The organism is Mesorhizobium sp. B2-4-6, assembly GCF_006442775.1.
In the GTDB taxonomy this organism is placed as follows: Bacteria; Pseudomonadota; Alphaproteobacteria; order Rhizobiales; family Rhizobiaceae; genus Mesorhizobium.
The window spans coordinates 1125185-1181025 of sequence record NZ_VFVI01000001.1; the positions used below are offsets into that span (position 1 = coordinate 1125185).

A 55841-nucleotide genomic window follows, 5' to 3' on the forward strand; every position below is an offset into this window, starting at 1 on the left:
CGTGGCTTTGCATATAGCTGCGCACCACTTCTTCCGCCGCCACCTGGCCGAGATCATAGGCAGTCGGCGTCGGCATGGTGCGCGGATCGGAGGTGAAGAGATTGCGACCGGTGGGCAGGACATCGGAGCGGCCGCGCGCCGGCGCACCGGCGGGACCTGCCTTGATGTGGCGGCCGTCGAGCGCGGCGAGCAGCGCAGACTTCTCGGCTTCGGCGCTTTGCCGGCGTAGTGGGTCGACCTCGTCCTCCGGCGCGCGGCCATAGACATGCAGCCCGTCCTTGACGGCGAAATCCTTGAGGTCGCAGAGCCAGGCGTCGATGCGGCGCAGCGCTTCGTCCGGAGCGTCAGTGCCGGCAACGCCGGCTTCGGAGGCCAGGCCGGTCTTTTGCGCCGTCTCGACGATCAGCCTAGCCAGACGGTCGCGGCGGCGGCGGTCGAGGCCGTCGGCCTGGGCATATTCATCGACCAAGCGCTCCAGCTTCTGTTGGACCTCGTCGAGGCCTGCGCCGGTCAGCGGCGGCGGCAGATGGCCAAGGGTGACGGCCGAGATGCGACGCTTGGCCTGAGCGGCCTCGCCGGGATTGGAAACGATGAAGGGATAGATGACCGGCAACGATCCAGTGACGATCTCGGGGAAGCAGGTTCCGGAGAGCGCGACCGTCTTGCCCGGCAGCCACTCCAGCGTGCCGTGGGCGCCGACATGGATGACGGCATGGATACTGAGCAATTTTTGCAGCCAGAGGCCGAAGGCGATCAACTCGTGGCGCGGCGGGAGCGTCGGGTCGTGATAGTCGGCGCGGCGGTCGGCCGAGCGGCCGCGGTCGGGGGCCAGCGCCACGGTGACATTGCCGAAGGTTGCGGCGCGGAAGGGGAAGGTTGCCGAGGCCGGCGACTGGCGCCAACCTATCCGTTCTGCCTTGCCCCATGCCGCCTCTACTGCATCACGCGCTACCCCCGGGAGTTCGTCCGAAAGGTCGAGGTAGTCCTGCAGGGCAAGGCCAAGCCCACCAACCTCCAACACATCCAGCAATCGCCGTGGCGATTGCGGAATTCCCTCAACCACGTAGCCCTGTTCCTTCAGGTCATGCAGCATGGCGAGCACGCTTGACGGCACATCAAGCCCGACGGCATAGCCGGTCCGCCCTGGCGCGCTCGGATAATCCGGGATCAGGATGGCCAGCTTGCGCTCGACCCGCTCCGTGCGTTGCAGGCGGATAAACGCCGCGATCCGCTTGGCAACCTGCGCGACACGGTCCGCTTCGGGCTGGTTGGCGAAGGCGCGGAAGGCGAGCGCCGGGTCGGTTTCGACCTCGCCCTTGAACGAGATCGCGCCGGCAAGGATACGTCCGTCGAGCTCGGGCAACACGACATGCATGGCGAGATCGGCGGGCGCCAGGCCGCGGTGGTTCTTCTCCCAGACCTCGCGTCTCGTCGTGGCGACGATGACCTGGAACACCGGCACACCGGCGCGGTCGAACAGGGTTTCGGCGCCGGGTTCCGCGCCGGAGGCGAAGGCGGTGGCGGTGACGATGGCGGCCGGGTTCAGCGATGCGATCGCGTTTTCGACGAAGGCGAGAGACGCCGGATCCTTGAGGCTGGAAACGAAGATCGGCACAGGGACCATGCCTTGCGAATGTAACGCCTCGGCCAACGCGTCGATCGGCGCGATGTCTGCGGCAAGCAGCATGGAACGGTAGAAGAGGATGGGGATGACGAGGTTGCCAGCGCCGAGTTCGCCGACATCGATGATCTCAGGCTTCTCCACGACCCCCAGCCCCGGCCGATAGTACCCCGCCTTCGGCACTTTGACCGGTTCGGCCACGGCCGCATCCGACCCGGCAAGTCGCGCCAGCCTTTGCACCAGCGCGCTCATATTGGCCGGGCCGCCCTCGCGGAAATAGCCGAGCAGGGCGTCGATCTCGGCGCGCGGCAGGGTCGAGGCTTCGATCAGCCGCTGGTCCTCGTCATGGCTTTCGCCGGGCAGCAGCGCCAGCTTGATGCCGCGGTCGCGCGCGACCGCGGCGAGCTGGTCGCAGCCGTAACGCCACCACTCATAGCCGCCGAGGATACGCACCAGGACGACCTTGGCGTGACGGGCGACGCTGTCGATCCACAGATCCACCGACATCGGATGGCGAAGGTCGCGCAGCGCCGCCAGCCGCATCGAGGGTAGCCGCTCCGCATCGGCCTTCCAGGCGGTGGCCAGACCGGCGAGATCGCTGTCGGTGAAGGACAGGGCCACGACATCCGCAGGCGTCTGCCTGAGGTCGATCGGCTCGGCGAGATCGTCGAGCGAAGCGGATGTGGTGGCGAGGATGTGCATCGCTTTTTGGTGTTGGCCTCAGCCGGCGAGGATACGCTCGATCGCCGGGCGGTTCAGTCCCTTGAGGCCGATGACGACGAGCCGCGAGCGGCGGTCGTCCTCGGCCGTCCAGGCGCGGTCGTAATAGTGGTTGACGCGCGGGCCGACGGCCTGGAGCAAAAGCCGCATCGGCTTGCCGCCAACCTCGACGAAGCCTTTGACGCGCAGCACGTTTTCCTGCTCGGCGGCAAGGGCGACGCGCTCGGCCAACTCGTCGGGATTGGCGACCGACGGGATGTCGATGACGAAGGAATCGAAATCGTCGTGCTCATGGTCGAGCTCGTCGTCGTGATGGGTCTTGCGGTTCTCGATGTCGTCCTCGACGGCGAGCCCGAGGCCGAGCATTACCGACGGGTCGACCTTGCCCTGCGCGGTCGGAACGACCTTCACGGCGCGCGCGACATGCTTGCCGATGACGGCGTTCGCACGCTGCGACCCGGCCGCATCCATCAGGTCGCTCTTCGACAGGATGATCAGGTCGGCGCAGGCGATCTGGTCCTCGAATACCTCTTCGACCGGATCGTCATGGTCGAGCGTCACGTCCGCGGCGCGCTGCGCCTGCAGGGCATTCATGTCGGAAGCGACACGGCCGTCGGCCAGCGCCGGACCGTCGACCACGGCAATGACCCCATCGACCGTCACGCGGCTCTTCACGCTCGGCCACTGGAAAGCCTGGACGAGCGGCTTCGGCAAAGCGAGGCCGGAGGTCTCGATCAGGATGTGATCGACCTTGGGGTTGAGCGACAGGATCTGGTCGAGCGCCGGCACGAAATCGTCGGCGACGGTGCAGCAGATGCAGCCATTGGCGAGCTCGACGATGTTTTCCTCCGGGCAGGTGTCGACGCCGCAGCCTTTCAGGATCTCGCCGTCGATGCCGACATCGCCGAACTCGTTGACGATGATCGCCAGCCGCTTGCCCTTGGCGTTCTCCAGCAGGTTGCGGATCAGCGTCGTCTTGCCGGCGCCGAGGAAGCCGGTGACGACGGTACAGGGCACGCGGGAAACGGAAGCGTTCATGGTCGGTCCTTCAGCATGTCGAGGGGAGGGATGCGGGCAACGAGGCCGCGCTTGAGAGAATCGGGCCGGCCGCGCCAGGGAATCAGGCCGTCAGTCGAGGTGGCGAAGAGTTTCGCACCGGCAACGAGGTCGGTGCCGCTGGTGGCATTCAGATCGCCGAAGACATAGCTCCAGCAGCCGTCGCGCAGCAGCGCGGCGCTGAGCCGGCGCTTGCAATTGCCGAGGCATTCGACCGTGCGGATGTTGATGTTTTCGCCGGAGGCAGCCCGGCGCGTGTCCTCGGCGAGCAGCGCGCCGGCACGCGGATGGGCGTCCGAGCCGGTTTCGTCGCGGCAGGAGGAGCACACGATGACGGTCGCGCCGGCCAGCGCGTCGGGCTCGGACGAAATATCCGCACTATTTGCCGGGAAACTGCCGTTGCGATCCAAAACCAGGCTCCTTGCCCGGAAAACCCGCCGGGCATTCGGATACTTAAAGTCTCAGACGGCAGGTCTCCTGGCTCGCGAGTCGTCGCCTTGAATGCCGCCTTCCCGGGAACATCCCAGTGGTTTTCGGCCGGGGCTCGTCGCTTACAGTTGCGGGGACAGCCGCGGATTTGGGTGTTGGCCCGCACCGCATTCCCTCTTGGCTCCTCCCTTTGCCGGGAGAAGACCGTCTGCGGCGGATTTAGGCTTACGGCCGGGTGCCTGTCAACGCACGGCTACGACATCACGATGTCGGCCAGCGCCGGTCCTAGGTCGCCGGCCGGCGTCACTTCGATCGCTCCCAGGCCGAGCCAGCCCTGCATTTGCTGCAGTTCGTCGAAGAGTTGGGCCGCCGTTTCGGCGGGAGCGCCGGTCTCGGCGTAGGCGGCATGGACGCGCAGCACGCTTGCCGGCCGATCGGCCCTCAGATCGACGCGGGCGACGATGCGGTCGCCAAGCAGGAAGGGCAGCACGTAGTAGCCGTATTGGCGCTTTTCGGCCGGCGTGTATATCTCGATACGGTAGCGGAAATTGAACAGCTTTTCGGTGCGCGTGCGTTCGAAAACCAATGGATCGAACGGGGCGAGCAGGGCGCGTGCCTCTATCCGACGCGGAAAGCGGGCGTCCTTGTGGAGATAGGCGGTCTTGTCCCAACTCTCCACCGTCACAGGCAGCAGTTCGCCCGCTTCGACCAGTTCCTCGATGCGGTCTTTCGTATCGCCCGGCGCGAGACGAAAATAGTCGCGGAGGTCGCCATAGGTGGCGATGCCATGGGCGCGGGCCGAGATGCGCAGCAATTCGCGATGCGCGTCCTCGACCGAGGGTACGGGAAGGTCGAGCACAGCCTGCGGCAAAACGCGCTCGGGCAGGTCGTAATAGCGTTCGAAGCCGCGCCGGTAGGCGGTGGTGATGCGTCCGGCCCAGAACAGCCATTCGAATGCGTGCTTGGCCTCGCTCCAGCCCCACCAGCCGCCATTGCCCTTGTGGCCTTCGATGTCGGACGCGGCGATCGGGCCGCGTTCGGCGACCTGCGCATAAATCTCGTCGATCATCGCCTTGCGCTCCCGGCCCCATTTCGCCAGGCCGAGATACATCTCGTCGCCCTGCTCGGCGCGCAGCATGCGCCAGCGCATCAAAGGGTAGGTTTCGACAGGCAGGAACGACGCCTCATGCGCCCAATATTCAAAGACCGCGCGCTTGCGGCTGACCGCGGCGTTGTCGAGCAGCGCAAGCGGGTAGGGGCCGAGGCGAGAATAGAGCGGCATATAATGAGCACGCACCACGGCGCTGACGGAATCGATCTGCAACAGGCCGGTTCGTGAAAGCACGCGCGCAAGGTGGCGGCGATCCGGAACGCCGCCGGGCCTAGGGTCCTTGAATCCCTGCGCTCCGAGCGCAATGCGCCTCGCCATGGCCAGCGAAATCTTGTCCTTCATCGAGGCGTCCTTGCCCTGATCATTTGCCGCATTTTTAGCCGGTGATTCCGACGATGCTAGCAGGCAAATGGCGGGAGATATGTCAGGAGAGAAAAGTGGAGTAAAAAGCGAAGGAAATCAAACAGGAGCGGATCGGACCAGTTTCTTCCGATAAGGCGTCCAGGGCCGCGAATTGAACAAGGTTTGACTTGCGTCACCGAAACCGCTGCGCTAACCCTCGCCGCGTTGCAGCATGGGCCCCTTAAAACGGTTCAGCGGTTAAACTGTCACGCTTCCGCATTAGAGTTCGTTGCTGTAATCAAAGTGAACTGCCCGCCTAAGGAAAGCCGCCGCATGAGCGCACTCCTGAGTTCATATCTGCCGATCGTCCTGTTCATCGCCGTGGCGCTGGTCGTCGGCCTTGCGCTGCTCATAGCGCCGTTCCTGGTGGCCTACCGCAATCCCGACCCGGAAAAGCTTTCCGCCTACGAATGCGGCTTCAACTCATTTGACGACGCCCGTATGAAATTCGACATCCGCTTCTACCTGGTGTCGATCCTGTTCATCATCTTCGATCTCGAGGTCGCCTTCCTGTTCCCGTGGGCGGTCTCCTTCTCCAAGGTCGGCATGCTCGGCTTCTGGTCAATGATGGTGTTCTTGGCGGTGCTGACCATCGGTTTTGCCTATGAATGGAAAAAAGGAGCGCTGGAATGGGATTGAACGACAGTTCAGGCACCCTCGTCGCGCCGAAGCCCAAGGGCATCATCGACCCCAATACCGGCAGGCCGGTGGGGGAGGACGATCCCTTCTTCCTCGAAATCAACAATGAGCTGGCCGACAGGGGTTTCCTTGTCACCTCGACCGAAGCGCTGATCACCTGGGCGCGCAGCGGCTCGCTGATGTTCATGACCTTCGGTCTCGCCTGCTGCGCGGTCGAGATGATCCACACCTCGATGCCGCGCTATGACTCGGAGCGTTTCGGCGTCGCGCCGCGCGCGTCGCCGCGCCAGTCCGACATCATGATCGTCGCCGGCACGCTGACCAACAAGATGGCGCCGGCGCTGCGCAAGGTCTACGACCAGATGCCGGAGCCGCGCTACGTCATATCGATGGGCTCCTGCGCAAATGGCGGCGGCTATTACCACTATTCCTATTCGGTGGTGCGCGGCTGCGACCGCGTCGTGCCGGTCGACATCTATGTGCCCGGCTGTCCGCCGAGCGCGGAAGCGCTGCTCTACGGCATTCTCCTTCTGCAGAAGAAGATCCGCCGCACCGGCACGATCGAGCGGTGAGCCGATGACCCTGGCGTTGAACGAACTCTCCACCTATCTCGGCGAGAAGCTCTCCGGCCGCATCGGCGAAGCCGTGCTTGCTTATGGCGAGCTGACCGTGCCCGTCGAGCCGGGCAATCTCAACGAGGTGGCGACCTTCCTGCGCGACGATCCGCGCTGCCAGTTCATCTCGATCATCGACGTCTGCGGAGCGGACTACCCGTCGCGCGCCAGGCGCTTCGACGTCGTCTATCACCTGTTGTCGCCGAAGCAGAATGTGCGCATCCGGCTCAAGGTCCAGGCCGACGAAGAGACGCTGGTGCCGTCGCTGACCGGCGTCTATCCCGGTGCCGACTGGTTCGAGCGCGAGACCTACGACCTTTACGGCGTGCTGTTTTCGGGCCATCCGGACCTGCGCCGCATTCTCACCGACTATGGTTTCGAGGGCCATCCGCTGCGCAAGGATTTCCCGCTGACCGGCTTCGTCGAGGTTCGTTACGACGACGAGGCCAAGCGGGTCATCTACGAGCCGGTCGAGCTCAAGCAGGAATTCCGCAATTTTGATTTTCTTTCTCCTTGGGAAGGGACGGACTACGTCCTGCCCGGGGATGAAAAAGCCAAGACGAATTGAGGCGCCACAATGGCTGAAACCTCCGTCCGCAACTTCAACATCAACTTCGGTCCGCAGCACCCTGCGGCGCATGGCGTTTTGCGGCTGGTGCTGGAGCTGGATGGCGAGGTGGTCGACCGCGTCGATCCGCATATCGGGCTGCTTCACCGCGGCACCGAAAAGCTGATCGAGGCCAAGACCTATCTGCAGGCCGTGCCTTATCTGGACCGGCTCGACTATTGCGCGCCGATGAACCAGGAGCATGCCTTCGCTTTGGCCGCCGAGCGGCTGCTCGGCATCGAGGTGCCGAAGCGCGGTCAGTTGATCCGCGTGCTCTATTCCGAGATGGGCCGCATCATGTCGCACATCCTCAATGTGACCACGCAGGCGATGGACGTCGGCGCGCTGACGCCGCCGCTGTGGGGCTTCGTCGAGCGCGAAAAGCTGATGGTGTTCTACGAGCGCGCCTCCGGCTCGCGCATGCATGCGGCCTATTTCCGGCCGGGCGGCGTGCACCAGGACCTGCCGCAGAAGCTGGTCGAGGATATCGGCAAGTGGATCGATCCGTTCCTGAAGTCGATCGACGATCTCGATGCGCTTTTGACCGGCAACCGCATCTTCAAGCAGCGCAATGTCGATATCGGCATCGTGTCGCTGGCCGACGCCTGGGCCTGGGGCTTTTCGGGCGTGATGGTGCGCGGCTCGGGCGCTGCCTGGGACCTGCGCAAATCGCAGCCCTATGAATGCTATTCCGAGATGGATTTCGACATCCCGATCGGCAAGAACGGCGATTGCTACGACCGTTACCTGGTGCGCATGGAAGAGATGCGTCAGTCGGCCAGGATCATGCGCCAGTGCGTCGATCTCCTGCTCGGCAACGAAAGCGCCGGCCCGGTGTCTAACCTCGACGGCAAGGTGGTGCCGCCCAAGCGCCAGGCGATGAAGCGATCGATGGAAGCGCTCATCCACCACTTCAAGCTCTACACCGAGGGCTATCGCGTGCCGGCCGGCGAGGTGTATGCGGCCGTCGAGGCGCCGAAGGGCGAGTTCGGCGTCTACATGGTCTCCGACGGCACCAACAAGCCCTATCGCTGCAAGCTGCGCGCGCCCGGTTTCGCGCATCTGCAGGCCATGGACTTCCTGTGCCGCGGCCACATGCTGGCCGACGTCACCGCCGTGCTTGGCTCCCTCGACATCGTGTTTGGTGAGGTCGATCGCTAAATGTCAGTCCGCCGTCTCGCAGATGCCAGCGTCCAGCCAGCCTCCTTTGCCTTCAACAAGGCGAACGCGGCGGCGGCGCAGCAGTGGATCGCCAAATACCCGAAGGGGCGCGAGCAGTCGGCCATTATCCCGCTGCTGATGATCGCGCAGGAGCAGGAAGGCTGGGTCACCAAGGCGGCGATCGAGAAGATCTCCGACATGCTCGGCATGCCGCGCATCCGCGGCCTCGAAGTTGCGACCTTCTACACGCAGTACCAGCTCAATCCGGTCGGCACCCGCGCCCATATCCAGGTCTGCGGCACCACGCCCTGCATGCTGCGCGGCTCGGAAGCGCTGATGGATGTGTGCCGTTCGAAAATCCATCACGACCAGTTCCACACCAACGACAAGGGCACGCTGTCGTGGGAGGAGGTCGAATGCCTCGGCGCCTGCGTCAACGCGCCGATGGTGATGATCTTCAAGGACACGTTCGAGGACCTGACGCCCGAGCGGCTGGCAGAGATCATCGATCTCTATGACGCCGGCAAGGGCGCCGAGGTCAAGCCTGGACCGCAGAACGGCCGCCACGGCTCCGAGCCGGCCGGTGGCTTGAAGACGCTGACCAGCGAAAAGGCGATCCTGAAATCGACGCGTGACAAGGAAGCCAAGGCGGCGGCGAAGGTCGCCAAGGATGCCGCCGCGGCAGCGCCGGCTGCTGGTCCCGTCGCCGTCGTCTCGCAGGCGGCCGCGGCCCCGGCATCCGCTGCGCCAGCAGCTTCGGCGCCGGCCGCCTCAGGCCCGGTTGCGCCGTCAAAATCCAGCAAGCCGAAGACCCATGCGGCTGAAACCAGCCCGGCGCTCAACACGCCGTCGCCGGTCAAAGTCGCCCCGGCCACCGAGAACGGCGCCAGCGTCAGGGCGCCGCGCCATTCGGCCGCCAACGCCAACCAGGCCGATCCGGAAGTCGAGGCGGTTTCCAAGCCACGCAGCGGGCCGAAGACGAAGGCCGAACCGGCCACCGCTTTCAAGGCGCCGGAAACCAAGCAGCCTGTCGCCCAGACGGCGAAACCTTCACTCGACGACAAAAACCGGCCCGCCGGCATCGAGCGCCCGGCAACGGTCGACGATCTCAAGCTGATCTCCGGCGTCGGCCCGAAGATCGAAGGCACCCTGCATTCGTTGGGCATTTACACCTTCGCGCAGGTCGCCTCCTGGAAGAAAGCCGAGCGCGAATGGGTCGACGGCTATCTCAGCTTCCACGGCCGCATCGATCGCGACGACTGGGTGAAACAGGCCAAGGCGCTCGCCAAGGGCGGCGTCGCCGAATACATCCGCGTCTTCGGCAAGAAGCCGGTCTGAGGGACGAGAAATGCTTCAGGACAAAGACCGCATCTTCACCAACATCTACGGCCTGTTCGACAAGTCGCTGGCCGGCGCGCAGTCGCGCGGCATCTGGGACGATACGCCCGGCCTCGTCGCCAAGGGGCGCGACTGGATCGTCAACGAGATGAAGGCGTCCGGCCTGCGCGGCCGCGGCGGCGCCGGCTTCCCGACCGGATTGAAATGGTCGTTCATGCCGAAGCAGAGCGACGGCCGGCCGAGCTATCTCGTCATCAACGCCGACGAATCCGAGCCGGGCACCTGCAAGGACCGCGATATCCTGCGCAACGATCCGCACACGCTGGTCGAGGGCGCGCTGGTCGCCGGCTTCGCCATGGGCGCGATCGCCGCCTACATCTATGTGCGCGGCGAGTTCATCCGCGAGCGCGAGGCGCTGCAGCGCGCCATCGACGAGGCTTACGCGGCCAAGCTGATCGGCAAGAACAACACCTCCGGCTACGACTTCGAAGTCTACATGCATCACGGCGCCGGCGCCTATATCTGCGGCGAGGAGACCGCGCTGCTCGAAAGCCTGGAGGGCAAGAAGGGCCAGCCGAGGCTGAAGCCGCCATTCCCGGCCAATGTCGGCCTCTATGGCTGCCCGACCACCGTCAACAACGTCGAGTCGATCGCGGTGGCGCCGACCATCCTGCGCCGCGGCGCCGCTTGGTTCTCGTCCTTCGGCCGCCCGAACAACGCCGGTACCAAGCTGTTCTGCGTGTCCGGCCACGTCAACAATCCGTGCACTTTCGAAGAAGCGATGTCGATCCCGTTCCGCGAATTGATCGAGGAGCATTGCGGCGGCATCCGCGGCGGCTGGGACAATCTGCTCGCGGTCATCCCGGGCGGCGCTTCGGTGCCGCTGGTGCCGGCCGAGCAGATCATGGACGCGCCGATGGATTTCGACGCGCTGCGCGACTTGAAATCCGGCCTCGGCACGGCGGCTGTCATCGTCATGGACAAGTCGACGGATATCGTGAAGGCGATCGCCAGGCTTTCCTACTTCTACAAGCATGAGAGTTGCGGCCAGTGCACGCCGTGCCGAGAAGGCACCGGCTGGATGTGGCGGGTCATGGAGCGTCTGGTGCGCGGCGAGGCGCAGAAGCGCGAGATCGACATGCTGCTCGACGTCACCAAGCAGGTCGAGGGTCACACGATCTGCGCGCTGGGGGACGCGGCCGCCTGGCCGATCCAGGGCCTGATGCGGCATTTCCGCGGCGAGGTGGAGCGCCGCATCGACGAGTTTTCGCGCAACGCGCACCGGGTCGAGCCGGTGATGGTGGCGGCGGAATAGGACTTTGAAATACGGGCGCAAGCCCAAGACTGACAGCAGGGGCGGGCACACGAAGAAACGACCAGGAGATTTCTATGGCGCCGTATTCGATACCCTACTCGTTCATGCCTGATTTGGACCAACTCGAGAAGATGAACCAGGACCTGACCAAGATGATGCCGAAGGAGATGGCCAGCGCCGTCAACCTTCTGGCGCATCCGGTCGCGGGTGCCGCGGCGATGTCGGCGCTCAGCATCGGTCTCGCCAACCATGCCGTCGGCATGTGGATGGGCGCCTTCACCGGCGCGCTGGAAGCTTCGCAGCGCATGTTCCAGCCGTTCCTCGACGATCTCGAGGCGCAAAACGAAGCGGCCGCCAACGCGTCCAAGGCGCGCAAGGCGACCGAGACGCTGATCGCCAGGGCGCAGACCTTCGCCCGGGACGTGACCGATATCGCGGCGAACGCGACCGAGAAGGCGCTCGACGCGACCGGGGCCGATATTGTCGCCCAACCGGCTGTGAGCGGGCTGATGCCGGAGGATTTCAGGCAGCCGAAGGCGGTCGACAAGCCTGCGAAGCCGTCGGACCTGAAGGCGATTTCGGGCATCGGACCGAAGCTGGAGAAGGTGCTCAACGGTCTCGGCATCTGGACCTATGGCCAGATCGCCGCCTGGACGTCGGAAGAGATCGCCTGGGTGGAAGATTACCTGTCGCTCGCCGGCCGCATCGGCCGCGACGACTGGACTGCGCAAGCGGCGGCGCTCGCGGCTAAGTGAATTGAAATACCGGGCGCGCCTAGAGTCGCGCCCGGAAAGATAGATTGCGGACATCCGCAGGGGTTTGAGGCGAATGGCAAAGCTAAAGGTCGACGGGAAAGAGATCACGGTACCCGACCATTACACGCTGCTGCAGGCGGCTGAGGACGCCGGCGCGGAAGTGCCGCGCTTCTGCTTCCACGAGCGGCTGTCGATCGCTGGCAATTGCCGCATGTGCCTGATCGAGGTGAAGGGCGGCCCGCCCAAGCCGCAGGCGTCCTGCGCCATGGGCGTGCGCGACCTGCGCCCCGGCCCGAATGGCGAGCCGCCGGAAATCTTCACCAACACGCCGATGGTCAAGAAGGCTCGCGAAGGCGTGATGGAATTCCTGCTGATCAACCATCCGCTCGATTGCCCGATCTGCGACCAGGGCGGCGAATGCGACCTGCAGGACCAGGCGATGGCCTTCGGCGTCGATTCCTCGCGCTATCACGAGAACAAGCGCGCGGTCGAAGACAAGTATATCGGCCCGCTGGTCAAGACGGTGATGAACCGCTGCATCCATTGTACGCGCTGCGTCCGCTTCACCACCGAGGTCGCCGGCATTTCCGAGCTCGGACTGATCGGCCGCGGCGAGGATGCCGAGATCACCACCTATCTCGAACAGGCGATGACCTCCGAGCTACAGGGCAATGTCATCGACCTTTGCCCGGTCGGCGCGCTGACCTCAAAGCCGTTCGCGTTCCAGGCGCGGCCGTGGGAACTGACCAAGACGGAATCGATCGACGTCATGGACGCAGTCGGCTCGGCGATCCGCGTCGACAGCCGCGGTCGCGAGGTGATGCGCATCCTGCCGCGTGTCAACGAGGCGGTGAACGAGGAGTGGATTTCCGACAAGACCCGCTTCATCTGGGACGGCCTGCGCACGCAGCGCCTCGACCGCCCCTATGTGCGCAAGAACGGCAAGCTGGCACCGGCAAGCTGGGCGGAAGCCTTCGCCGCCATCAAGGACGAGGTGGGCAGGCCGACGCCCGAGCGGATCGGCGCGATCGCCGGCGACCTCGCGGCGGTCGAGGAAATCTACGCGCTCAAGCTTTTGATGGCGGCGCTCGGCTCGAAGAACATCGACTGCCGCCAGGATGGTGCCGCGCTCGATCCGTCGCTCGGCCGCGCCAGCTACATCTTCAATCCGACCATCGAAGGCATCGAGCAGGCCGACGCGGTGCTGATCATCGGCGCCAATCCGCGCTTCGAAGCCTCGGTGCTCAATGCCCGCATCCGCAAGCGCTGGCGCGTCGGCAACCTGCCGGTCGGCGTGATCGGCGAGATCGGCGACACCCGCTATGACTATGAGCTGATCGGCGCCGGCCCCGAATCCCTGAAGGGTCTGGCCGACGGCAACGGCAAATTCTTCGAGGTGCTGAGCAAGGCCACACATCCGCTGATCATCGTCGGCCAGGGCGCGCTGGCGCGCACGGACGGCGCGGCGGTGCTCGGCCAGGCGGCAAAGCTCGCGGCCGCCGTCAACGCGGTCACCGCCGACTGGAACGGCTTTGCGGTGCTGCACAACGCCGCGGCAAGAGTCGGCGGCCTCGATGTCGGCTTCGTGCCGGGCGAGGGTGGCAAGGATGTCGCCGGCATGCTGGGCGATACCGATGTGCTCTTCCTGCTTGGCGCCGACGAGATCGACATGGCCAGGACCGGCGGCGCCTTCGTCGTCTATATCGGCACGCATGGCGATGCCGGCGCGCATCGCGCCAATGTCATCCTGCCGGCCGCCGCCTACACCGAGAAGTCCGGCACCTATGTCAACACGGAAGGCCGCGTGCAGCAGACCAACCGCGCCGGCTTCGCCCCTGGCGAGGCGCGCGAGGACTGGGCGATCCTGCGGGCGCTCTCCGACGTGCTCGGCAAGAAGCTGCCCTTCGATTCGCTGGCGCAGCTGCGCGCCAAGCTCTATGGCGAGTTCCCGCATCTCGCCCGCATCGATCAGGTGCAGGCGGGCAGCGCCGACGATGTCGCCAAGGCGGCGAAGCTCGGCGGCCGGCTGAACAAGGGAACCTTCACCTCGCCGGTGAAGGACTTTTATCTGACCAACCCGATCGCGCGGGCGTCGGCCGTGATGGCCGAATGCTCGGCGCTGGCCAAGAGCGGCTTCAAGCAGGCGGCGGAATAAGCATGGACACCTTCCTCTCAATCTATGTGCTGCCGGCGCTGCTGATCCTTCTGAAGTCGGTCGTGCTGATCGTCGTGCTTCTGATCGGCGTCGCCTACCTGCTCTATGCCGACCGCAAGATCTGGGCGGCGGTGCAATTGCGTCGCGGCCCGAACGTCGTCGGTCCGTGGGGAACGCTGCAGGCCTTTGCCGATCTTCTGAAATTCGTCTTCAAGGAGCCGGTGATCCCGTCGGGCGCCAACAAGGGCGTGTTCCTCCTGGCGCCGCTGGTGTCGGCGGTGCTGGCGATCTCGGCCTGGGCGGTCATTCCGGTCAACGAGGGATGGGCGATCGCCAACATCAATGTCGGCATCCTCTATGTCTTCGCCATCTCCTCGCTTGAGGTCTATGGCGTGATCATGGGCGGCTGGGCCTCGAACTCCAAATACCCGTTCCTCGGCGCGCTGCGCTCGGCCGCGCAGATGGTGTCCTACGAAGTCTCGATCGGCTTCGTCATCGTCACCGTGCTGCTCTGCGTCGGCTCGCTCAACCTCTCCGACATCGTCATGTCGCAGCAGGACGGTCTCGGCACCAAGCTCGGCCTGCCCAACACCTTCCTCGACTGGCACTGGCTGTCGCTGCTGCCGATGTTCGTGGTGTTCTTCATCTCGGCGCTGGCCGAGACCAACCGCCCGCCTTTCGATCTTGTGGAGGCGGAATCGGAACTCGTCGCCGGCCATATGGTCGAATACTCGTCGACGCCGTTCCTGCTCTTCTTCCTCGGCGAGTATGTCGCCGTCGTCCTGATGTGCGCGCTGGCGACCATCCTGTTCCTCGGCGGCTGGCTGCCACCGTTCAACTTCGCGCCCTTCACCTGGGTGCCGGGCGTTATCTGGTTCGTGCTGAAGATCTGCCTGATGTTCTTCATGTTCTCGATGGTGAAGGCTTTCGTGCCGCGCTACCGCTACGACCAGCTGATGCGGCTGGGCTGGAAAGTGTTCCTGCCGATCTCGCTGTTCATGGTCGTGGCCACCGCGGCCTTCCTCAAGATCACGGGGTTTGCGTGATGTCCGCTCTGGCCCAAGCCGCAAAGTCGCTGCTGCTGAAGGATTTCGTCAGCGCCTTCTTCCTTTCGATGCGCCAGTTCTTCGCGCCGAAGGAAACGATCAACTATCCGCATGAGAAGGGGCCGACCAGCCCGCGCTTTCGTGGCGAGCATGCGCTGCGCCGTTACCCGAACGGCGAGGAACGCTGCATCGCCTGCAAGCTCTGCGAAGCGATCTGCCCGGCGCAGGCCATCACCATCGAAGCCGGGCCGCGCCGCAATGACGGCACGCGCCGCACCGTGCGCTACGACATCGACATGGTGAAGTGCATCTATTGCGGCTTCTGCCAGGAAGCCTGCCCGGTCGATGCCATCGTCGAGGGGCCGAACTTCGAATTCGCGACCGAGACGCGCGAGGAGCTCTACTACAACAAGGAAAAGCTGCTCGCGAACGGCGATCGCTGGGAGCGGGAGCTGGCGCGCAACATCGCGCTCGACTCGCCCTATCGCTGACATTTGACGCATGGACGGGGCGAGGGGCCTCGTCTAAGGAACACGCGGCTTCGCTACCGGAGGCGGAACGAAGCCACAGACAACGGAGAGGGCGAATGTCCAATCCGACAGGAACCCGGGGGAACCCATGCTGAGTGGACTAGAGGCGGCCTTTTTCTACCTCTTCGCCTTTATCGCCGTGGCGTCGGCCTTCATGGTCATTTCGTCGCGCAACCCCGTGCATTCCGTGCTGTTCCTGATCCTCACCTTCTTCAACGCCGCGGGCCTGTTCATGCTGACCGGCGCCGAGTTCCTGGCGATGATCCTGCTCGTCGTCTATGTCGGCGCGGTGATGGTGCTGTTCCTGTTCGTCGTCATGATGCTCGACGTCGACTTCGCCGAGATGAAGCAGGGCGCGCTGCAATACGCGCCGATCGGCGCGCTGGTCGGGCTGATCCTGGCGGCGGAGCTGATCGTCGTGCTCGGCGGCTACACATTCGCGCCGCAGCTTGCCTCGACGGTCGCCAAGGCAACGCCGGATCTCGCCACGCGCTCCAACACGGCGGCGCTCGGCGACATCCTCTATACGGACTATCTCTATTATTTCCAGATTTCCGGCCTGGTGCTGCTGGTCGCCATGATCGGCGCCATCGTCTTGACGCTGCGCCACAAGGAAGGCGTCAAGCGGCAGTCGATCGCCGCGCAGGTCGGCCGCACGCCGGCGACGGGCATGGAAATCCGCAAGGTCAAATCGGGCGAGGGTATCTGAGATGGTCGTCGGCATTGCACATTATCTGACCGTATCGGCGATCCTGTTCACGCTCGGCGTGTTCGGCATCTTCCTGAACCGCCGCAACATCATCGTCATCCTGATGTCGGTCGAGCTCATCCTGCTTGCGGTCAACATCAACTTCGTCGCGTTCTCGGCGGCGCTGCATGATCTCGTCGGACAGATCTTCGCCCTGTTCGTGCTGACGGTCGCGGCCGCTGAAGCCGCGATCGGTCTTGCCATTCTTGTCGTCTTCTTCCGCAACCGCGGCTCGATCGCGGTCGAAGACGTGAGCGCGATGAAGGGTTGACGGGAACCATCATGTATCAGGCTATCGTCTTCCTTCCGCTGCTCGGCTTCCTGATTGTCGGCCTGTTCGGCAACTCGCTCGGCGCCAAGGCTTCCGAATACATCACCTCCGGCTTCCTGGTGATCGCGGCGGTGCTGTCGTGGATCGCCTTCTTCACCGTCGGCTTCGGCCATGGCGAGGTGTTCACAGTGCCGGTGCTGCGCTGGATCCAGTCGGGCGGCATCGATGCGTCGTGGGCGCTGAGGATCGATACGCTGACGGTGGTGATGCTGGTCGTCGTCAACACGGTGTCGGCGCTGGTCCATATCTACTCGATCGGCTACATGCACCACGATCCGAACCGGCCGCGCTTCTTTGCCTATCTGTCGCTGTTCACCTTCGCGATGCTGATGCTGGTGACCGCCGACAACCTCATCCAGATGTTCTTCGGCTGGGAAGGCGTCGGTCTTGCCTCCTATCTCTTGATCGGCTTCTGGTACAAGAAGCCGTCGGCCAATGCGGCGGCGATCAAGGCTTTCGTCGTCAACCGCGTCGGCGACTTCGGCTTCGCGCTCGGCATCTTCGGGGTGTTCGTGCTGTTCGGCTCGGTCAATCTCGGCACCATCTTCGCCAATGCGGCCTCCTTCCTGCCGGCCGAAGGCGCGCCGGCGGGCGCTGCCGTGCTCACTTTCCTCGGCCACGCGCTCGACAAGCAGTCGGCGCTGACCGTGGTCTGCCTGCTGCTCTTCATGGGCGCCATGGGCAAGTCGGCGCAGGTGCCGCTGCACACCTGGCTGCCGGACGCCATGGAAGGCCCGACGCCGGTCTCCGCGCTCATCCACGCGGCGACCATGGTGACCGCCGGCGTGTTCATGCTGGCAAGGCTCTCGCCGCTGTTCGAGCTGTCGCATACGGCGCTGACCGTCGTCACCTTCATCGGCGCCTTCACCGCCTTCTTCGCGGCGACGGTCGGCCTGGTCCAGAACGACATCAAGCGCGTCATAGCCTATTCGACCTGCTCGCAGCTCGGCTATATGTTCGTGGCGCTCGGCGTCGGCGCTTATGGCGCGGCGATCTTCCACCTGTTCACGCACGCGTTCTTCAAGGCGCTGCTGTTCCTCGGCTCCGGCTCGGTCATCCACGCTGTCTCCGATGAGCAGGACATGCGCAAGATGGGCGGCCTTCGCAATCTGATCCCGAAGACTTACTGGATGATGGTCATCGGCACACTGGCGCTGACCGGCGTCGGCATTCCGGCGACGGTGATCGGCACCGCCGGCTTCTTCTCCAAGGACGCCATCATCGAAACCTCCTTCGCCAGCCACAATGCGGTCGCCGGCTTCGCCTTTATCCTGCTGGTGGTCGCCGCCTGCTTCACCAGCTTCTACTCCTGGCGCTTGATCTTCATGACCTTCCACGGCGAGCCGCGCGCCAGCCACGAGGTCATGCACCATGTCCATGAATCGCCGCCTGTGATGCTGGTTCCGCTCTATGTGCTGGCCGCCGGCGCGCTGTTCGCGGGTATCATCTTCCACGGCGCCTTCATCGGCGAGGGTTATGCCGAGTTCTGGAAGGCGTCGCTGTTCACGCTGCCGGACAACCACATCCTGCACGAGATCCACGAATTGCCGCTCTGGGTGGAACTGGCGCCGTTCGTCGCCATGGTGATCGGCCTGCTGGTCGCCTGGCAGTTCTATATCCGCAAGCCGGAGGCGCCGAAGGAACTGGCGGCGCAGCATCGCGGCCTCTACACCTTCCTGCTAAACAAGTGGTATTTCGACGAGCTCTACGACTTCCTGTTCGTGCAGCCGGCCAAGCGCCTCGGCCGCTTCCTGTGGAAGACCGGTGACGGCACGATCATCGACGGGCTCGGTCCGGACGGCATCTCGGCGCGCGTCGTCGACGTCACCAACCGGGTCGTCAAGCTGCAGACCGGCTACCTCTATCACTACGCCTTCGCCATGCTGATCGGCGTGGCCGCTCTCGTCACCTGGATGATGCTCTGATGACCGACTGGCCAATCCTCTCGCTGGTCACCTTCCTGCCGCTGGTTGGTGTTCTGCTCATCCTGTTCATCAACGATGACAATGAGAACGCGCGCCGCAACATCCGCGCCATCGCCTTTATCACGACGGCGTTCACCTTCGTCATCTCGCTGTTCATCTGGACGGGCTTCGACAATTCGCAGGCCGGCTTCCAGTTCGTCGAGAAACACGCCTGGCTGGATTCGGGCATCTCCTACCACATGGGCGTCGACGGCATTTCGATGCTGTTCGTCATCCTGACCACCTTCCTGATGCCGTTCTGCATCCTGGCCTCCTGGGAAGCGATCGAGAAGCGGGTCAAGGCCTATATGATCGCCTTCCTGATCCTCGAGACGCTGATGATCGGCGTGTTCTGCGCGCTCGACATCGTCTTGTTCTACGTCTTCTTCGAGGCCGGCCTGATCCCGATGTTCATCATCATCGGCGTCTGGGGCGGCAAGCGCCGTGTCTATGCCTCGTTCAAGTTCTTCCTCTATACGCTCGCCGGTTCGGTGCTGATGCTGCTCGCCATCATGGCGATGTTCTTCCAGTCGGGAACCACCGATATCCCGACGCTTTTGACGCATAATTTCCCTGCCAGCATGCAGACCTGGCTGTGGCTCGCCTTCTTCGCCTCCTTCGCGGTGAAGATGCCGATGTGGCCGGTGCACACCTGGCTGCCCGACGCCCACGTCGAGGCGCCGACCGCCGGTTCGGTCATCCTGGCCGGCATCCTCCTGAAGATGGGAGGGTACGGCTTCCTGCGCTTCTCGCTGCCGATGTTCCCGGAGGCATCGGCGATGTTCGCGCCGTTGGTGTTCACGCTCTCGGTCGTCGCCATCATCTACACCTCGCTGGTGGCGCTGATGCAGGAGGACATGAAGAAGCTGATCGCCTATTCGTCGGTAGCCCACATGGGCTTCGTCACCATGGGCATCTTCGCGATGAACCAGGAAGGCGTGCAGGGCGCGATCTTCCAGATGCTCAGCCACGGCCTCGTCTCGGGCGCGCTGTTCCTGTGCGTCGGCGTCATCTACGACCGCATGCATACGCGCGAGATCGACGCCTATGGCGGCCTCGTCAACAACATGCCGAAATACGCCACCGTGTTCATGATCTTCACCATGGCCAATGTCGGCCTTCCGGGCACCAGCGGCTTCATCGGCGAATTCCTGACCATGCTCGGCGTGTTCAAGGTCAACACCTGGGTGGCGTTCTTCGCCGCCACCGGCGTCATCCTGTCGGCGGCCTATGCGCTGTGGCTCTATCGCCGGGTGATCTTCGGCGCGCTGACCAAGGACAGCCTGAAGAACCTGCTCGATCTGTCGCCGCGCGAGAAGGCGATCGTCTATCCGCTGGTGGTGCTGGTGATCTTCTTCGGCGTCTACCCGGCGCCGGTGTTCGACGCGACAGCCGCTTCGGTCAAGACGCTCGTCACCAACGTCACCGCATCCATCAATTCCGCGCAGACCGCGGCGGCGAACTGACTGGGGAATAGACCATGACGCCGGACCTTCTCTCCAGCCTTTCGCTCTCGACGCCGGAACTGATCCTGGCCGTCGGCGCGCTGGTGCTCCTGATGATCGGAGCCTATTCGCGCTCCAACAACACCATGACCGTGACCGGCCTGGCCGTCATAGTGCTGGTGGTGGCCGGCCTGTGGCTCGCTTTCTCCGGCGGACGGGGCGATGCCTATGGCGGCGCCTTCGTCCAGGATTCCTTCAGCGCCTTCATGAAGATGCTGGCGCTGATCGGCTCCGCGGTGTCGCTGGTCATGTCGATGCGCTTCGCCCGCCAGGAGCATTTCGACAAGTTCGAATTCCCGGTTCTTATCCTGCTCTGCACGCTCGGCATGCTGTTGATGATCTCGGCCAACGGCATGATCGGGCTCTATCTCGGGCTCGAACTGCAGTCGCTGGCGATCTACGTGCTCGCGGCGATCAACCGCGACAATCTGCGTTCGACCGAGGCGGGCCTGAAATATTTCGTCCTCGGCGCGCTGTCGTCGGGCATGCTGCTCTACGGCATCAGCCTCGTCTACGGCTACACCGGCAATACCGGTTTCCAGGAGATCGCGACGGCGCTCTCCAGCGGCGAGCGCCAGCTTGGCCTCGTCTTCGGTCTGGTGTTCGTGCTCGCCGGCCTTGCCTTCAAGATCTCGGCCGTGCCGTTCCATATGTGGACGCCGGACGTCTACGAGGGTGCGCCGACGCCGATCACCGCCTTCCTGGCCGCCGCGCCGAAAATGGCGGCGATGGCGCTGATCGTGCGCGTCACCATGGGCGCCTTCAAGCCGATCGCTTCGGACTGGCAGCAGATCGTCGTCTTCATCTCGATCGCCTCGATGGCGCTCGGCGCCTTCGCGGCCATCGGCCAGACCAACATCAAGCGCCTGATGGCCTATTCCTCGATCGGCCATATGGGCTACGCGCTGGTCGGCCTTGCCGCCAACAGCCAGGCCGGCGTGCGCGGCGTCGCCATCTACATGCTGATCTATCTGGTGATGACGCTCGGCACCTTCGCCTTCATCCTCGCCATGCGGCGCAAGGAGGGCAATGTCGAGCAGATCGCCGATCTCGCCGGCCTTTCCTCGACCAACCCGATCATGGCCACCATCCTCACCATCCTGATGTTCTCGCTGGCCGGTATTCCGCCGCTCGCCGGTTTCTGGGGGAAGTGGTACGTGTTCCTGGCCGCCATCAACGCGCATCTCTACGCGCTGGCGATCATCGGCGTGCTGGCCTCGGTGGTAGGCGCCTACTACTATCTGCGCATCATCAAGATCATGTGGTTCGACGAGCCGGTCGGCGGTTTCGTGCCGATGGCCAGCGAGCTGCGCCTGGTGCTCGGCGTCAGCGGCGCCTTCGTGCTGTTCTACGTGCTGATCGGCGGGCCGATCGGCAGCTATGCCGAAGCCGCCGCCAAGACTTTCTTCTGACGGGATGGCATTTCGACTGGCTCCAACCGCGGCGTCGGATGGGTTCCGGCTCGAAGCGCATGACAGCGTCGGCTCGACCAACGCGCTGGCGCTGGAACACGCGCGCGCCGGCGATCCCGGCAAGCTCTGGGTCGTTTCGAAGAAGCAGGAAAGCGGCCGCGGCCGCCGTGGCCGTGTCTGGGCCACACCCGAAGGCAATCTTGCGGCGACGCTGCTTCTGGTTCCGGGCGGCGAGCTGCGGCTTGCCGCGACGCTCGGCTTTGTCGCGGGGCTGGCGCTGGCCGACGCGCTCGACGCCGTCGTGCCGAAGGGCCGGATCGCCGTCGCCGTCGACGGCGCGAGCCAGGGCCGCAACCGTTTCGAGCTGAAATGGCCGAACGACGTGCTGGCCTCGGGCGCCAAGCTCGCCGGCATATTGCTGGAATCGGCGATGCTGGAAGGCGGCCGCTTCGCGGTCGCCGTCGGCATCGGCGTCAATGTCGTGGCCTACCCGGAAGATCTGCCTTATCCGGCGACATCACTGCAGGCATTGGGTGCCCAGTGCGACGCCGAAACCCTGTTCCTGGCGCTTTCGGATGCCTGGAGCGAGAATGCCCGGCTGTGGGATGACGGGCGCGGGCTCGATGCCATCAGAAAGCGCTGGCTTGGCCGCGCAGCGGGCCTCGGCGGCGAGGTTGCTGTCAGAGTTGACGGCAATGTGGTGCGCGGCGTCTTCGAGACCATTGACGAGGACTGCCGTTTCGTGATCCGCGACGATGAGGGATCGGTTTTGACGATCGCGGCCGGCGACGTGCATTTCGGCGCTGTCGCCTCGGCTCGAGTATAATTTTGTTTTGCGCAATTCCGAACGGAAAACCGTGACACGCTTTTCCCGGAATTGCTCCAACGGCTTGGTCTGACGACCAGGAAGGAAAGAATTCATGGCGAATAAGGAAAACGCCGAGCTCGTTTTCGCGCCGCTGGGCGGCGTTGGCGAGATCGGCATGAACTTCGCCCTTTACGGCTATGGGCCTGCCGACGCGCGCGAATGGATCATCGTCGATGTCGGCGTCACCTTTCCTGACTCGGCACATCCCGGCGTCGATCTCATCCTGCCCGATACACGCTTCATCGAGGAGAATCTCGACGGCCTGCGCGGCATCGTCATAACCCATGCGCATGAGGACCATTACGGCGCGCTGCTCGATATCTGGCCGAAGCTTAAAGTCCCTGTCTGGATGACGCCGTTCACCGCCGGCCTGCTCGAGGCCAAGCGGCAGGGCGAGCAGAATGCCCCGAAGATTCCGGCGTCGATCTACCGGGCCGGCGAGACATTCACCGTCGGGCCGTTCGAGATCGAGGCCATTCCAGTGGCGCATTCGATCCCCGAACCGATGTCGCTGGCGATCACCACGCCCGCCGGCACCGTCATCCACACCGGCGACTGGAAGATAGACCCGGCGCCGACGGTCGGCCCGAAGACCGACGAGGCGCGTTTCCGCGCCTATGGCGACAAGGGCGTGCTGGCGCTGATCTGCGATTCCACCAACGCGTTGAGGGAAGGGGAGTCGCCCTCGGAAGTCGCGGTCGGCGAAGGCCTCAAGGGCGTCATCGAGAAAGCCAAGGGGCGCGTTGCCGTCACCACCTTCTCCTCCAATGTCGGGCGCATCGTCTCGATCGCCAGGGCGGCACGCGATGCCGGCCGGCAATGCCTGGTGCTCGGCCGCTCGCTGAAGCGCGTCATCGATGTGGCGGGCGAGCTCGGCTACATGGATGGCCTGCCGGAGTTCATCGCCGAGGAAGACTACGGCTATATCCCGCGCGAGAACCTGGTGATCATCTGCACCGGCAGCCAGGGCGAGCCGCTGGCCGCGCTCGCCAAGCTCTCACGCGACGAGATGAAGTCGGTGGCGCTGACGGCCGGCGATACCGTTGTGTTTTCGTCGCGCACCATTCCCGGCAACGAGAAGGCGATCCTCGAGATCAAGAACCGGCTGATCGATCTCGGCATGAAGATCATCGAGGACGGCGATGCGCTGGTGCATGTCTCGGGCCATCCGCGCCGCAGCGAGTTGCGCAAGATGTATGAATGGGTCCGGCCGCAGATCGGCGTTCCCGTGCATGGCGAGGCGGCGCATCTGGTGGCGCAGGGCTCGCTGATGTCGATGTCGGGCATCGGCCAGGTGGCGCAGGTGCGCGACGGCGACATGCTCAGACTCTGGCCCGGCCCGGCGACGATCATCGATCAGGTGCCGTTCGGCCGGCTCTACAAGGATGGCTCGCTGATCGGCACCGACCAGGCGATGGGCATACGCGACCGCCGCAAGCTTTCCTTCGCCGGCCATGTCGCCGTCAATGTCGTGCTCGACGACAAATATGAGCTTGCCGGAGACCCCGACCTGGTGGCGATCGGCGTCGCCGAGGCCGATGCCAGCGGCGAGACGCTGGAAGACCTGATGCTCGATGCGGCAATCGGCGCGGTGGACTCCATTCCACGCCAGCGCCGAAAAGACCTCGACCTGGTGCAGGAAGCGGTGCGCCGTGCCGTGCGCGCTGCCGCCAACGAAGCCTGGGGCAAGAAGCCGCTGGTGACTGTGTTTGTGACGAGATGAAGGGTAGGGCAGTAGGCAGTAGGCAGTAGGAAAGCGATTGCTTTTTAGCTCGCCAAATTTGCTTCTTCTCTACTGCCTACTGCCTACTGCCTACTGCCTACTGCCTACTGCCTAGGGAAACCGCCAATGCTTGGACGCCTGAACCATGTCGCGCTTGCCGTGCCGGATCTGGCCGCGGCAATGGTCGCCTATCGCGATACACTGGGCGCGCGGTTGAGCGAGCCGCAGGCGCTGCCGGAGCATGGTGTGAGCGTGGTGTTCGTCGATGTCGGCAACACCAAGATCGAGTTGCTGGAGCCGCTGGGCGAGGCATCGCCCATCGCCGCGTTCCTTGAGAAGAATCCGTCCGGCGGCATGCATCACGTCTGCTACGAGGTCGACGATATCCTGGCCGCCCGCGATCATTTGAAGCAAAGCGGCGCACGCGTGCTGGGCGACGGCAATCCGAAGATCGGCGCGCATGGCAAGCCGGTGCTGTTCCTGCATCCCAAGGATTTCTTCGGCACGCTCGTCGAACTGGAGCAGGCATGAATTGGATTCTGTTCGCCGCGCTGTTCTTCGTCACCTGGTGGCTGGTGCTGTTCGTTGTTCTTCCGTTCAGCCTGCGCACGCAGGACGACGACCAGGATGTCACGCTTGGCACCGTTTCCAGCGCGCCGCGGGGCCCGCATATGCTGCGCGCCTTCATCCGCGCGACGATCGTGACGGTGGTCGTGATGGGCATCCTCTACGGCCTGACGATGGGCCTGGGGTTCAGCTTCGACGACGTCATACGGATCATGCCGGACTTCACGCCGGACGCCAGTCACTGAAGGCGACAACACAGTTTCCGCAAGTATTGAGCAGCATACTCGCGCCGAGGTCGAAATCGGAAGCCGGCTTCCGATTTCGACGGCTAATCACGCCTGAGCTGTTTGGCAGATGGTTGTGCTAAGCAGATGATTGCACAAAAAAAATGCAAGGCACAAGGCCTTGCAATTTAAACGCGTCCGATCCGTTTCCGGTGTCCGGCGGCAGCGAGTTACCGCGCCTAGATCGCATCCTCCCAAGACTTTGACCGCGTAGGAGAGCAGATTTTTCTCCGCCCTCTCGGTTATCGGCGCACACTAGACCAAGGCAGGTGAAAATGTCACGAAGAATTTTGCCTCGAAACAGGCAATATCGTGCTGCACTGCACAATAGTGCGGCAGGGCTTGCTTGTGAATCGATCAAAAAGCCATTTGCGGCACTTTGCAGCCAAAATCGCCTTTTGGGTAAGGTGCAGAAGGCCCCGATACTTTGGGGCACTCGGGTTTCCATTCGGCCATGAAATGGCTATGAAGCCCGGGCAAGCAGCCTCGGTTGCGCCGATTCCCGCGCCGCCATTTTCACTCACGGACCAGTCCATGCGTTTGTCGCGCTATTTCCTGCCCATTCTTAAAGAAAATCCCCGCGAGGCCGAAATCGTCTCGCACCGGCTGATGCTGCGCGCCGGCATGATCCGGCAGCAGGGGCAGGGCAGCTTTTCGTGGCTGCCGCTGGGCAAGCGCGTGCTGGACAAGGTCTGCCAGATCATCCGCGAGGAACAGAACCGCGCCGGCGCGCTGGAAATCCTGATGCCGACCATCCAGTCGGCGGATCTGTGGCGAGAAAGCGGCCGTTACAACGACTATGGCAAGGAGATGCTGCGCATCAAGGACCGCCAGGATCGCGACATGCTCTACGGGCCGACCAATGAAGAGATGGTCACCGAGATTTTCCGCGCCTATGTGAAGTCCTACAAGGACCTGCCGCTCAACCTCTACCACATCCAGTGGAAGTTCCGCGACGAGGTGCGCCCGCGCTTCGGCGTCATGCGCAGCAGGGAATTCCTGATGAAGGACGCCTATTCCTTCGACCTCGATTTCGAGGGCGCCAGGGCCGCCTACAACCGCATGTTCGTCTCCTATCTCAGGACGTTCACACGCATGGGCCTGCAGGCCATTCCGATGCGCGCCGACACCGGCCCGATCGGCGGCGATCTCAGCCATGAGTTCATCATCCTGGCCGACACCGGCGAGAGCCAGGTGTTCTGCGACCGCGCCTATCTGTCGCTCGACGTGCCGGGCGCCGGCACCAACTTCTCCAACGATGCCGAGATCGGCGACATCGTGAAGAAGTGGACGACGCCTTATGCCGCCACCGACGAGATGCATGACGAGGCGGCCTGGGCGAACGTTCCGCCAAGCGAGCAGGTCTCGGCGCGCGGCATCGAGGTCGGCCACATCTTCCACTTCGGCGAGAAATACTCCAAGCCCATGGGCGCCAAGGTGACTGGACCCGACGGCAAGGACCATTACGCCTCGGGCGGCTCCTACGGCATCGGTCCGTCGCGGCTGGTCGCGGCGATCATCGAGGCGAGCCATGACGAGAACGGCATCATCTGGCCGGAGGCGGTGGCGCCCTTCGATATCGGCCTGATCAACATGAAGGTCGGCGACGCCGAATGCGACCGCGTCTGCGACGAGCTTTATGCGGCGCTCACTTCGGCCGGCAAGGACGTGCTCTATGACGACACCGACCAGCGGCCCGGCGGCAAGTTCGCCACCGCGGATCTGATCGGCCTGCCGTGGCAGGTGATCGTCGGACCGCGCGGCGTGGCCGCCGGCGAGGTCGAGATCAAGAACCGCAAGTCGGGCGAGCGTGCCACACTGCCGATCGCGGAAGCCAAGAAGCGCTTGGGTGTCGCCGCATGAGTGAACCGGCGGCAGCGGCCAGGTCAGCGGCGGGCGCTTTCTCCGGCTTCGAGCGCATGGTGGCCTGGCGCTATCTGCGCTCGCGCCGCAAGGAAACGGTGATCTCGGTCATCGCTTCGATCTCCTTCCTCGGCATCATGCTCGGCGTCGCGACGCTGATCGTCGTCATGGCCGTGATGAACGGTTTTCGCGCCGAGCTGCTGACACGCATCCTCGGCGTCAACGGTCACCTCATCGTGCAGCCGCTCGATTCGCCGCTGGAGGACTACGCCCAGGTGGCGAGCCGCATCAACGGTGTCGCGGGCGTCAAATACGCCATCCCGCTGATCGACGGCCAGGTGCTGGCGCAAGGCAATGTCGGCGGCGGCACGGGCGCGCTGGTGCGCGGCATCCGCGGTGAGGACCTCGGCAAGATTTCGATCGTCGCAAACAACATCAAGCAGGGCACGCTCGACGGTTTCGACACCGGCGACGGCGTGGCGATCGGCAAGCGTATGGCGGAAAGCCTCGGACTGGTGCTCGGCGACACGATCACGCTGATCTCGCCGGACGGCGACGTGACACCGCTCGGCACCACGCCGCGCATGAAGGGCTATAAGGTGGCGGCGATCTTCGAGGTCGGCATGTCGGAATATGACAGCTCGATCGTCTATATGCCGTTCTCCGAAGCGCAGCTCTATTTCAACATGGACGGCCGCGCGCAGACCATCGAGATCTATGTCGACAATCCCGACAATGTCGACGCGCTGAAGCCGCTGGTCGAGCAGGCGGCGCAGCGGCCGGTCGATCTCGTCGACTGGCGCCAGCGCAACGAGACCTTCTTCTCGGCGCTGCAGGTCGAGCGCAACGTCATGTTCATGATTCTCACGCTGATCGTGCTGGTGGCGGCGCTCAACATCATTTCCGGCCTCATCATGCTGGTGAAGGACAAAGGCCACGACATCGCCATCCTGCGCACGATGGGCGCCTCGCGCGGCGCGATCTTGCGCATCTTCCTGATGACGGGGGCGGCGATCGGCGTCACCGGGACCATCGCCGGCGTGCTGCTCGGCGTCGTCATCTGCCTCAACATCGAATCGATCCGCCAGTTCTTCTCCTGGATGACCGGCAAGATCCTGTTCAACCCCGAGCTCTATTTCCTCAGCCAACTGCCGGCGAAGATGGATCCGCGCGAGACGACCTATGTCGTCATCATGGCGCTGGCCCTGTCGTTCCTGGCGACGGTGTTCCCGGCCTGGCGGGCCGCCCGGCTCGATCCGGTCGAAGCCTTGAGGTACGAATGATGGCCGAGGCCATTATCGAGCTGAAGGGCGTCGAGCGGCACTACGTCCAGGGGCCGCGCAAGCTCACCATTCTGAACGGCGCCGACTTTTCGCTGCGACGCGGCGAGATGGTGGCGCTGGTGGCGCCGTCGGGCACCGGCAAGTCCACGCTGCTGCATACGGCGGGGCTGCTGGAGCGGCCCGATGCGGGCGACGTGATCCTCGCCGGCCGTGCCTGCGGCCGGCTGTCGGACGAGGAGCGCACCGCGATCCGCCGCAACGATGTCGGCTTCGTCTACCAGTTCCATCATTTGCTGCCGGAGTTCTCGGCGCTCGAGAACATCATGATGCCGCAGCTGATCAAGGGGCTTTCCTCCAAGGACGCTTCGGAGCGGGCAGCCCAGCTTCTCGACTACATGCAGATCGGCAAGCGCGCGCAGCACCGGCCGGCCGAGCTATCCGGCGGCGAGCAGCAACGCGTCGCCATTGCCCGCGCCGTCGCCAATGCGCCGCTGGTGCTGCTGGCCGACGAGCCGACCGGCAACCTCGATCCGGTCACAGCCTCCTACGTCTTCGATGCGCTGGAGGCGCTGGTCAGGCAGTCCGGCCTCGCGGCGCTGATCGCCACCCACAACCATGAGCTGGCCTCGCGCATGGACCGGCGCGTGACGCTGGCCGAGGGTAAGGTCGTGCCGCTCTAAGGCCAAGCCGATATTCGGATGAGGCTGGCCTGCGGATGGCAGCTTCCGGCCTTCGCCGGCGGAAGCCCTCATAAGTGTCTCCGGCTCCATGAAGGCTACGGCCGGCGTAGGCCGGTTCTCGGAACCCGCCATCCTCGGCTCAGCCGATCCGAATCTCGGCTCGGCCTGGCTCTGCGCAAATACCCCCAATCGTGCGCTAACCTTTCCTTAACCCTGCAGAAATGGACGGCCCGGATTCGTTCGGCGCGGTGCGTGGCGACCGTTGACATTCGAACAAAATTAGAACAAATTACGAACATACTAACAACGGAGAGAGTTATGTCTGATCTGGTTCAGGATGTCGTCTCGCTGGTTTGCATGAGCACCTTCCTCGTTTCCATGGCGATCTGGATCGGCGCCATGTGATCGGGCGGCCTAGCCGCTGCCGGGACGGGCAACGGCCCGCCCTGGGACGGGGCAAGGCCCGCCCTGGGACGGGCAAGAGCCCGCCCTTGTTGTTAAGTCTTTCTTGGCCGCGCCGACGCTAGGTTGTTCCCTCAAGACAGGGAGCGAATTCGGTGTCGGTCATCGTCACGGTCACCCTCGTGGCCGGCAATCTCGGACTGATCTTTCTTTTGATGACCGTGCCGCTAGGACTGCGCACGGTGACGGTCAGCCGCGTGATCAAGGCCGACCGCGATCGCCTCTGGAAGGCGCTGTGGCCGTTCGGCGGCAACGCCGGATGGTCCGGCGAGATCCTTTCCGCCGGGCCGCTGGACGGCGAGGGGACGGCGCTGATCAAGCTGTCCTGGGAAGGGCGCGACGGCCGGCCGATCGAACGCAAGGCGCGGTTCGAGGATGTGAGGGAAGGCAGCCGCTTTTCGATGCGGGTTATCGAGGACACTGCGCTCGATCCGTCGTTCTGGGCAAACTATCGCGAGACCGCCGAACTCGTACCCGAGGGTGATGCGACGCGGGTCACGCTTACTCAAACCGATCGCTACCGCGGCGTCGCGTTCCTGGTCTTCCGTTTCTTCGCCATGCGCCGCGAGCTCGGCAAGCTGGACGTCTGGGCGGCTACCGGCACGTATCGCAAGGGTGGCTGGTTCGAGCATCCGCTGAGCCAGATCGGCTTTGCCGTGCTTTCGGCCCTGATCCTGTGGCCGTTCTTCGGCCTCAATATCGGCGGCCTGGCCCTTGCCGCGATCCTGACCTCGGTGGTCGCCCTGCACGAGCTCGGCCACATGGCGGCCTTCCGGCTGACGGGGCATCGCCGGGCACGGATGATCTTCATTCCGCTGCTTGGCGGCATCGCCATCGGCGGCAGGCCCTATGACAGCCGCTTCGAGGTCGCTTTCGTGGCGCTTATGGGCGCAGGCTTCTCCGCTTTCCTGGTGCCGGTGCTGATCGCTGCCAGCGGTTTCGCCAACGGCGAGGGACATCGGCTTGTCGCCATGCTCCTGGCAACGCTCGCCGGCTGTGCATCGCTGTTCAACATCGCCAATCTGGTGCCGGTGTGGAAATTCGACGGCGGCCAGGTGCTGCGTCAGATCTGCCCGGGTCCGGCAGCACTCGCGCTGGCGTCCTTCCTGCTGCTCTCGGCGCTTCTGGCGCTCGGTTGGCGGGCCGGTTTTTCGCCGAGCTTCCTGCTGATCGCCGGCGCGGTGTTCGCGATCCTCAGCCTGATCACCGTGGGCAGCGGCGTGAAGCCCCGACACGAGCTGAAGCCGATCAAGACCTTCGACCGGCTGGCCATGGCCAGCGCGCTGCTCGCCGTCTTTGTCATCCATGGCTACGGGATGCTGTGGGCATCCGCGCAGCTGATGTAGAGCATGTTGATATTCAGATGAGTCCGGCCTGACCTGAATCTCAACACACTCCAGGCGGAGCGACGTTCAGCCGGCCTTGCGAGCAGGCTCGGCGACCGAAACTGCGGCAGGCCCGAACACATCCTCGAAGGCGGATTTCAGCGTCAGATCAAGATCTGCCATGGTGACGGGCAGGCCGAGATCGACAAGGCTGGTCACGCCGTGGTCCGAAACGCCGCAGGGCACGATGCCGCTGAAATGGCCGAGTTCCGGTTCGACATTGATGGCGATGCCGTGGAAGCTCACCCAGCGCCGCAGCCGGATGCCTATTGCCGCGATCTTGTCCTCGGCGGGTGAGCCGTCCTGCAGGGCAGGGCGATCCGGCCGCACCACCCAGACGCCGACGCGGTCCTCGCGCCGCTCGCCGCGCACGTTGAAGGCGGCAAGCGTGCCGATGATCCATTGCTCGAGCGCGGCGACGAAAGCGCGGACGTCCTCGCGCCGGCGTTTCAGGTCGAGCATGACATAGGCCACGCGCTGGCCGGGGCCGTGATAGGTGTATTCGCCGCCGCGGCCCGCGGCAAAGACCGGGAACCGGTCGGGGTCAATAAGATCCTCGATGCGGGCGCTGGTGCCGGCGGTGTAGAGCGGCGGATGCTCGACCAGCCAGACCATTTCGCCTGCCGCGCCGCTGCGGATCGCTTCGGCGCGAGCCTCCATGAAGGCGAGCGCGTCGGGATAAGTGGTCAGGCCGGACTCTATCACCCATTCGACCGGCGCCGAGCCGGGCAGGGGCAGGAACGACGTGGCGATCTGGCTGCGTTCTGTCATGGCATGATCGGTTCTAGCTCATGCATGTCATCCCAAAACCGCTTTGCACTTTTGGGCGACATGCATTTCCCTTCATATGGCGGCAAACGGCCGAAACGTCCAGTTCGGCAGCCTCATTGCGCGGTTGCAAGGCATTATGCCAGCCACTTTGTCCGATGCATGTCGTGCGCCCAAAACCGCTGCGCACTTTTGGGCGACATGCATGAGCGAATATTCCGCCCAGCGCACTTGTTTCGCCGGAGACGATTTGCTACAGGCCCCGAGCCGGACGGTTCCGGCTCCTACCACGTGCGGTCGTGGCGGAATTGGTAGACGCGCAGCGTTGAGGTCGCTGTGGGGCAACCCGTGGAAGTTCGAGTCTTCTCGACCGCACCAAAATCTCCCCAAAAGCCAATGGAATCCGGCGCTGGCAGGCGACTGTCGTGCGTCTTGCTCGCCAAACGAAAGCGGCGGCGGGTCATGAAGACCGCCACCGCCTGGAATTCCCAACCATTCCAAAGCCGTCAGGCTGGACCGATCAAGCCGCCTTCTTCGTCCCCGCCAGCGTATCGGCCACCACTTCGCCGAAGGAGGCGGGGGTCGGCACGATGACGACGCCGGCTTCCTTGAGAATCTCGACCTTTTCCTGCGCCGACTCGCCGAAGGCGGAGATGATCGCGCCGGCATGGCCCATGCGCCTTCCTTTCGGTGCGGAAAGCCCGGCGATGTAGGCGATCAGGGGCTTGCGCATATTGTCGCGCGCCCAGATCGCGGCTTCGGCTTCCTGCGGGCCGCCGATCTCGCCGATCATCACCACGGCGTCGGTGTCGTCGTCCCGCTCGAAGAGCTGCAGGATGTCCTTGAAGGACGAGCCGTTGATGGGATCGCCGCCGATGCCGACGCTGGTCGACACGCCGATGCCGAGCGCCTTCATCTGCGAGGCCGCCTCGTAACCCAGCGTGCCGGAGCGGCCGACGATGCCGACGCGTCCGGGCAGATAGATGCTGCCCGGCATGATGCCCATCAGCGCCTGCCCGGGGGTGATGACGCCGGCGCAGTTCGGGCCGACCAGCCGCATGCGGTCCTCGAAGCGGTAGCGGCGCATGTAGCGCTTGACCCGCATCATGTCCTGCGAGGGGATGCCGTCGGTGATGCAGACGCAGAGTTTTATCCCGGCGTCCGCCGCCTCCATGATCGAATCGGCGGCGAAGGGCGGCGGCACGAAGACGATGCTCGCCTCGGCGCGGGTCTCGCGCACCGCGCCCTTGACGGTGTTGAAGACAGGCAGGCCGAGATGCGTCTGGCCGCCCTTGCCGGGGGTGACGCCGCCGACCAGCTTGGTGCCGTAGCGCTTCATGTCATCGGCATGGAAGCTGCCGATCTTGCCGGTGAACCCTTGCACGATGACGCGCGTGCTGCGGTTGAGCAGGATTGCCATTTCTCGACCTCCCTCAGGCTGCTTTTTTGTTCTTGGTGGCTTCGCGCCAGGCCGCGACGGCCTTTTCGGCGGCTTCGGCCAGTGTGTCGGCGACGATCACCGCCTCGCCGGAATCGGCCAGGATCTTGCGCCCCTCCTCGACCTTGGTCCCGGAAAGGCGCACCACCAGCGGCACATCGACGCCGACCTCGCGGATCGCCTTGATGACGCCTTCGGCCACCCAGTCGCAGCGGTTGATGCCGGCGAAGATGTTGACCAGGATGGCCTCCACATTCTTGTCGCCGAGCACCGCGCGGAAGGATTTCGCCACCCGTTCGGGCGAGGCGCCGCCGCCGATGTCGAGGAAATTGGCCGGCTCGCCACCGGCGATCTTGATCATGTCCATCGTCGCCATGGCGAGGCCGGCGCCGTTGATGATGCAGCCGATATTGCCGTCCAAGCCCACATAGGAGAGGCCGCGGTCGCTGGCGAAGGTCTCGCGCGGGTCTTCCTGGCTCTTGTCGCGCAGCTCGGAGATTTCCGGGCGGCGAAACAGCGCGTTCTCGTCGAAGGACATCTTGGCATCGAGCGCGACGAGGCTGCCGTCGCGCGTCACCACCAGCGGATTGATCTCCAGCATCGTGGCGTCGTAGTCGCGGAACACCCGGTAGCAGCCGAGGATGGTTTCAGTCGCCTTGCCGATCAGATTGTCCTCGAGCCCGAGGCCGAAGGCGATCTCGCGCGCCTGGAAGCGCTGCATGCCGACGCCCGGATCGACGGTGGCGCGGATGATCGAATCCGGCGCCGTCTCGGCGATCTCCTCGATCTCCATGCCGCCGGCGGCCGACGCCACGATCATGACGCGCTCTTCCTTGCGGTCGAGCACGAAGCCGAGATAGAGCTCCTGCGCGATATCGACGGCTTCCTCGAGATAGAGGCGCGAGATCAGCTTGCCGCGCGGGCCGGTCTGCTGGGTCACCAGTTTGCGCCCGAGCATGGCTTCGGCCGCATTGGAGATTTCCTCGTCGTTCGAGCAGAGCTTGATGCCGCCGGCCTTGCCGCGCGCGCCGGAATGGACCTGCGCCTTCAGCACCCATTTCGCGCCGCCGATCTCCCTGGCACGGTAGGTCGCCTGTTCGGGGCTATAAGCGAGGCCGCCGCGCGGCACATGCACGCCGTGGCGGGCAAGCAGTTCCTTGGCCTGGTATTCGTGGATGTCCATCTTGTCCTCCCGGTATTTTTTCTATTGCGCGGCAGCGTGCTGCTGACCGGCGCGCTCGATCGCCTCGTTGACCACCAGCACGTTGCGCGCCATGCGCTCCGACGCCGCGTCGATCATCTTGCCGTCGAGGGCGGCGGCGCCCTTGCCGAGCGCTTCCGCTTCCTTCAGCACTTCGAGGATGCGGCGGGCACGCGTGACTTCCTTTTCCGGCGGCGAGAACACGTCGTTGGCCAGGGCGATCTGCGAGGGATGGATCGCCCATTTGCCCTCGATGCCGAGTGCCGCGGCGCGCCGGGCGGCGGCCTTGTAGCCTTCGGGGTCGGAGAAATCGCCGAACGGCCCGTCGATGGCGCGCAGGCCATAGGCACGGCAGGCGACCGTCATGCGCGACAGCGCGAAATGCCACTGGTCGCCGGGATAATCGGGGTTGAGGCCGCCGATGTTGACGGTGCGCGCCTTGTTTGAGGCGGCATAGTCGGCGACACCGAAATGCATGGCTTCCAGCCGGCCGGGCGCGGCGGCGATCGCTTCGACATTGGCCATGCCGAGCGCCGTCTCGATCAGCGCTTCGAGGCCGACGCGGGTCTTGAAGCCCTTGGCCATCTCGATCTGGTTGACCATGGCCTCGACCATATAGAGGTCGGCCGGCACGCCGACCTTAGGCACCAGGATGGTGTCCAGCCGGTCGCCGGCCTGTTCCATGACGTCGACGACGTCGCGGTACATGTAATGGGTGTCGAGGCCGTTGATGCGCACCGAGACTGTCTTGCCCTTGGCGCGCCAGTCGATGTCGTTGAGCGCCTGGATGATGTTCTTGCGGGCGCGCTCCTTGTCGGGCGGCGCGACCGCATCCTCGATGTCGAGGAAGACGAAGTCGGCGGCGCTGTTCGCCGCCTTGTCGATCATCTCCGGGCTCGAACCCGGGACGGCTAGCTCGCTGCGCTGGAGTCTCAGCTTCTTCAGATGGTTGATGGTGTGGCTCATGGTCTGCTCCTCACGCCGCCCTGGCGACAGGGACGCCGGCCGTGCGGCGGAAGTGCTCGATCGCCGCGGCCACGCCCGAGCCGGGCGCGAGGCGCACGCCGCAATCGAGCAGCGCCATTTCGGCCGCCGACAGCGAGGCGCAGACCATCACCTCGTTCAGCCAGCCGAGATGGCCGATGCGGAAGACTTTTCCGAACACCTTGTTCAAGCCGCCGCCCAGCGACGTCTGGTAGGCCTGGTAGGCGCGCTTGACGACATCGCCGCTGTCGATGCCTTCCGGAACCATAATGGCGCTGACCGTGTCGGAATGCCATTTCGGCGCCTTGGCGCAGAGCTTCAAGCCCCAGGCGTCGACCGCCTTGCGCACGCCTTCGGCAAGGCGATGGTGCCGGGCGAAGATGTTGTCGAGCCCCTCCTCCTCGATCAGGTCGAGCGAGGCGCGCAGGCCGCGCAGCAACTGAGTCGCCGGTGTGTAGGGGAAATAGCCGGCATCGTTGGCGCGGATCATGTCCTCGAAGGAGAAGAAGCAGCGCCGGTGCGTCGAAAGGCGCGAGGCGGCCAGCGCCTTCTTGCTGACCGACAGGAAACCGAGGCCGCCCGGCAGCATGAAGCCTTTCTGCGAGCCGCTGACGGCGCAATCGACCCCCCATTCCTCCTGGCGGAAGTCGATCGAGCCGATCGAGGACACGCCGTCGACGAAAAGCAGGGCAGGGTGGTTCGCGGCATCGAGCGTCGCGCGGCAGCCGGCGACGTCGCTGGTGACGCCCGTCGCGGTCTCGTTTTGCGTGCAGAAGACCGCCTTGATAAGATGCGCCTTGTCGGCCTTCAGCCGCTCCGCATAGATTTCGAGCGGAACACCGGTGCCCCATTCGCAGTCGATGATTTCGACCTCGAAGCCGAGGCGCTCGGCCATGTCGACCCACAGATGCGAGAACTGGCCGAAGCGCGACATCAGCACTTTGTCGCCGGGGCTGAGCACGTTGGTCATTGCCGCTTCCCAGGCGCCGGTGCCGGAGGAGGGGTAGATGAAAACGCGGCCGGTCTCGTTCTTGAAGACCTTCTTGATGTCCTCGAACAGCGGCAAGGTCAGGTCGGGGAAGGAGGCGGCGCGCATATCCTCCATCGGCAGGTTCATGGCCTGCCGGACTTGCTCGGGAATGTTGGTGGGCCCCGGGATGAAAAGATGCGTGAACCCAGCCATGCGCGAAACTCCTCCGATCGTTTGGGATTGTGGAGGCAGTTTCGTTTCGATGAGGCCTTGCAACAACACCTTGCCGGGTAAGTTGTTGGCCCTTGCGGGTGGGTTGGTCCTACCCGATTGGCCTACCCGGGCGGCCTAACCGAAAGGCGGTTTGGACGTGCGGCGTTTCTCGCTGGAATAGAGCGCGACGGCCATGGCGCGGTTGCGCACGTCCAGCTTGTCGTAGAGATTCTTCAGGTGATACTTCACCGTGTTCTCGGAAATCCCGGTCCGCGTCGCGATCTGCAGGTTGGTCCAGCCGTCGGAAAGCACCGCCAGCAATTCCCGCTCGCGCACGGTGAGCCGCGACAATGGCGTGTCGTTGACCTTGTTGATGTCGATATAGGGGATGCAGATGCGGCCATGCGCGACCGCAAGGATGGTCTCGAAGATCACCGGCGGATCGTCGAACTGGAAGCAGTAGCCCTGCGCGCCAAGGCGTACGCATTGCTTCAGGATGCCGATGTCATGGTCGTTGGAGAAGATCGTGATACGCACACCGAGCTCGCGGCTCTGGACTTCCGTGAGGACGTCGGCGCCATCCATATCGGCGAGCTTCCAGCCGACGACGGCGACATCGAATTTCGTGGCGGCGGCCAGTTCCAGGAATTGCGCGCCGCTGTGCACGGCACCGAGCAAATCGAAACGCCCGTCGCATTCCAGCATTTCGCGCAGCGCCGAAACGACGAACGGATTGCGCTCGGCGACGACCACGCGAACGCGCCGCTCGGCATTTCCCTCGTTCGTCTTTGCGGACTTGATGTTCAAGGGCAGCGTTTGTCCTCGGACTGTTTAGCGATGCGCTGATCCTGCTGGATCATGCATCATGACAATTCTGCCTCAATGGGGCAGAGGTGCTCTTTCCCCAGCGACATGCGCTGTCGCGTCGGCTGAAGCGATTGTCGCGCCTGCGGCGCGGGTGCCGTATGCTGCTCCTGTGGGATGCGAGTCGAAGACAACCGCCACATTTCCTTGGCTATTCCGTGCGCTAGAGCGACATCTTTCCAAGACGAATCCTATTGCCGCGCTATCTGCCCCACAGGGTTTGGATTTCCCGAGAAAAGCGGTTTCCACTTTTCGGGATCATGCACTAGACCTCACTTCGGGATTCCTCGTTGCGGGAGGCGCTGGTGGAAGGGCAGGACAGACAGACGACCGGCGCCGCGCCCGCCGAGGAGCATCATGCCGACATCTATGGCGAGGACGGCGCCGTGCGCGCCTCCTTCCTTGTCAAGATCGGCGCGGCGATCGCCGACCGCGACACGATCACCCTCAAGCGCGAAGTCGACGATCTGCACCAGTCGGAGCTCGGCGATGTGCTGGAGGCGCTTCACCCCGAACAGCGCCGAGCGCTGGTCGAGCTGCTCGGTTCCGATTTCGATTTCTCCGCGCTGACCGAGGTCGATGAGGCGATCCGCCTCGACATCGTCGACAACCTGCCCAATGCGCAGATCGCGCAGGCGGTGCAGGAGCTCGATTCCGACGACGCCGTCTACATCCTCGAGGACCTCGAGAAGGAAGACCAGGACGAGATCCTGTCGCAGCTGCCTTTCACCGAACGCATCAGGCTGCGGCGCGCGCTCGACTATCCGGAAGAGACCGCCGGCCGGCGCATGCAGACCGAGTTTGTCGCCGTGCCGCCGTTCTGGACGATCGGCCAGACCATCGACTACATGCGCGAGGACAGGAACCTGCCCGAGCGCTTCAGCCAGATCTTCGTCATCGACCCCAGCTTCAAGCTGCTCGGCGCCATCGACCTCGACCAGATCCTGCGCACCAGGCGCGCGGTCAAGGTCGAGGAGGTCATGCATGAGACCCTGCATGCGATCCCGGCCACGATGGACCAGGAAGAGGCGGCGCGGGAGTTCGAACAATACAACCTGCTCTCCGCCGCCGTGGTCGACGAGAACGGGCGGCTGGTCGGCGTGCTGACCATCGACGACGTGGTCGACGTCATCCAGGAGGAGGCGGAAGAGGACCTTCTGCGCATGGGCGGCGTCGGCGACGAGGAACTGTCCGACACGGTGCTCGCCACGTCGCGCTCGCGCGTGCCCTGGCTGCTGGTCAACCTTGTGACCGCCTTCCTCGCCGCTTCGGTGATCGGCCTGTTCGACCGCACGATCGAGCATATCGTGGCGCTGGCGGTGCTGATGCCGATCGTCGCCGGCATGGGCGGCAATGCCGGTTCGCAGACCATGACGGTGACCGTGCGCGCGCTGGCGACCAGGGACCTCGACATCTACAACGCGGCGCGCATCATTCGGCGCGAGGTCGGCGTCGGCTTCATCAACGGCATGGTGTTCGCGGTGCTTATCGGCATGGTCGCCGGTTTCTGGTTCCGCGACCCCAATCTGGGCGGCATCATCGCGGCGGCGATGATCATCAACATGTTTGCCGCCGCACTGGCCGGGATCCTCATCCCGCTGGTGCTCGACCGCTTCAAGATCGATCCGGCGGTGGCCTCCGCGGTCTTCGTCACCACGGTCACCGACTGTGTCGGTTTTTTCGCGTTCCTGGGGCTGGCGACGTGGTGGTTTAGAGTGCCCTAAATCAATGGGCGCGGTAGTGGGTCGGGCTTAGAACCCGTATCGGACCAGCGCATTGGGGAGCAGTGTTATGCAACAGATGGTAGGCCAAAATGGGTTTCTCACCAACCTGTTTGGATTCAGTACCATCATACCCATAATCCTTTTTCTTATCTTTATCAGTCGAATAGTGCTCAAAGACTGGCATCTCATGGATAGGCAAGGACGGTATCTTAGCTACTTCTTCATTCACCGGAAAAGAGATGTAAAAGTCTTGATCGCTCTGTGGGTTGTTGGCTTATGTAGCCTTCTCACAACTGCGTTCCTCTCAACGCTTTAGCCCGAGAGGCACGCGCCGCCGACCAACTCGGTAAATTCAAACTGACCCACTACCATGGGCGCACGTTAATTGACTTTTACGTAAATGCCGTGCGAGGTTGCCCCGGGGTCACGTGCCGATTCCGGCGCGGGATGGGTCTGATCGGAGGGAAGGGCGACGCTCCAAGCGGCGATGCCCGGGCTTGGGAGCAGGAATGCGGGAATATTATACGATCACCGAGCTGACACGCGAGTTCGACGTGTCGACGCGGACGTTGCGTTTTTACGAGGACGAAGGGCTGGTGCAGCCTGTAAGGCGCGGCCGCACGCGGCTGTTCCGGCCGTCCGACCGGCACCTGATCCGCCAGATCATGCGCGGAAAAAGGCTCGGCTTCTCGATCAACGAGATCCGCGAGATCATCCAGATGTACAAGGAGCCGCCCGGTGAGGTCGGCCAGCTCAAGCTGATGATCAAGCGCATTGAAGAGAAACGCGAGGACCTGCGCCAGAAGCGGCGCGACCTGGAGGAGACGCTGGCCGAGCTGGACCAGGCTGAAGAGTCCTGCGTGGAGCGGCTGGCTGAGCTGGGTGTGAATACCTAAACCCGCTCAGATCCAGCGGCGTACCCTTTTTGCGTAGTCGCGGTATTTCTTGCCGAACTTCGCCGCCAGGATCTTTTCTTCCTTCTCGATCGCCAGCTTCTGCGTCGCGAAGGCGGCGAGAAAGGCAAAGATCAGGAACCAGGCGATGCCGGTGATGAAGGCGACGCCGATCAGCAGCAGCGTGTTGGCGAGATACATCGGGTTACGGGTGATGCCGAAGGGGCCGGACGTCACCAGGTGGTCCGGCTCGGCATTGGGGTCGAGCGTCGTCTTGGCCTTGAACATGGCGCGGATGGCCGTGATCCACAGCATGGCGACGCCGAACAGCGCCACCCAGCCGACGCCGAACAGGAGATCGCCGAAGATGTCGCCGATCCAAGGCAGCGGGTAGAGCATGCCGAGTGCGACGCTGAGCGCGATCGCCACGACATAGATCACCGGCGGCCAGGGAATGATCCCATGTCTGGACTTTACGATGCCCGTCATTGCTGCCCTCCCTCCATCTGGTCCTCCGTCGCGGCGGTGCAGGTTTCCGCCAGGTCGGCCAGATGCGATTTCCAGACGCTGGATTGGTCGTTGGCGTAGAGCTTGTCGAGAGACCCTTCGCCCTTCAGCGTGTCCAGCATGCAGCCACAATAGCTCGTACAGAACTTGCTGTCCCGCTGCTGTTCGCATTGGGCCTGGCAAGCCGGCAGGAAGCCCGCTTCCTTATCCTGAGGGGCGGCGGGCATGACTTGCGAGAACAGCCATACCGAGCCGAACAGAAGCGGCTGGTGGATCAGGTAGAAGGCAAGGCTGTGCCTGCCGATGAAAGTCAGCGGGTTCGACCAGCGGCCGGGCGCCCATGTTCCCAAGCGGGCGAGCAAGCCCGACGCCGAAGCGAGCTTCACCGTGGCCACGCCCGCAAGCACCGCGCCAAACCATGGGAAAAGCGGCACGTAGTCGTTGGAACGCGGGTTGCTGGCGGAAAGGCCAACCCACCACAGCGCCGGATGGTCGAACAGCTCCGAGCGCAGATAGTAAGGGGCTGCAATGACAGCGGCGGCGATGATGGCCGTCAGCAGCCAGGGCAGCCTGAGAAAGGCAAGGCCGAGCAGGCTCGCCAGCGCGATCTCGTGCAAGATGCCGAAGAAGATGAATCCGTCCGGGGTGACGACATAAGTGACCGTCGAAATGGCGATCGCCGCCACGGCAACCATGGCAAAACGCTTCCAGAAGCCTGGCCAGCGGATCTGACGGCCATGGGCGAGGAAGAGGCTGACGCCGACCAGGAACAGGAAGGTCGAGGCAATGCAGCGCGCGTAGAATTTCCACCAGCCGAAGGCGGTGAGGGCTGGCGTAGTGTAGCCGAAATTTTCGAGGTCCCAGGTGAAGTGGTAGCTCGCCATCGCGATCAACGCGATGCCGCGCAGGATGTCGATCGCCTGGATGCGGCCGTGCTTGGGGGTGTCCTGAACGGGTTCGCCGGTCGTTTGAACGCTCATTGATCTCGCAATCCGATTCAGTCCTGCCGAACGACTATCACGGTTCAAGCCGACGACAGAAGCAGGTGGCCATCAATGCGTTTCATGGCAGCCATGAAATTTCGCTTTATGCCAGCGCCGGAAAGCCTTTGACAGGCTTCGCTTTTCGGCCTCTGGGGGTCGGTTTCCTGCTACAGGCCGGCAACTGGCCCGGCCAGATTTGAGGGGTGTTTCACGTCCCGGAGGGCCGATGTCCACCCATGTGCGCCATCCGATCTGGCTTCCGGCCTTGCGGCCGGCGGATGCGCGTACCTTCGCTTCGCTCTATGCGGTGGAATCCTTCGCTCGCGCCACCGTCTCCAGCGTGATCCCGATCCAGGCCTACGAGATCCTGCACAATGAGCGGACCGTCTCGATGCTCTACACCATCGTGTCGTTGATGGGCCTTTCGGTCACGCTGTTCATGCCGATGCTGATCCGCCGCTTCGCGCGGCGCTGGGTCTACACGGCCGGCTGCGTGCTGCTGGCGATCGGCTCCGCCTTCTTCGTCACCCACACGCTGCCCGGACAGATCGCGGGCATGCTCTGCCGCGTCATGGGGGCGAGCGCGCTGTCGATCACGCTCAACCTTTACATCATGGACCACATCCGCAAGACCGACTTCATGCAGGCGGAATCGCTGCGTATGGCCTGGTCGATGTTTGCCTGGACGGGCGGGCCGACGCTGGGGATATTCCTCTACACCCATTTCGGCATCTATGCCGCGCATGGCGCGGTCGTGATTTTTGCGTTCGCGCTGCTTTGCCTATTCTGGTTCTACCGGTTGACCGACAACCAATCGATCCGGCCCGGCAAGTCGCGCCCTGCCAATCCGCTTGCCAATATCGGCCGCTTCGTGAAGCAGCCGAGGCTCAGGCTCGCCTGGCTGATCGCCTTCGGCCGCTCCTGCTTCTGGACGACGTTCTTCGTCTACGGTCCGCTGTTCATGGTGATCACCGGCCAGGGCGAACTCGCCGGCGGCCTGCTGGTTTCGGCCGGCAACGCGCTTCTGTTCGTGGCGATCTTCTGGGGCAGGGCCGGCAAGCGCTTCGGCGGAAGGCGGGTCATGACCTTCGCCTATTTCGCCATGGCCGCCATGCTGTTTGCGGCAGGCGGCGTCGGCGAGGCCGCACCGCTGCTCACGGCCGCGCTGCTGCTGGGTGGCGCGCTCTTCACCATCGCGCTCGACGCGCTGGGCTCGACCGCCTTCATGCGCTCGGTGCGCACCTATGAAAGAGCGCAGATGGCGGCGGTCTACCGCACCTATCTCGACTTCTCCGAACTGACGCCGCCGCTGGTCTATTCGGTGGTGCTCGCCTTCTTCGGCCTCGGCTCGGTGTTCGTCACGCTCGGCATCCTGGCCGCCTTCTGCGGCTTCGTCACCTGGCGCTATCTGCCGAAGGCGTTTTGAACGCAGCGTGACAGCCGCGCACCCAATCGTGGAAGCGGTGCAGGTCGTATTCTTCCGGCATCAGCACGCCGGCCTCGTGGCGCATCGAGCGCAGGCCTTTCTGGTTGATCTCGCAGATCGCGGCGTCTTCCTCCAGCACCTGGGTGCCGAAGGCGACGATGTTGTCGATATCGGACTTTCCCAGCGCATCCGGCGCGAACAGCCATTCGGCGGCGAGCTCGGTCTGCTCGGGACCGAGCGGGGAGAGCCGCACGGTGCGCATGTAGTCGACATGGCCGACGATGAACATCGAGGGCAGCGAGGTGGCGTAGGTCTGGCCGGCGGCGCGCTCGGCCGGGGTCAGGCCGGAAAAGATCGGGCCATGTGCATGGCCGTCCTTAGACCAGGTTTCGGCGCCGGCGCGCAGCCGGCCGGAGAATTCCGGATCGTCATTGTCGGCGTTGCGCGCCCATTCGGGATCGTCATGCCTCGCCATCAGGCCGCGCCCGTAGATCGGCACCAGCCGCGACAGGTCCTGATGGACGCCCGGGCAGTGCAGGCATTCGTTGAAATTCTCCCAGAAGATCTTCCAGTTGCAGTTCATCACCTTGGTCAGCCGGTGGCCGGTGACGAGCGTTTCCAGCGGCCAGTTGGAAAGGTCGCCGGAGGCACGATCGAAGGAGGTTTCCGCCGAGCCCTCGGGCTCCTCGGCGAGGTTGATGAAGACGAAGCCGCGCCAGAGCGAGAGCGCCACGCGGTAGAGTGGATAATCGGCCTTGTCGAAGCCGTCGGGCAAAGATTTCGACGGCACGCGCACGAGATCGCCGCGCAGCGAATAGGACCAGGCGTGGTAAGGGCAGGTCAGCAGCCTGGCCTTCAGCCGCCCGGCGCTTTCCTGGCAAAGCTGCGAGCCGCGATGCCGGCAGGTGTTGTGGAAGGCGCGCAAGGCACCGGTCTCGTCGCGCAGCACGACGATCTCCTGGCTGCCGATACCGAAGGTTCGGAAGGCGAGGGGCTCGGCCAGATCGGCCTCGCGGCAGACCATCAGCCAGCTCCGGTACCAGATGGCGCCCAGATCGCGCCGGTAGGCGTCGGCGTCCCAATAGGCCGCCGACGGCAAGGTCGGCTGCAGGCTGGTCAGGCCATTGTAAGGGTCGTACTCGCTCGGATTGGGCTGCATCGGCTTCTCACTGCCAGAGCAGCCCAGCGCTCAATGGGATCGCTGACCTGCTCTAACTCTTTGTTTTTACGCAATTCCGGACGGTTACGCATTTTTCCAAGAATTGCTCTGATGCCAGCCGACACCCGGGCAAAGCTGTTGTCAATTGCCGGCTCCGCGCATTGTGGCGGTCACGCGAGGACCTTAAGGTCGAACGCATGCTGCCAAGAACCATGTCGCTTACCGAGGAACTGGTCGCCCGTTGCTTTCGCACGGTCGAGGATGCGGGACCGGATCCCGATGCCGCGCATCTGGATGACGCCGACTATGACGCAATGGCGCGCATGCTGGAGGCTCAGCTTCCAGCCACCGAACCGCTCTGGCTGTTTGGCTATGGCTCGCTGATCTGGAAGCCCGAGATCGAACAGGTCGAGGAGCGGGTGGCCCTGCTGCGCGGCTGGCATAGGTCCTTTTGCATGAACATGACGCGCTGGCGGGGGACCAAGGCAAGTCCGGGCCTGATGATGGCGCTAGACCGCGGCGGGCAGTGCAAGGGCGTCGCCTTTCGGCTCGGCGACGGCGACAGGCGAGAGCAACTCGACAAGATCCTGCGGCGCGAGGTGACGCTGAAGCCGACCAGCTACCATCCGCGCCTGCTCAATATGACGGGCGATGGCGGCCCGCTGCGGGCGCTGGCCTTCGTCATCAACCGCCAGGGCACCACCTATGCCGGCCCGTTAAGCGAGGAGGCGGTTGTCGAAAAGCTGGCAATCTCCTGCGGCCATTGGGGCTCGGGCGCCGACTATCTCTACAACACGGTGAAGAATCTCGAGCAGCGCGGCATCCACGATGCGCATCTGTGGCGGTTGCAGCAGCTCGTCGCGGCGCGGATCGCCGCCGCGTAGCACCCGTGACCTGTGCCGCAATCGCGCCGGGCGGTGGCGGAATTTGGTTTGCCGGCCGGAGGGCTTCTGCCTAAAGTCGCGCCGTCGGCCTGATGGCCGCGACAATATTCATCCAACGGTAAAGGCAGGGAATGACCGGCGCGACAGCCGCGAGCGCAGCCTCCAATCGGAAACTGACTTTCGTCCTCGGCGGCGCGCGCTCGGGGAAGAGTTCGTATGCCGAAAGTCTGACGACGGCCTTTTCGTCACCCTGGGCTTACATAGCCACGGCACAGGCTTATGACGACGAGATGCGCGAGCGCATCGCGCTGCATCGGTCGCGGCGGGGTGAAGGCTGGATCACTGTCGATGCGCCGCTCGAACTGGTCGGCGTAATCGAGGCCTTGCCGGACCACGAGCCGGTGCTGATCGATTGCCTGACGCTATGGCTCACCAATCACATGCTGGCCGAACATGATGTCGAGGCCGAATGCGAGCGGCTGGCGGATATGCTGTCGCGGCCGCGCGGGCCGTGGTTCGTGGTCTCGAACGAAGTCGGACTGGGCATCGTGCCCGACAATGCGCTGGCGCGCCGGTTCCGCGATGCCGCCGGCCGGCTCAACCAGCAGGTCGCGGCGGTAGCCGACAGCGTTCTCATGATGGTGGCGGGGCTGCCGCTCAAGGTGAAATGACATGGCCGAAATCGAAGACAAGACAATTGACGACAGGGACGCCGAGCGCCACCGCGCCAAGATGGCCAAGCGCAAGGCGGTGCAGGATGCCGAGGTGGCCGGCAAGACGATCGAGAAAGGGCTGCTGATCGTCAACACAGGCCCGGGCAAGGGCAAGACCACGGCGGCCTTCGGTTTGGCGCTGAGGATGCTCGGCTATGGCAAACGCGTCGGCGTCGTCCAATTCATCAAGGGCAAATGGCATACCGGCGAGAAGGACGCTTTCGCCGCGTTCGGAAACCGCGTCGTCTGGCACGCGATGGGCGAGGGGTTCACCTGGGAGACGCAGGACCTCAAGCGCGACATCGCCGCCGCCGAAGCCGCCTGGGCCAAGGCGCTGGAACTGATGGCCGATCCGTCGATCAGCCTTGTGGTGCTCGACGAGCTCAACATCGCGCTGCGCTACGACTATCTCGACCTGGAGAAAGTGGTCGCGGCGCTGAAGGCGCGGCGGGGCGATCTGCACGTCATCGTTACCGGCCGCAACGCCAAGCCGCTGCTTGTCGAGGCGGCCGATCTCGTCACTGAAATGGGGCTGACGAAGCACCATTTCTCGGCGGGTGTGAAAGCCCAGCAGGGAATCGAGTTCTAAAGTGCGCTGGCGCCCTGACCACTGATCTGGATGGTCAGATAGATCACAACCGCCGACAGGGTCGCGAACAGCCCGAGCAGCAGCCAGTCGGCCACGCGATAGAGCTTCAGCGCCTGGCGGATGTCGGTGCTTTCGGCCTCGCGACGGCCGCCTTCGCCCATGAAGGCGTCCTCGACGACCTCGCCGCCATAGCTGCGCGGTCCGGCGAGGGACAGCCCGAGCGCGCCGGCCATCGCCGCCTCCGGCCAGCCGGCATTGGGCGAGCGATGTTTCCTGGCGTCGCGGCGCATCACCTGCCAGGCGCCGCGCGGGTCGGCGCCAGGGACAAGAAAGGCCGCCAGCACGATGAGCAGGCCGGTGAGCCGCGATGCGGGCAGGTTGACCAGATCGTCGAAGCGGGCGGCGGCCCGGCCGAAGGCCTCATATTGCGGCGTCCGGTGGCCGATCATCGAATCGGCGGTGTTGGCCGCCTTGTAGGCCGCACCGCCGCCAAGGCCGCCGATGCCGGTCCAGAAGGCAGGTGCGACGATGCCATCGGAGAAATTCTCGGCCAGGCTTTCGATCGCGGCGCGCGCGACGCCCGCTTTGTCGAGCTTTTCGGGATCGCGGCCGACGATGCGTGAGACGGCGATGCGGCCGAGCGTCAGGCCGCCGGTCTCCAGCGCGTCGGCGACCTCCTCGACATGCTCGGCGAGGCTTTTCTGCGACAGCAGCGAGGAGCCGAGGATCGCGGCAATGACGAGGCCCGTGGGGAACATCATCCAGAGCAGGACATGCAGCGCCAGGCCGATCAGGCCGGGCACCAGCAAAATGACGAGCAAGGCCTGGACGCCGCGGCGGCGACGCAATTCGTCGGAATCCGTCGCGCGGTTGAGCCGGCGATCGAGAAAGGATATCAGCCTGCCGATCCAGGTTACCGGGTGGCCCATGGCGTTGAACAGCCAGTCCGGGTAGCCAAGGGTACGTTCGACGGCGAGTGACAGGAAAGCGATCAGGATCGACATGAAGCTTCTAAGCGGAGCGATTGCAGCGGTTGATCATGGCGGCAGCCTTGGCCGCGCAAGCGCGCTTTTTCCTCATGCGCCAAAACCTTTCGTGGACCTCTCGACGGGTATCAATCCGCACTCCTATCCGCTTTTCGATCTGCCCGCCACCGCCCTATCCCGATTGCCGGAGGCAGGACAACTGCGTGAATTGGCCGAAATTGCGGCTTCGGCCTATGGCGCGCCGTCAGCGGCACATATGGCGGCGGCGCCCGGCACGCAGATTTTGCTGCCGCGCGTCGCTTCGCTGGTGCGACCCGGCAAGGCGCTGGTGCTCGGCCCGACCTATGCCGAACACGCCCGGGCCGCAGCCATCGCCGGCCATGCGGTTGCCGAGGTCGGCGATTTCGACGCGCTGGGCGAGGCGGACCTGGCGGTGCTGGTCAATCCCAACAATCCTGACGGGCGGGTGATCGAAAAGGCCCGCCTGCTCGACCTTGCCGCGCGGCTTCGCGCCAAGGGCGGACTGCTCGTCGTCGACGAAGCTTTCATGGATGTCGGCCCGATCGAGCAAAGCCTGGCCGGCGATGTCGGGCTGGGCGGTATCGTCGTGCTGCGCTCGTTCGGCAAGTTCTTCGGCCTCGCCGGTGTGAGGCTCGGTTTCGCGCTGGCGGATCAACTGACGGCCGAGCGGCTGGATGCGCAGCTGGGGCCCTGGGCTGTGGCCGGTCCGGCGCTCGAATATGGCATCCGCGCGCTGTCGGATGCGGGATGGCAACAGGACATGCGGATACGTCTCGCCTCCGACGCCAAACGACTCGACGCGCTGCTTGGAAAGTCCGGTGTGCCAATCTCCGGCGGCACCTCACTGTTTTGCTATGTGTCTTTCAACGATGCGCCAAGCCTGTTTTCGGCGCTCGGCGAGCGTGGCGTGCTGGTCCGTCACTTCGCTGAACGGCCTCAGGTTCTGCGCATCGGACTGCCGGGCAGCGAGGCGGAATGGCAGCGCCTCGAAAGCGCCCTTGCCACGTGGGCCGCGCGGCGCAAGGATGCGCCGAAGGAGTTCGGACAATGATCCACGTCTGTTCGCTGTCGAAGGTCGACGAGACCGTGGCAAGGACCGGTGCGCAGCGGTTGTTGTCGCTGCTCGCCGCCGGCACCGAAGTGCTCCGCCCGGCCTCGATCCCGGCGGAAAACCACCTGCATCTCGTCATGCACGACATCGCCGTCGCGCAGGAAGGCATGACCATGCCCGGCGAGGAGCATGTGCGGGCCTTGCTCGATTTCGCCTATCGCTGGGACCGGGCAAAGCCGCTGGTGGTGCATTGCTATGCCGGCGTCAGCCGCTCGACCGCGTCGGCCTATATCATCGCGGCGGCGCTTTCGCCCAAGCGCGACGAGATGGAACTCGCCCGGACGCTGCGTTTCCTCTCGCCGACGGCGACGCCCAATCCACGGCTGATCGCCGTTGCCGACATGCTGCTTCAGCGCGACGGCCGCATGATCGAGGCGATCGAGGCGATCGGGCGCGGCGCCGACGCGTTCGAGGGGATACCCTTTGAACTAACGATTGAAAGTTGAGCCGCGTTTTATCTACGACAGCCAGTCTGCAAGCTTTGCCTTACGGACATCCCTGACCAGATTGATAAAGCCGTCGGCTTGCATTTCCGCGGTCTGGCGGCCCTTCTCGGCCGTGGCGATCGAGGCATCGCCGACCACGCCATTCGGGTTGAGGTCGCTTGCGATCCAGGCGAAGGCATGCGTTCCGGTGTGGCGCAGCAGGGCGAATTCCTTTTCGGCGCGGGCGACATTGGAGACGAAATTATCCGCCTTGGTCATGTCGACGAGATCGGGGCGGAAGTGCAGCATCAGCGAGGTCTCGACATCGCCGCCATGGATGCCGTGACGGTCCTCGATCTCGGTGTACATGCCGGCCGGGCGGCCGAAACGCTGCCAGCTCGTCTTCACCGACAGCATTTTGGCGCGCACGCGCAATTCGCGCGAAACGATGCCCATGATCTCCTCATTGCCGCCATGCGAATTGACGATGATCAATTTCCTCACCCCGGCGCGGGCAACCGACAGGCCAAGCTCGGTCCAGGCATCGACCAAAGTGGTGGCCGGCAAGGTGAGCGTTCCCGGCGCGCGCAAGTGCTCGTTCGACTTGCCGACCGCCTGCACCGGCAGGATGCGGATGTCGAGATCGTCGGGCAGGCGCGCGATCATCGTCTCCAGCATGCCGACCATGATCGAGGTGTCGGTCGAGACCGGCAGATGCGGGCCGTGCTGCTCGATCGCCGCCACAGGCAGCACCGCGATGGTCGCTTCGGCGTCGATCGAGGCATATTCGGTCGTCCGGTAATCGCCCCACCACACACGTCTTGTCGTCACTTTTCGTCTCCCGATTGGTCTGCTGTCCGGCCTGAGGTCTAAAGACTATCCCCTGCAACAGCTAGCCTGCTGCCAGAACTTCGACCTCGACCTTGAATTCCGGACGCGCAAAGCCGGAAACGATCATCAGCGTCGAGGCCGGCGCCGGGTCCGAAAACAAGCGGTTGCGGACATCCATATAGGCCTGCAGGTGTGCGCGGTCGGTGACGAAGGCGTTGATGCGAACGGTGTCGTTCAAGGTCAGCCCGGCTTCGCTCAGAATCGCGGCGATATTCTTGAAGCAGAGCTCGGCCTGGGCACCGGCGTCCTCGGGAACATGGTCGTCAGCCCCGATGCCCAGCTGTCCGGAGCACAGCACCAGCCGTTTTCCGGCGGGTATCTCAACGCCGTGGCTGTAGCGGGCGAAGGGCGGCTTGATCGTCTTGGGGGCGAGGTATTTCAGCATGGCATTCTCCTGTGCGCCCGCAGACTAAGGCTCGATTCATGAAACCTTCAAGATGCGGTGCATGCCGCCAGGGCGATTATGGACAGGCGTTCAAAAAATAGGCACGATGCCTCGCGTACAGCATGACCCTTCCGGTCTCGGCAATGACTGCCGCGCAAGCGGGCGGCCCGGGCGGTGGCATGTGTCTTGCTTCTTGAACCAATGGTGTCGAGCCCAGCGCGTTGCGCGCCGGAGCCAAGAGAGGGTGAGTTTTATGATCGGAAATGGGAAGGTCCTGGCGGGCTCGATCGCCTTGCTGGTGGCGGGCACGCTGAGCGCGGCCGCGAACGAGAAGGTGACGTTCGGCACCAACTGGCTGGCCGAACCGGAGCATGGCGGCTACTACCAGGCCGTTGCCGACGGCACCTATGCCGCCTGCGGCCTCGACGTCACCATCATGCAGGGCGGCCCGCAGGTCAGCGGCCGGCCGATGCTGCTTGCCGGCAAGATCGATTTCTATATGGGCGGCAATCTGCTTTCGGCCTTCGACTCGGTGCAGCAGGGCATTCCGATGCGTGTCGTCGCGTCCGACTTCCAGAAGGATCCGCAGGTCATCATGTCCCAGCCGGGGCAGGGGCTCGACAAGTGGGAGGATCTGAAGAACGCCGACCAGTACATCATGGGCGACGAGGGTGCGCAGACCTTCTTCCAGTGGATGGTTACCGATCTCGGCTTCGATGCCGCCAAGCGCGTGCCCTATACGTTCAATCCGGCGCCCTTCATCGCCAACAAGAAGTCGATCCAGCAAGGCTATGTGACGTCCGAGCCGTTCGCCGTGCAGAAGGAGGGCGGCTTCACGCCGAACCAGTTCCTGCTCGCCGACTATGGCTGGGATACGTATTCGACCACCATCGAGGTGATGCAGGATACGATCGACAAGCGGCCGGAGGTTGTGCAGTGCTTCGTCGATGGCTCGGCCAAGGGGTGGTATAAATACCTCTACGGTGACAACAAGGCCGCCAACGACATGATCAAGAAGGACAATCCGGACATGACGGAGGAGCAGATCGCCTTCTCGATCGAGCAGATGAAGAAGTTCGGCGTCGTCGATTCGGGCGATTCGGAAAAGCTCGGCATCGGCACGATGAACGAAGCCCGCATCCAGAGCTTCTACGACAAGATGGTCAAGGCCAAGGTCGCGCAGCCGGGTATCGACATCAAGAAGGCCTACACGCTGGCCTTCATCAACAAGGGTGTCGGGCTGGAGCTGAAGAAGTAAGGCGGCCTGCCTGAGATGATCCAGGAGAAAGTGGCTGAGACGCCGGCGGCATCGGGAGAGAGCCCGATGCTGCTATCGCTGCGCAATGTCGGCAAGGTCTTTTCCAACGGCGTGACGGCGCTGAGCAAGGTCGACCTTACGATCCGCGAGGGCGATTTCCTGAGCCTGCTCGGCCCTTCGGGCTGCGGCAAGTCGACGGCGCTCAGGCTGATCGCCGGCCTGTCGACGCCGACCTCCGGCCAGCTCGACTGGCGCGGCTCGATCGACCGCTCGAACACCGGCTTCGTCTTCCAGGAGCCGACGCTGTTGCCCTGGGCCAGCGTCTTCGACAATGTCTGGCTGCCGCTCAGGCTGAAGGGCGTGTCGCGCGCCAAGGCGGAGCCGACGGTGATGGAGATGCTGTCGCGCGTCCATCTCACCGGCTTCGAGAACGCCGTGCCGCGTGAGCTTTCGGGCGGCATGAAGATGCGCGTCTCGATCGCGCGGGCCATGGTGACCAAGCCGCGCATCCTTCTGATGGACGAGCCCTTTGCCGCGCTCGACGAGATCACCCGCTTCAAGCTCAACAACGACCTTCTGGAGCTTTGGCAGGACGAGCGCTTCACCGTCGTCTTCGTCACCCACAGCGTGTTCGAAAGCGTGTTCCTGTCCAGCCGCGTCGTCGTCATGGCCGCGCGTCCGGGCCGCGTCCATGGCGAGCTCGCCGTCGATGCGCCTTATCCGCGTGACGAAGCGTTCCGCACCTCGCCGGACTATGCCGCGCTTTGCCGGCAGGCCTCGGACGTGCTGGTCGACGCCATCAACTCAACCGCCGGACCGCGCCATGACGACCCTTGAAGACGCCACGTTGAAGCTCGATCCCGAAGAGGCGCACCGCGCCCGCCAGGAGCGGCTGGAGCGCATCGGCAGATGGGTGCTGCCGCTGGCGATCATGGTGTTGGCGATCGTGCTGTGGGATCGCATCTGCGTCTGGAACGAGATCCCGCAATATATCCTGCCGCGGCCGGGAGTGGTCCTGCAGACACTGCACAACGACGCGGGGCTGTTGTTCTCGTCGCTCTTGGTGACGCTCAGGATCACCTTCCTCAGCTTGGCTCTCGCCGTGATCGGCGGCGTCGGGCTGGCGGTGCTGTTCGCGCAATCGAAATGGGTGGAGATGTCGTTCTTCCCCTTCGCCATCGTGCTGCAGGTGACGCCGATCGTCGCCATCTTCCCGCTGATCAATATCTATGTGAACAACCAGACCGTCAAACTGCTGCTCTGCGCCTGGATCGTCGCCTTCTTCCCGATCCTGTCGAACACCACGCTCGGCCTGAATTCGGTCGACCGCAATCTGCGCGACCTGTTCAAGCTCAACGGCGCGACGCGCTGGCAGCAATTGCGCTATCTGCGCCTGCCGGCGGCGATGCCCTATTTCCTCGGCGGGCTGAAAATCGCCGGGGGCCTGTCGCTGATCGGCGCGGTGGTGGCCGAATTCGTCGCCGGCGCGCAGGGGCAGTCGTCCGGGCTTGCATCGCGCATCATCGAGGCCGGCTATCGGCTCAACGCGCCCCGCCTGTTTGCAGCACTCATCCTGATCTCGCTGACCGGCATATTGATCTTCCTGGTGCTGTCGCTGGTGTCGCATCTCATCCTGCGTCGCTGGCACGAGAGCGCGCTGGAGCAGGAGCGCTAGGGTGGTTCGTCTCGTCACCCAAGGGAGTTGCAGTTGATTCCGGACAATGCGTCATACCGGCTTGCGAATGTCCGGCTGCATGCATCGCTGACGCCCGGCCTCGCCGCGGCCTTCGACAGCGACGGCTTCGCGCTTGCCGACATCTCTGTCGCCGACGGCAAGATCTCCAGCATTGCCTCGCATGGCAAATCGAAGCTCCCGGCCGACGCGATCGACCTCGCGGGCCGGATCGTGCTGCCCTGCTTCGTCGACTGCCACACCCATATCGACAAGGGCCATATCTGGCCGCGAAAGCCCAATCCCGACGGCACCTTCATGGGCGCGCTCAATGCCACCGGCACCGATCGCGCCGCGCGCTGGAGCGCCGAGGACGTCGCGCGCCGCATGGATTTCTCGCTGCGCTCAGCCTATGCGCATGGCACCAAGGCCGTGCGCACGCATCTCGACAGCGTGCCGCCGCAAGAGGAGATCTCCTGGCCGGTGTTCGAAACGATGCGGGAGAGATGGCGCGGCAGGATCGACCTGCAGGCGGCCTGCCTGCTCGGCATCGAAGGCGTGCGCGACAAGAAATGGTTCGAGAAATTGGCGAAACGCGTCGCCGCGGCGAAGGGGGTGCTTGGCGTCGTCACCTATATGGTGCCCGATCTCGAGGAACTGCTCGACCAGGTTTTCGCCCAGGCGATCAAGCACGGGCTCGACCTCGACTTCCATGCCGACGAGACCGACGATGTCGCGGCCATCTCGTTGAAGAAGATCGCCGAGGCGTCGCTGTGGAACGGCTTCGAGGGCAACATCCTGGTCGGCCATTGCTGCTCGCTTGCGCGCCAACCGGACCTCGAGGTTCTCGACACGCTGGATAAGGTGGCTAAGGCAGGGCTCGCCATTGTGTCGCTGCCGATGTGCAACCTCTATCTGCAGGATCGCCGCAACAACGAGACGACGCCGCGCTGGCGCGGCGTGACGTTGCTGCACGAGATGAAGGCGCGCGGCATCAAGGCGGCGGTGGCCTCCGACAACACGCGCGACCCGTTCCACGCTTACGGCGATCTCGACATGCTGGAAGTCTACCGCATGGCGACTCGCATCCTGCATTTCGATCATCCGGTCGGCGACTGGCCTAGGGCGGTGGCGGCGACGCCGGCCGAGGTGATGCGGCTCGACGGCGCCGGCGTGCTCGTTGCCGGAGGCAGCGCCGACTTCATCGTCTTCAAGGGCCGCAGCTGGACCGAATTGCTGTCGCGGCCCGAATCGGATCGCATCGTGGTGCGCGACGGCAGGGCGATCGAACGCCAACTGCCCGACTATGCCGAACTCGACGAACTGATGGTGGGATGATGGATATCGCAGTGCTGAAGCGCGATCTCGACGGGATCAAGGTCGACGACCATCCGGCCATCGTCCAGCAGAAGAGCCGCGACTTCTACTGGTACAGCCCGGTGCTGAAGGCGCAACTCGACCATGTCACCGGCGATCTGATCGTCACGCCGAAGAACGAGGACGAAGTCATTCGCGTGCTTGCCGCGTGCCACAAGCACGGCGTCCCGGTAACGCCGCGCGGCAGCGGCACCGGCAATTACGGGCAGGCCATGCCGCTGTCGGGCGGCGTGGTGCTCAACCTCGCCGAGATGAACGAAATCAAGACGATCGCGCCGGGGCGGGTGGTGACCGGGCCGGGCGCAATCCTTGCCGACATCGACAAGGCGACGCGGGCGCATTCCGGGCAGGAGCTCAGGCTCTCGCCCTCGACCTACAACACCGCCTCGATCGGCGGCTTCATCGCCGGCGGCTCAGGCGGCGTCGGCTCGATCAATTTCGGCGGCCTGCGCGATTTCGGCAATGTTCTGCGCCTGCGCGTCGTCACCATGGAGGCCGAGCCGAAGGTGCTCGAGCTCACCGGCGAGGACCTGCACAAGGTCACGCATGCCTATGGCACCAACGGCATCATCACCGAGGTCGAGATGCCGCTGACCGCGGCTTATGAGTGGGTCGACGTGATCGTCGGCTTCGACAGTTTCATGGCCGCCGCCCGCTATGGCAACGCGCTGGCCTGCCAGGACGGCATCCTGACCAAGCTGATCACGCCGATCGCCGCACCCGTGCCGCAGCTCTATTTCAAGCGGCATCAGAAGTTCCTGCGCGAGAAGCAGAGCGTCTGCGTCGTCATGGTGGCGCGGCATGGGCTCGACGCCTTCCTGGCCTTCACCCGGCGCGCCGGCGGCGAGGTCATGTTCAGCGCGGCAACCGCGACGGATGAGGACAAGAAGGGCCTGCCGCCTGCCTATGAGCTGGCCTGGAACCACACGACGCTGAGGGCGCTGCGCGTCGACCCGTCGGTCACCTATCTGCAGTCGCTTTATCCGTTTCCCAACCAGCTGGCGTTGGTCGAGAAGATGGACGCGATGTTCCCGGGCGAGGTGTTCTCGCATCTGGAATTCGTGCGGCTCGACGGCAACATCACCTGCTTCGGCCTGCCGCTGGTCAAGTTCACCACCGAGGCGCGGCTAGACGAGATCATCCGCCTGCACGAGGAGAATGGCTGCCCGATCTTCAACCCGCATCGCTACACGCTGGAGGAGGGCGGCATGAAGCAGACCGACGAGATCCAGCTCGCCTTCAAGCGTGAAACCGATCCGCAGGGCCTGCTCAATCCCGGCAAGATGATCGCCTGGGAAAACCCGGACTACGACTATCGCTCCGGCCGGACCTTCCTGTTCAAGGGCCTGCAAAAGGCGAGTTGATGAACATCCTCGTGCTCTTCGCGCATCCGGTGGAGACCAGCTTCAACGCCGGCCTGCACCGGACGATCGTCGAGCGGCTCGCCGCGGCGGGTCATGCTGTCGACGATTGCGACCTCTACGCCGAGGATTTCGATCCGCGGCTGACGCGCGCCGAGCGGCTCGGCTACCACGACCCGCGCGGGCCGGACGACGCGGTCGCCGGCTATGTGGAGAGGCTCCAGAGGGCCGAGGCGCTGGTGCTGTGTTTCCCGGTCTGGAATTACGGTTATCCGGCGATCCTGAAGGGCTTTTTCGACCGGGTCTTCCTGCCCGGCGTGTCGTTCAAGCTGGTCGACGGCAAGGTGCGGCCGACGCTGCACAATATCCGTAAAATGGCGGCCATCACCACCTATGGCGGCAGCCGTTTTCGCGCCATGCTGATGGGCGACCCGCCGCGCAAGATCGTGAAGCGTATGCTGCGG

54 protein-coding genes, 1 tRNA gene and 1 riboswitch (2 of these 56 running past the window's edge) are annotated in these 55841 nt (G+C 64.2%); of the genes, 39 read left to right on the top strand and 16 right to left on the bottom strand.

Annotated elements, in window-relative coordinates; all coding sequences use genetic code 11:
• The 4 genes from cobN to FJ957_RS05390 form a co-directional block, all read right to left on the bottom strand.
• On the bottom strand, positions 1–2323 hold the 5' portion of the coding sequence (cobN, locus tag FJ957_RS05375; protein ID WP_140829269.1) for a cobaltochelatase subunit CobN. It extends 1052 nt beyond the left edge of the window; only the first 2323 of its 3375 coding nucleotides appear in the window; its start codon is at positions 2321–2323; the stop codon falls past the left edge of the window.
• Positions 2324–2341: 18 nt separating this feature from the next.
• A complete protein-coding gene (cobW, locus tag FJ957_RS05380; protein ID WP_140829272.1) occupies positions 2342–3379 on the bottom strand; it encodes a cobalamin biosynthesis protein CobW in 1038 nt (345 codons plus the stop codon).
• On the bottom strand, positions 3376–3807 hold the full coding sequence (locus FJ957_RS05385; RefSeq protein WP_140829276.1) for a DUF1636 family protein: 432 nt from the start codon (positions 3805–3807) through the stop codon (positions 3376–3378). Before FJ957_RS05385 ends, cobW begins: the two co-directional genes overlap by 4 nt.
• A 39-nt stretch (positions 3808–3846) precedes the next feature.
• A riboswitch (cobalamin riboswitch) is annotated at positions 3847–4050 on the bottom strand.
• Between the two features lie 29 nt (positions 4051–4079).
• On the bottom strand, positions 4080–5279 hold the full coding sequence (locus FJ957_RS05390; protein ID WP_140829278.1) for a winged helix-turn-helix domain-containing protein: 1200 nt from the start codon (positions 5277–5279) through the stop codon (positions 4080–4082).
• A gap of 333 nt (positions 5280–5612) precedes the next feature.
• Between FJ957_RS05390 and FJ957_RS05395 the strand changes: the two genes are divergently transcribed.
• The 23 genes from FJ957_RS05395 (at position 5613) to FJ957_RS05505 (ending at position 30535) form a co-directional block, all read left to right on the top strand.
• Positions 5613–5978 carry an NADH-quinone oxidoreductase subunit A gene (locus FJ957_RS05395; RefSeq protein WP_140644309.1) on the top strand — a complete coding sequence of 122 codons (366 nt, stop codon included), beginning with the start codon at positions 5613–5615 and terminating at the stop codon, positions 5976–5978.
• Complete coding sequence (locus FJ957_RS05400) at positions 5969–6550, top strand: NADH-quinone oxidoreductase subunit B (RefSeq protein ID WP_140829280.1); 582 nt, start codon at positions 5969–5971, stop codon at positions 6548–6550. Before FJ957_RS05395 ends, FJ957_RS05400 begins: the two co-directional genes overlap by 10 nt.
• A gap of 4 nt (positions 6551–6554) precedes the next feature.
• Entirely contained in the window at positions 6555–7160 is a 606-nt protein-coding gene (locus tag FJ957_RS05405) for an NADH-quinone oxidoreductase subunit C (protein WP_140829281.1), read from the top strand.
• A gap of 9 nt (positions 7161–7169) precedes the next feature.
• A complete protein-coding gene (locus FJ957_RS05410; protein WP_140829284.1) occupies positions 7170–8360 on the top strand; it encodes an NADH-quinone oxidoreductase subunit D in 1191 nt (396 codons plus the stop codon).
• Positions 8361–9698 (top strand): NADH-quinone oxidoreductase subunit E, encoded by a 1338-nt coding sequence (locus tag FJ957_RS05415; protein ID WP_140829288.1) that lies wholly within the window; start codon positions 8361–8363, stop codon positions 9696–9698. It begins immediately after the preceding gene.
• A 10-nt stretch (positions 9699–9708) separates the two neighbouring features.
• Positions 9709–11013 (top strand): NADH-quinone oxidoreductase subunit NuoF, encoded by a 1305-nt coding sequence (nuoF, locus tag FJ957_RS05420; protein WP_140829290.1) that lies wholly within the window; start codon positions 9709–9711, stop codon positions 11011–11013.
• 74 nt (positions 11014–11087) lie between these two features.
• The gene (locus tag FJ957_RS05425) at positions 11088–11768 is read left to right on the top strand and encodes an NADH-ubiquinone dehydrogenase (RefSeq protein ID WP_140829292.1); all 681 of its coding nucleotides are present in this window, start codon (positions 11088–11090) and stop codon (positions 11766–11768) included.
• Between the two features lie 73 nt (positions 11769–11841).
• Positions 11842–13923, top strand: coding sequence for an NADH-quinone oxidoreductase subunit NuoG (gene nuoG / locus FJ957_RS05430; RefSeq protein ID WP_140829294.1), 2082 nt, complete (start codon positions 11842–11844; stop codon positions 13921–13923).
• A gap of 2 nt (positions 13924–13925) precedes the next feature.
• On the top strand, positions 13926–14969 hold the full coding sequence (gene nuoH, locus FJ957_RS05435; RefSeq protein WP_140829297.1) for an NADH-quinone oxidoreductase subunit NuoH: 1044 nt from the start codon (positions 13926–13928) through the stop codon (positions 14967–14969).
• Positions 14969–15460, top strand: a complete 492-nt coding sequence (gene nuoI / locus FJ957_RS05440) for an NADH-quinone oxidoreductase subunit NuoI (protein WP_042643165.1) — start codon at positions 14969–14971, stop codon at positions 15458–15460. The genes nuoH and nuoI overlap by 1 nt, the downstream gene beginning before the upstream one ends.
• Before the next feature lie 127 nt (positions 15461–15587).
• The gene (locus tag FJ957_RS05445; RefSeq protein WP_140683782.1) at positions 15588–16208 is read left to right on the top strand and encodes an NADH-quinone oxidoreductase subunit J; all 621 of its coding nucleotides are present in this window, start codon (positions 15588–15590) and stop codon (positions 16206–16208) included.
• Position 16209: 1 nt separating this feature from the next.
• Positions 16210–16518, top strand: a complete 309-nt coding sequence (gene nuoK, locus FJ957_RS05450) for an NADH-quinone oxidoreductase subunit NuoK (RefSeq protein ID WP_140829301.1) — start codon at positions 16210–16212, stop codon at positions 16516–16518.
• Positions 16519–16529: 11 nt separating this feature from the next.
• Positions 16530–18503: an NADH-quinone oxidoreductase subunit L gene (gene nuoL, locus FJ957_RS05455; protein ID WP_140829305.1), complete on the top strand. Its 1974-nt coding sequence runs from the start codon at positions 16530–16532 to the stop codon at positions 18501–18503.
• Positions 18503–20008 carry an NADH-quinone oxidoreductase subunit M gene (locus FJ957_RS05460; RefSeq protein ID WP_140829309.1) on the top strand — a complete coding sequence of 502 codons (1506 nt, stop codon included), beginning with the start codon at positions 18503–18505 and terminating at the stop codon, positions 20006–20008. The genes nuoL and FJ957_RS05460 overlap by 1 nt, the downstream gene beginning before the upstream one ends.
• A 14-nt stretch (positions 20009–20022) precedes the next feature.
• Positions 20023–21459: an NADH-quinone oxidoreductase subunit NuoN gene (nuoN, locus tag FJ957_RS05465; protein ID WP_140829311.1), complete on the top strand. Its 1437-nt coding sequence runs from the start codon at positions 20023–20025 to the stop codon at positions 21457–21459.
• 4 nt (positions 21460–21463) lie between these two features.
• The gene (locus tag FJ957_RS05470; RefSeq protein WP_140829312.1) at positions 21464–22285 is read left to right on the top strand and encodes a biotin--[acetyl-CoA-carboxylase] ligase; all 822 of its coding nucleotides are present in this window, start codon (positions 21464–21466) and stop codon (positions 22283–22285) included.
• 94 nt (positions 22286–22379) lie between these two features.
• Positions 22380–24050 (top strand): ribonuclease J, encoded by a 1671-nt coding sequence (locus FJ957_RS05475; protein ID WP_140829313.1) that lies wholly within the window; start codon positions 22380–22382, stop codon positions 24048–24050.
• 126 nt (positions 24051–24176) lie between these two features.
• Positions 24177–24581, top strand: coding sequence for a methylmalonyl-CoA epimerase (gene mce, locus FJ957_RS05480; RefSeq protein ID WP_140829314.1), 405 nt, complete (start codon positions 24177–24179; stop codon positions 24579–24581).
• Entirely contained in the window at positions 24578–24862 is a 285-nt protein-coding gene (locus FJ957_RS05485; RefSeq protein WP_140829315.1) for a DUF1467 family protein, read from the top strand. Before mce ends, FJ957_RS05485 begins: the two co-directional genes overlap by 4 nt.
• Before the next feature lie 573 nt (positions 24863–25435).
• Positions 25436–26764 carry a proline--tRNA ligase gene (gene proS / locus FJ957_RS05490; RefSeq protein WP_140829316.1) on the top strand — a complete coding sequence of 443 codons (1329 nt, stop codon included), beginning with the start codon at positions 25436–25438 and terminating at the stop codon, positions 26762–26764.
• On the top strand, positions 26761–28047 hold the full coding sequence (locus FJ957_RS05495) for a lipoprotein-releasing ABC transporter permease subunit (protein WP_140829319.1): 1287 nt from the start codon (positions 26761–26763) through the stop codon (positions 28045–28047). Before proS ends, FJ957_RS05495 begins: the two co-directional genes overlap by 4 nt.
• Entirely contained in the window at positions 28047–28727 is a 681-nt protein-coding gene (locus FJ957_RS05500; protein ID WP_140646673.1) for an ABC transporter ATP-binding protein, read from the top strand. Before FJ957_RS05495 ends, FJ957_RS05500 begins: the two co-directional genes overlap by 1 nt.
• Positions 28728–29284: 557 nt before the next feature.
• A complete protein-coding gene (locus FJ957_RS05505) occupies positions 29285–30535 on the top strand; it encodes an SRPBCC family protein (protein WP_140829322.1) in 1251 nt (416 codons plus the stop codon).
• A gap of 66 nt (positions 30536–30601) precedes the next feature.
• On the opposite strand, the gene lipB is transcribed toward FJ957_RS05505, so the two are convergent.
• Positions 30602–31345, bottom strand: a complete 744-nt coding sequence (lipB, locus tag FJ957_RS05510) for a lipoyl(octanoyl) transferase LipB (RefSeq protein ID WP_140829323.1) — start codon at positions 31343–31345, stop codon at positions 30602–30604.
• A gap of 290 nt (positions 31346–31635) precedes the next feature.
• Between lipB and FJ957_RS05515 the strand changes: the two genes are divergently transcribed.
• Positions 31636–31720: transfer RNA gene (locus FJ957_RS05515), tRNA-Leu, on the top strand.
• 142 nt (positions 31721–31862) lie between these two features.
• Here FJ957_RS05515 and sucD read toward each other — a convergent pair.
• The 5 genes from sucD to FJ957_RS05540 form a co-directional block, all read right to left on the bottom strand.
• Positions 31863–32762, bottom strand: coding sequence for a succinate--CoA ligase subunit alpha (gene sucD, locus FJ957_RS05520; RefSeq protein WP_140829325.1), 900 nt, complete (start codon positions 32760–32762; stop codon positions 31863–31865).
• Positions 32763–32775: 13 nt separating this feature from the next.
• Positions 32776–33963, bottom strand: a complete 1188-nt coding sequence (locus FJ957_RS05525) for a malate--CoA ligase subunit beta (protein ID WP_140784725.1) — start codon at positions 33961–33963, stop codon at positions 32776–32778.
• Positions 33964–33984: 21 nt separating this feature from the next.
• Complete coding sequence (locus tag FJ957_RS05530; protein ID WP_140646669.1) at positions 33985–34947, bottom strand: CoA ester lyase; 963 nt, start codon at positions 34945–34947, stop codon at positions 33985–33987.
• A 10-nt stretch (positions 34948–34957) separates the two neighbouring features.
• Entirely contained in the window at positions 34958–36148 is a 1191-nt protein-coding gene (locus FJ957_RS05535; protein ID WP_140829327.1) for an aminotransferase class V-fold PLP-dependent enzyme, read from the bottom strand.
• A 135-nt stretch (positions 36149–36283) separates the two neighbouring features.
• On the bottom strand, positions 36284–36955 hold the full coding sequence (locus tag FJ957_RS05540; RefSeq protein WP_140829329.1) for a response regulator transcription factor: 672 nt from the start codon (positions 36953–36955) through the stop codon (positions 36284–36286).
• 362 nt (positions 36956–37317) lie between these two features.
• On the opposite strand from FJ957_RS05540, the gene mgtE reads away from it, so the two are divergent.
• Together mgtE and FJ957_RS05550 are read left to right on the top strand one after the other, a co-directional pair.
• Positions 37318–38736 (top strand): magnesium transporter, encoded by a 1419-nt coding sequence (gene mgtE, locus FJ957_RS05545; protein ID WP_140829331.1) that lies wholly within the window; start codon positions 37318–37320, stop codon positions 38734–38736.
• A gap of 509 nt (positions 38737–39245) precedes the next feature.
• The gene (locus FJ957_RS05550) at positions 39246–39632 is read left to right on the top strand and encodes a MerR family DNA-binding transcriptional regulator (protein ID WP_027168973.1); all 387 of its coding nucleotides are present in this window, start codon (positions 39246–39248) and stop codon (positions 39630–39632) included.
• Between the two features lie 6 nt (positions 39633–39638).
• On the opposite strand, the gene FJ957_RS05555 is transcribed toward FJ957_RS05550, so the two are convergent.
• Positions 39639–40118 (bottom strand): isoprenylcysteine carboxylmethyltransferase family protein, encoded by a 480-nt coding sequence (locus tag FJ957_RS05555; protein ID WP_140784730.1) that lies wholly within the window; start codon positions 40116–40118, stop codon positions 39639–39641.
• The gene (locus tag FJ957_RS05560) at positions 40115–41116 is read right to left on the bottom strand and encodes a DUF1624 domain-containing protein (RefSeq protein WP_140829333.1); all 1002 of its coding nucleotides are present in this window, start codon (positions 41114–41116) and stop codon (positions 40115–40117) included. Before FJ957_RS05560 ends, FJ957_RS05555 begins: the two co-directional genes overlap by 4 nt.
• On the opposite strand from FJ957_RS05560, the gene FJ957_RS05565 reads away from it, so the two are divergent.
• Entirely contained in the window at positions 41116–41319 is a 204-nt protein-coding gene (locus tag FJ957_RS05565) for a hypothetical protein (RefSeq protein ID WP_140829335.1), read from the top strand. The two genes, FJ957_RS05560 and FJ957_RS05565, sit on opposite strands and share 1 nt — an antisense overlap.
• A gap of 26 nt (positions 41320–41345) precedes the next feature.
• Positions 41346–42545 carry an MFS transporter gene (locus tag FJ957_RS05570; protein WP_140829337.1) on the top strand — a complete coding sequence of 400 codons (1200 nt, stop codon included), beginning with the start codon at positions 41346–41348 and terminating at the stop codon, positions 42543–42545.
• On the opposite strand, the gene FJ957_RS05575 is transcribed toward FJ957_RS05570, so the two are convergent.
• Positions 42514–43704 (bottom strand): aromatic ring-hydroxylating dioxygenase subunit alpha, encoded by a 1191-nt coding sequence (locus FJ957_RS05575; RefSeq protein ID WP_140829339.1) that lies wholly within the window; start codon positions 43702–43704, stop codon positions 42514–42516. The two genes, FJ957_RS05570 and FJ957_RS05575, sit on opposite strands and share 32 nt — an antisense overlap.
• Positions 43705–43901: 197 nt before the next feature.
• Here FJ957_RS05575 and FJ957_RS05580 point away from each other — a divergent pair, with 197 nt between their 5' ends.
• From FJ957_RS05580 to cobO, 3 genes are all read left to right on the top strand, one after another.
• The gene (locus FJ957_RS05580) at positions 43902–44588 is read left to right on the top strand and encodes a gamma-glutamylcyclotransferase (RefSeq protein WP_140829341.1); all 687 of its coding nucleotides are present in this window, start codon (positions 43902–43904) and stop codon (positions 44586–44588) included.
• 131 nt (positions 44589–44719) lie between these two features.
• Positions 44720–45259 carry a bifunctional adenosylcobinamide kinase/adenosylcobinamide-phosphate guanylyltransferase gene (gene cobU, locus FJ957_RS05585; RefSeq protein WP_140829343.1) on the top strand — a complete coding sequence of 180 codons (540 nt, stop codon included), beginning with the start codon at positions 44720–44722 and terminating at the stop codon, positions 45257–45259.
• Between the two features lies 1 nt (position 45260).
• Entirely contained in the window at positions 45261–45890 is a 630-nt protein-coding gene (cobO, locus tag FJ957_RS05590; RefSeq protein WP_140829345.1) for a cob(I)yrinic acid a,c-diamide adenosyltransferase, read from the top strand.
• On the opposite strand, the gene cbiB is transcribed toward cobO, so the two are convergent.
• Positions 45887–46894 carry an adenosylcobinamide-phosphate synthase CbiB gene (cbiB, locus tag FJ957_RS05595; protein ID WP_140829347.1) on the bottom strand — a complete coding sequence of 336 codons (1008 nt, stop codon included), beginning with the start codon at positions 46892–46894 and terminating at the stop codon, positions 45887–45889. The two genes, cobO and cbiB, sit on opposite strands and share 4 nt — an antisense overlap.
• Between cbiB and cobD the strand changes: the two genes are divergently transcribed.
• Positions 46893–47948: a threonine-phosphate decarboxylase CobD gene (gene cobD, locus FJ957_RS05600; RefSeq protein WP_140829349.1), complete on the top strand. Its 1056-nt coding sequence runs from the start codon at positions 46893–46895 to the stop codon at positions 47946–47948. The genes cbiB and cobD overlap by 2 nt on opposite strands.
• The gene (locus FJ957_RS05605) at positions 47945–48454 is read left to right on the top strand and encodes a tyrosine phosphatase family protein (RefSeq protein ID WP_140829351.1); all 510 of its coding nucleotides are present in this window, start codon (positions 47945–47947) and stop codon (positions 48452–48454) included. Before cobD ends, FJ957_RS05605 begins: the two co-directional genes overlap by 4 nt.
• A 12-nt stretch (positions 48455–48466) precedes the next feature.
• Here FJ957_RS05605 and FJ957_RS05610 read toward each other — a convergent pair whose 3' ends face one another.
• Both FJ957_RS05610 and FJ957_RS05615 read right to left on the bottom strand, forming a co-directional pair.
• Positions 48467–49264 carry a creatininase family protein gene (locus FJ957_RS05610; RefSeq protein WP_140829353.1) on the bottom strand — a complete coding sequence of 266 codons (798 nt, stop codon included), beginning with the start codon at positions 49262–49264 and terminating at the stop codon, positions 48467–48469.
• Positions 49265–49325: 61 nt separating this feature from the next.
• Positions 49326–49709 (bottom strand): RidA family protein, encoded by a 384-nt coding sequence (locus FJ957_RS05615; protein ID WP_140678683.1) that lies wholly within the window; start codon positions 49707–49709, stop codon positions 49326–49328.
• Between the two features lie 253 nt (positions 49710–49962).
• Between FJ957_RS05615 and FJ957_RS05620 the strand changes: the two genes are divergently transcribed.
• The 6 genes in view from FJ957_RS05620 to FJ957_RS05645 are tightly spaced (at most 33 nt apart) and all read left to right on the top strand, a layout consistent with a single transcriptional unit that may run on beyond the window.
• Positions 49963–50967 carry an ABC transporter substrate-binding protein gene (locus FJ957_RS05620; RefSeq protein ID WP_140829355.1) on the top strand — a complete coding sequence of 335 codons (1005 nt, stop codon included), beginning with the start codon at positions 49963–49965 and terminating at the stop codon, positions 50965–50967.
• A 15-nt stretch (positions 50968–50982) separates the two neighbouring features.
• Entirely contained in the window at positions 50983–51804 is an 822-nt protein-coding gene (locus FJ957_RS05625) for an ABC transporter ATP-binding protein (RefSeq protein ID WP_140829357.1), read from the top strand.
• On the top strand, positions 51791–52642 hold the full coding sequence (locus tag FJ957_RS05630) for an ABC transporter permease (protein WP_140829359.1): 852 nt from the start codon (positions 51791–51793) through the stop codon (positions 52640–52642). Before FJ957_RS05625 ends, FJ957_RS05630 begins: the two co-directional genes overlap by 14 nt.
• A gap of 33 nt (positions 52643–52675) precedes the next feature.
• Complete coding sequence (locus tag FJ957_RS05635) at positions 52676–53977, top strand: cytosine deaminase (protein ID WP_140829361.1); 1302 nt, start codon at positions 52676–52678, stop codon at positions 53975–53977.
• Positions 53977–55380, top strand: coding sequence for an FAD-binding oxidoreductase (locus FJ957_RS05640; protein ID WP_140829583.1), 1404 nt, complete (start codon positions 53977–53979; stop codon positions 55378–55380). The genes FJ957_RS05635 and FJ957_RS05640 overlap by 1 nt, the downstream gene beginning before the upstream one ends.
• Positions 55380–55841, top strand: partial view of an NAD(P)H-dependent oxidoreductase gene (locus tag FJ957_RS05645; protein ID WP_181180502.1) — the 5' portion only. The gene runs 120 nt beyond the window's last position; the window shows 462 of its 582 coding nt (coding positions 1–462); it begins with the start codon at positions 55380–55382; the stop codon falls past the right edge of the window. Before FJ957_RS05640 ends, FJ957_RS05645 begins: the two co-directional genes overlap by 1 nt.

Bases quoted from the DNA above. Each gene is read 5' to 3' on its own strand.
- cobW (WP_140829272.1), bottom strand. From the start codon at position 3,379: ATGAACGCTTCCGTTTCCCGCGTGCCCTGTACCGTCGTCACCGGCTTC.
- FJ957_RS05390 (WP_140829278.1), bottom strand. From the start codon at position 5,279: ATGAAGGACAAGATTTCGCTGGCCATGGCGAGGCGCATTGCGCTCGGA.
- FJ957_RS05395 (WP_140644309.1), top strand. From the start codon at position 5,613: ATGAGCGCACTCCTGAGTTCATATCTGCCGATCGTCCTGTTCATCGCC.
- FJ957_RS05400 (WP_140829280.1), top strand. From the start codon at position 5,969: ATGGGATTGAACGACAGTTCAGGCACCCTCGTCGCGCCGAAGCCCAAG.
- FJ957_RS05405 (WP_140829281.1), top strand. From the start codon at position 6,555: ATGACCCTGGCGTTGAACGAACTCTCCACCTATCTCGGCGAGAAGCTC.
- FJ957_RS05410 (WP_140829284.1), top strand. From the start codon at position 7,170: ATGGCTGAAACCTCCGTCCGCAACTTCAACATCAACTTCGGTCCGCAG.
- FJ957_RS05415 (WP_140829288.1), top strand. From the start codon at position 8,361: ATGTCAGTCCGCCGTCTCGCAGATGCCAGCGTCCAGCCAGCCTCCTTT.
- nuoF (WP_140829290.1), top strand. From the start codon at position 9,709: ATGCTTCAGGACAAAGACCGCATCTTCACCAACATCTACGGCCTGTTC.
- FJ957_RS05425 (WP_140829292.1), top strand. From the start codon at position 11,088: ATGGCGCCGTATTCGATACCCTACTCGTTCATGCCTGATTTGGACCAA.
- nuoG (WP_140829294.1), top strand. From the start codon at position 11,842: ATGGCAAAGCTAAAGGTCGACGGGAAAGAGATCACGGTACCCGACCAT.
- nuoH (WP_140829297.1), top strand. From the start codon at position 13,926: ATGGACACCTTCCTCTCAATCTATGTGCTGCCGGCGCTGCTGATCCTT.
- nuoI (WP_042643165.1), top strand. From the start codon at position 14,969: ATGTCCGCTCTGGCCCAAGCCGCAAAGTCGCTGCTGCTGAAGGATTTC.
- FJ957_RS05445 (WP_140683782.1), top strand. From the start codon at position 15,588: ATGCTGAGTGGACTAGAGGCGGCCTTTTTCTACCTCTTCGCCTTTATC.
- nuoK (WP_140829301.1), top strand. From the start codon at position 16,210: ATGGTCGTCGGCATTGCACATTATCTGACCGTATCGGCGATCCTGTTC.
- nuoL (WP_140829305.1), top strand. From the start codon at position 16,530: ATGTATCAGGCTATCGTCTTCCTTCCGCTGCTCGGCTTCCTGATTGTC.
- FJ957_RS05460 (WP_140829309.1), top strand. From the start codon at position 18,503: ATGACCGACTGGCCAATCCTCTCGCTGGTCACCTTCCTGCCGCTGGTT.
- nuoN (WP_140829311.1), top strand. From the start codon at position 20,023: ATGACGCCGGACCTTCTCTCCAGCCTTTCGCTCTCGACGCCGGAACTG.
- FJ957_RS05470 (WP_140829312.1), top strand. From the start codon at position 21,464: ATGGCATTTCGACTGGCTCCAACCGCGGCGTCGGATGGGTTCCGGCTC.
- FJ957_RS05475 (WP_140829313.1), top strand. From the start codon at position 22,380: ATGGCGAATAAGGAAAACGCCGAGCTCGTTTTCGCGCCGCTGGGCGGC.
- mce (WP_140829314.1), top strand. From the start codon at position 24,177: ATGCTTGGACGCCTGAACCATGTCGCGCTTGCCGTGCCGGATCTGGCC.
- FJ957_RS05485 (WP_140829315.1), top strand. From the start codon at position 24,578: ATGAATTGGATTCTGTTCGCCGCGCTGTTCTTCGTCACCTGGTGGCTG.
- proS (WP_140829316.1), top strand. From the start codon at position 25,436: ATGCGTTTGTCGCGCTATTTCCTGCCCATTCTTAAAGAAAATCCCCGC.
- FJ957_RS05495 (WP_140829319.1), top strand. From the start codon at position 26,761: ATGAGTGAACCGGCGGCAGCGGCCAGGTCAGCGGCGGGCGCTTTCTCC.
- FJ957_RS05500 (WP_140646673.1), top strand. From the start codon at position 28,047: ATGGCCGAGGCCATTATCGAGCTGAAGGGCGTCGAGCGGCACTACGTC.
- lipB (WP_140829323.1), bottom strand. From the start codon at position 31,345: ATGACAGAACGCAGCCAGATCGCCACGTCGTTCCTGCCCCTGCCCGGC.
- sucD (WP_140829325.1), bottom strand. From the start codon at position 32,762: ATGGCAATCCTGCTCAACCGCAGCACGCGCGTCATCGTGCAAGGGTTC.
- FJ957_RS05525 (WP_140784725.1), bottom strand. From the start codon at position 33,963: ATGGACATCCACGAATACCAGGCCAAGGAACTGCTTGCCCGCCACGGC.
- FJ957_RS05530 (WP_140646669.1), bottom strand. From the start codon at position 34,947: ATGAGCCACACCATCAACCATCTGAAGAAGCTGAGACTCCAGCGCAGC.
- FJ957_RS05535 (WP_140829327.1), bottom strand. From the start codon at position 36,148: ATGGCTGGGTTCACGCATCTTTTCATCCCGGGGCCCACCAACATTCCC.
- FJ957_RS05550 (WP_027168973.1), top strand. From the start codon at position 39,246: ATGCGGGAATATTATACGATCACCGAGCTGACACGCGAGTTCGACGTG.
- FJ957_RS05555 (WP_140784730.1), bottom strand. From the start codon at position 40,118: ATGACGGGCATCGTAAAGTCCAGACATGGGATCATTCCCTGGCCGCCG.
- FJ957_RS05560 (WP_140829333.1), bottom strand. From the start codon at position 41,116: ATGAGCGTTCAAACGACCGGCGAACCCGTTCAGGACACCCCCAAGCAC.
- FJ957_RS05570 (WP_140829337.1), top strand. From the start codon at position 41,346: ATGTCCACCCATGTGCGCCATCCGATCTGGCTTCCGGCCTTGCGGCCG.
- FJ957_RS05575 (WP_140829339.1), bottom strand. From the start codon at position 43,704: ATGCAGCCCAATCCGAGCGAGTACGACCCTTACAATGGCCTGACCAGC.
- FJ957_RS05580 (WP_140829341.1), top strand. From the start codon at position 43,902: ATGCTGCCAAGAACCATGTCGCTTACCGAGGAACTGGTCGCCCGTTGC.
- cobU (WP_140829343.1), top strand. From the start codon at position 44,720: ATGACCGGCGCGACAGCCGCGAGCGCAGCCTCCAATCGGAAACTGACT.
- cobO (WP_140829345.1), top strand. From the start codon at position 45,261: ATGGCCGAAATCGAAGACAAGACAATTGACGACAGGGACGCCGAGCGC.
- cobD (WP_140829349.1), top strand. From the start codon at position 46,893: ATGAAGCTTCTAAGCGGAGCGATTGCAGCGGTTGATCATGGCGGCAGC.
- cbiB (WP_140829347.1), bottom strand. From the start codon at position 46,894: ATGTCGATCCTGATCGCTTTCCTGTCACTCGCCGTCGAACGTACCCTT.
- FJ957_RS05605 (WP_140829351.1), top strand. From the start codon at position 47,945: ATGATCCACGTCTGTTCGCTGTCGAAGGTCGACGAGACCGTGGCAAGG.
- FJ957_RS05615 (WP_140678683.1), bottom strand. From the start codon at position 49,709: ATGCTGAAATACCTCGCCCCCAAGACGATCAAGCCGCCCTTCGCCCGC.
- FJ957_RS05620 (WP_140829355.1), top strand. From the start codon at position 49,963: ATGATCGGAAATGGGAAGGTCCTGGCGGGCTCGATCGCCTTGCTGGTG.
- FJ957_RS05625 (WP_140829357.1), top strand. From the start codon at position 50,983: ATGATCCAGGAGAAAGTGGCTGAGACGCCGGCGGCATCGGGAGAGAGC.
- FJ957_RS05630 (WP_140829359.1), top strand. From the start codon at position 51,791: ATGACGACCCTTGAAGACGCCACGTTGAAGCTCGATCCCGAAGAGGCG.
- FJ957_RS05640 (WP_140829583.1), top strand. From the start codon at position 53,977: ATGGATATCGCAGTGCTGAAGCGCGATCTCGACGGGATCAAGGTCGAC.